Annotated in this window: 47 protein-coding genes and 1 pseudogene; 19 read left to right on the top strand and 29 right to left on the bottom strand. The window is 42.9% G+C overall.

The annotated features are described in order from the left end of the window. The 9 genes from NI467_RS10170 to NI467_RS10130 all read right to left on the bottom strand — a co-directional run. The coding region (locus NI467_RS10170) for an aconitase family protein (RefSeq protein WP_253152767.1) at positions 1-589 on the bottom strand (589 nt) is incomplete at its 3' end. After that, entirely contained in the window at positions 589-1,746 is a 1,158-nt protein-coding gene (gene prpC / locus NI467_RS10165) for a 2-methylcitrate synthase (RefSeq protein ID WP_253152766.1), read from the bottom strand. The genes prpC and NI467_RS10170, both read right to left, overlap by 1 nt. Positions 1,747-1,821: 75 nt before the next feature. Further along, a complete protein-coding gene (gene prpB, locus NI467_RS10160; RefSeq protein ID WP_151207835.1) occupies positions 1,822-2,706 on the bottom strand; it encodes a methylisocitrate lyase in 885 nt (294 codons plus the stop codon). A 445-nt stretch (positions 2,707-3,151) separates the two neighbouring features. Further along, the gene (locus NI467_RS10155) at positions 3,152-4,789 is read right to left on the bottom strand and encodes a long-chain-fatty-acid--CoA ligase (RefSeq protein ID WP_253152764.1); all 1,638 of its coding nucleotides are present in this window, start codon (positions 4,787-4,789) and stop codon (positions 3,152-3,154) included. Positions 4,790-5,192: 403 nt separating this feature from the next. Further along, the gene (locus tag NI467_RS10150) at positions 5,193-6,212 is read right to left on the bottom strand and encodes an AraC family transcriptional regulator (RefSeq protein WP_151207831.1); all 1,020 of its coding nucleotides are present in this window, start codon (positions 6,210-6,212) and stop codon (positions 5,193-5,195) included. 163 nt (positions 6,213-6,375) lie between these two features. Then, positions 6,376-8,208 (bottom strand): DUF1302 domain-containing protein, encoded by a 1,833-nt coding sequence (locus NI467_RS10145; RefSeq protein ID WP_253152762.1) that lies wholly within the window; start codon positions 8,206-8,208, stop codon positions 6,376-6,378. A gap of 245 nt (positions 8,209-8,453) precedes the next feature. Then, positions 8,454-9,197, bottom strand: a complete 744-nt coding sequence (locus NI467_RS10140) for a carboxymuconolactone decarboxylase family protein (protein WP_253152761.1) — start codon at positions 9,195-9,197, stop codon at positions 8,454-8,456. Between the two features lie 83 nt (positions 9,198-9,280). Continuing rightward, positions 9,281-11,116, bottom strand: coding sequence for a DUF1302 domain-containing protein (locus tag NI467_RS10135; RefSeq protein WP_253152759.1), 1,836 nt, complete (start codon positions 11,114-11,116; stop codon positions 9,281-9,283). A 336-nt stretch (positions 11,117-11,452) separates the two neighbouring features. Next, positions 11,453-12,046, bottom strand: a complete 594-nt coding sequence (locus NI467_RS10130; RefSeq protein ID WP_253152757.1) for an alpha/beta hydrolase — start codon at positions 12,044-12,046, stop codon at positions 11,453-11,455. 893 nt (positions 12,047-12,939) lie between these two features. Between NI467_RS10130 and NI467_RS10125 the strand changes: the two genes are divergently transcribed. Beyond that, positions 12,940-13,953: an AraC family transcriptional regulator gene (locus NI467_RS10125; RefSeq protein WP_253152755.1), complete on the top strand. Its 1,014-nt coding sequence runs from the start codon at positions 12,940-12,942 to the stop codon at positions 13,951-13,953. Between the two features lie 220 nt (positions 13,954-14,173). On the opposite strand, the gene NI467_RS10120 is transcribed toward NI467_RS10125, so the two are convergent. The 7 genes from NI467_RS10120 to NI467_RS10090 all read right to left on the bottom strand — a co-directional run bounded on the left by NI467_RS10120 (position 14,174) and on the right by NI467_RS10090 (position 20,610). Further along, positions 14,174-15,166, bottom strand: coding sequence for a YeiH family protein (locus NI467_RS10120; RefSeq protein ID WP_253152771.1), 993 nt, complete (start codon positions 15,164-15,166; stop codon positions 14,174-14,176). 37 nt (positions 15,167-15,203) lie between these two features. Next, complete coding sequence (locus tag NI467_RS10115) at positions 15,204-15,521, bottom strand: Rieske 2Fe-2S domain-containing protein (protein ID WP_253152753.1); 318 nt, start codon at positions 15,519-15,521, stop codon at positions 15,204-15,206. Then, the gene (locus tag NI467_RS10110; RefSeq protein WP_253152743.1) at positions 15,518-16,174 is read right to left on the bottom strand and encodes a DsbA family oxidoreductase; all 657 of its coding nucleotides are present in this window, start codon (positions 16,172-16,174) and stop codon (positions 15,518-15,520) included. Before NI467_RS10110 ends, NI467_RS10115 begins: the two co-directional genes overlap by 4 nt. Continuing rightward, positions 16,171-17,508, bottom strand: a complete 1,338-nt coding sequence (locus tag NI467_RS10105; RefSeq protein WP_253152726.1) for an MFS transporter — start codon at positions 17,506-17,508, stop codon at positions 16,171-16,173. Before NI467_RS10105 ends, NI467_RS10110 begins: the two co-directional genes overlap by 4 nt. A 131-nt stretch (positions 17,509-17,639) precedes the next feature. Next, a complete protein-coding gene (locus NI467_RS10100) occupies positions 17,640-18,689 on the bottom strand; it encodes a 3-keto-5-aminohexanoate cleavage protein (RefSeq protein WP_151207815.1) in 1,050 nt (349 codons plus the stop codon). Positions 18,690-18,750: 61 nt separating this feature from the next. Continuing rightward, positions 18,751-19,599: a TauD/TfdA family dioxygenase gene (locus NI467_RS10095; RefSeq protein ID WP_253152724.1), complete on the bottom strand. Its 849-nt coding sequence runs from the start codon at positions 19,597-19,599 to the stop codon at positions 18,751-18,753. A gap of 24 nt (positions 19,600-19,623) precedes the next feature. Then, a complete protein-coding gene (locus NI467_RS10090) occupies positions 19,624-20,610 on the bottom strand; it encodes a quinone oxidoreductase (RefSeq protein ID WP_253152722.1) in 987 nt (328 codons plus the stop codon). A 294-nt stretch (positions 20,611-20,904) separates the two neighbouring features. Here NI467_RS10090 and NI467_RS10085 point away from each other — a divergent pair, with 294 nt between their 5' ends. The 9 genes from NI467_RS10085 to NI467_RS10045 all read left to right on the top strand — a co-directional run bounded on the left by NI467_RS10085 (position 20,905) and on the right by NI467_RS10045 (position 28,957). Further along, positions 20,905-21,786 (top strand): LysR family transcriptional regulator, encoded by an 882-nt coding sequence (locus tag NI467_RS10085; protein ID WP_253152720.1) that lies wholly within the window; start codon positions 20,905-20,907, stop codon positions 21,784-21,786. 224 nt (positions 21,787-22,010) lie between these two features. Beyond that, a complete protein-coding gene (locus NI467_RS10080) occupies positions 22,011-22,715 on the top strand; it encodes a CoA transferase subunit A (RefSeq protein WP_174659655.1) in 705 nt (234 codons plus the stop codon). A 3-nt stretch (positions 22,716-22,718) separates the two neighbouring features. Further along, the gene (locus NI467_RS10075; protein ID WP_174659654.1) at positions 22,719-23,369 is read left to right on the top strand and encodes a 3-oxoacid CoA-transferase subunit B; all 651 of its coding nucleotides are present in this window, start codon (positions 22,719-22,721) and stop codon (positions 23,367-23,369) included. A gap of 691 nt (positions 23,370-24,060) precedes the next feature. Further along, complete coding sequence (locus tag NI467_RS10070; protein ID WP_253152718.1) at positions 24,061-25,119, top strand: porin; 1,059 nt, start codon at positions 24,061-24,063, stop codon at positions 25,117-25,119. A gap of 488 nt (positions 25,120-25,607) precedes the next feature. After that, positions 25,608-25,799 carry a cytochrome oxidase putative small subunit CydP gene (gene cydP, locus NI467_RS10065; protein ID WP_151203213.1) on the top strand — a complete coding sequence of 64 codons (192 nt, stop codon included), beginning with the start codon at positions 25,608-25,610 and terminating at the stop codon, positions 25,797-25,799. Then, positions 25,799-27,385, top strand: a complete 1,587-nt coding sequence (locus NI467_RS10060; RefSeq protein WP_174660568.1) for a cytochrome ubiquinol oxidase subunit I — start codon at positions 25,799-25,801, stop codon at positions 27,383-27,385. Before cydP ends, NI467_RS10060 begins: the two co-directional genes overlap by 1 nt. Further along, entirely contained in the window at positions 27,382-28,527 is a 1,146-nt protein-coding gene (gene cydB, locus NI467_RS10055; protein WP_253152716.1) for a cytochrome d ubiquinol oxidase subunit II, read from the top strand. Before NI467_RS10060 ends, cydB begins: the two co-directional genes overlap by 4 nt. Positions 28,528-28,552: 25 nt before the next feature. Continuing rightward, complete coding sequence (gene cydX / locus NI467_RS10050) at positions 28,553-28,654, top strand: cytochrome bd-I oxidase subunit CydX (protein WP_002120988.1); 102 nt, start codon at positions 28,553-28,555, stop codon at positions 28,652-28,654. A gap of 3 nt (positions 28,655-28,657) precedes the next feature. Beyond that, the gene (locus NI467_RS10045; RefSeq protein ID WP_253152714.1) at positions 28,658-28,957 is read left to right on the top strand and encodes a cyd operon YbgE family protein; all 300 of its coding nucleotides are present in this window, start codon (positions 28,658-28,660) and stop codon (positions 28,955-28,957) included. Between the two features lie 103 nt (positions 28,958-29,060). On the opposite strand, the gene rodA is transcribed toward NI467_RS10045, so the two are convergent. The 6 genes from rodA to NI467_RS10015 all read right to left on the bottom strand — a co-directional run bounded on the left by rodA (position 29,061) and on the right by NI467_RS10015 (position 35,280). Further along, positions 29,061-30,200, bottom strand: coding sequence for a rod shape-determining protein RodA (rodA, locus tag NI467_RS10040; RefSeq protein ID WP_253152712.1), 1,140 nt, complete (start codon positions 30,198-30,200; stop codon positions 29,061-29,063). A gap of 117 nt (positions 30,201-30,317) precedes the next feature. Continuing rightward, positions 30,318-31,028: a 2-C-methyl-D-erythritol 4-phosphate cytidylyltransferase gene (ispD, locus tag NI467_RS10035; RefSeq protein WP_253152710.1), complete on the bottom strand. Its 711-nt coding sequence runs from the start codon at positions 31,026-31,028 to the stop codon at positions 30,318-30,320. Beyond that, positions 31,000-31,383: a septum formation initiator family protein gene (locus NI467_RS10030; RefSeq protein ID WP_151203219.1), complete on the bottom strand. Its 384-nt coding sequence runs from the start codon at positions 31,381-31,383 to the stop codon at positions 31,000-31,002. Before NI467_RS10030 ends, ispD begins: the two co-directional genes overlap by 29 nt. Positions 31,384-31,400: 17 nt before the next feature. Then, the gene (eno, locus tag NI467_RS10025) at positions 31,401-32,690 is read right to left on the bottom strand and encodes a phosphopyruvate hydratase (RefSeq protein WP_151203220.1); all 1,290 of its coding nucleotides are present in this window, start codon (positions 32,688-32,690) and stop codon (positions 31,401-31,403) included. A gap of 60 nt (positions 32,691-32,750) precedes the next feature. Further along, the gene (gene kdsA / locus NI467_RS10020; RefSeq protein ID WP_151203221.1) at positions 32,751-33,608 is read right to left on the bottom strand and encodes a 3-deoxy-8-phosphooctulonate synthase; all 858 of its coding nucleotides are present in this window, start codon (positions 33,606-33,608) and stop codon (positions 32,751-32,753) included. A gap of 31 nt (positions 33,609-33,639) precedes the next feature. Beyond that, positions 33,640-35,280: a CTP synthase gene (locus NI467_RS10015; RefSeq protein WP_151203222.1), complete on the bottom strand. Its 1,641-nt coding sequence runs from the start codon at positions 35,278-35,280 to the stop codon at positions 33,640-33,642. A 226-nt stretch (positions 35,281-35,506) separates the two neighbouring features. On the opposite strand from NI467_RS10015, the gene NI467_RS10010 reads away from it, so the two are divergent. After that, positions 35,507-35,944 carry a hypothetical protein gene (locus tag NI467_RS10010; RefSeq protein ID WP_253152708.1) on the top strand — a complete coding sequence of 146 codons (438 nt, stop codon included), beginning with the start codon at positions 35,507-35,509 and terminating at the stop codon, positions 35,942-35,944. A 60-nt stretch (positions 35,945-36,004) separates the two neighbouring features. Here NI467_RS10010 and NI467_RS10005 read toward each other — a convergent pair whose 3' ends face one another. The 3 genes from NI467_RS10005 to NI467_RS09995 form a co-directional block, all read right to left on the bottom strand. Further along, the gene (locus NI467_RS10005) at positions 36,005-37,105 is read right to left on the bottom strand and encodes a YheT family hydrolase (protein ID WP_253152706.1); all 1,101 of its coding nucleotides are present in this window, start codon (positions 37,103-37,105) and stop codon (positions 36,005-36,007) included. Positions 37,106-37,174: 69 nt separating this feature from the next. Then, positions 37,175-37,585 (bottom strand): nuclear transport factor 2 family protein, encoded by a 411-nt coding sequence (locus tag NI467_RS10000; RefSeq protein ID WP_253152703.1) that lies wholly within the window; start codon positions 37,583-37,585, stop codon positions 37,175-37,177. A gap of 221 nt (positions 37,586-37,806) precedes the next feature. Further along, a complete protein-coding gene (locus NI467_RS09995; RefSeq protein ID WP_151207789.1) occupies positions 37,807-39,831 on the bottom strand; it encodes an NADPH-dependent 2,4-dienoyl-CoA reductase in 2,025 nt (674 codons plus the stop codon). A 164-nt stretch (positions 39,832-39,995) separates the two neighbouring features. On the opposite strand from NI467_RS09995, the gene NI467_RS09990 reads away from it, so the two are divergent. From NI467_RS09990 to NI467_RS09975, 4 genes and pseudogenes are all read left to right on the top strand, one after another. After that, entirely contained in the window at positions 39,996-40,529 is a 534-nt protein-coding gene (locus tag NI467_RS09990; RefSeq protein WP_253152701.1) for a PadR family transcriptional regulator, read from the top strand. Positions 40,530-40,564: 35 nt separating this feature from the next. Continuing rightward, a complete protein-coding gene (locus tag NI467_RS09985) occupies positions 40,565-41,515 on the top strand; it encodes an alpha/beta fold hydrolase (protein ID WP_253152699.1) in 951 nt (316 codons plus the stop codon). 15 nt (positions 41,516-41,530) lie between these two features. Further along, positions 41,531-42,229 (top strand): annotated as a pseudogene (locus NI467_RS09980) (Sir2 family NAD-dependent protein deacetylase). A gap of 955 nt (positions 42,230-43,184) precedes the next feature. Then, positions 43,185-44,081, top strand: coding sequence for a LysR substrate-binding domain-containing protein (locus NI467_RS09975; protein ID WP_253152769.1), 897 nt, complete (start codon positions 43,185-43,187; stop codon positions 44,079-44,081). Between the two features lie 265 nt (positions 44,082-44,346). Here NI467_RS09975 and map read toward each other — a convergent pair whose 3' ends face one another. After that, on the bottom strand, positions 44,347-45,141 hold the full coding sequence (map, locus tag NI467_RS09970; protein WP_151203230.1) for a type I methionyl aminopeptidase: 795 nt from the start codon (positions 45,139-45,141) through the stop codon (positions 44,347-44,349). A 346-nt stretch (positions 45,142-45,487) separates the two neighbouring features. Here map and brnQ point away from each other — a divergent pair, with 346 nt between their 5' ends. Together brnQ and NI467_RS09960 are read left to right on the top strand one after the other, a co-directional pair. Continuing rightward, positions 45,488-46,774, top strand: coding sequence for a branched-chain amino acid transport system II carrier protein (gene brnQ, locus NI467_RS09965; protein ID WP_151207780.1), 1,287 nt, complete (start codon positions 45,488-45,490; stop codon positions 46,772-46,774). A 597-nt stretch (positions 46,775-47,371) separates the two neighbouring features. Then, positions 47,372-47,587 (top strand): hypothetical protein, encoded by a 216-nt coding sequence (locus NI467_RS09960; RefSeq protein WP_151203232.1) that lies wholly within the window; start codon positions 47,372-47,374, stop codon positions 47,585-47,587. A 101-nt stretch (positions 47,588-47,688) separates the two neighbouring features. On the opposite strand, the gene NI467_RS09955 is transcribed toward NI467_RS09960, so the two are convergent. Continuing rightward, positions 47,689-48,147 carry a hypothetical protein gene (locus NI467_RS09955; protein ID WP_253152697.1) on the bottom strand — a complete coding sequence of 153 codons (459 nt, stop codon included), beginning with the start codon at positions 48,145-48,147 and terminating at the stop codon, positions 47,689-47,691. Between the two features lie 115 nt (positions 48,148-48,262). On the opposite strand from NI467_RS09955, the gene NI467_RS09950 reads away from it, so the two are divergent. Both NI467_RS09950 and NI467_RS09945 read left to right on the top strand, forming a co-directional pair. Then, positions 48,263-49,129, top strand: coding sequence for an alpha/beta fold hydrolase (locus NI467_RS09950; protein WP_253152696.1), 867 nt, complete (start codon positions 48,263-48,265; stop codon positions 49,127-49,129). Between the two features lie 382 nt (positions 49,130-49,511). Next, the gene (locus NI467_RS09945; RefSeq protein ID WP_151203235.1) at positions 49,512-49,997 is read left to right on the top strand and encodes an Lrp/AsnC family transcriptional regulator; all 486 of its coding nucleotides are present in this window, start codon (positions 49,512-49,514) and stop codon (positions 49,995-49,997) included. Between the two features lie 149 nt (positions 49,998-50,146). Here the strand turns inward: NI467_RS09945 and NI467_RS09940 are convergent, their stop codons facing one another. Then, the gene (locus NI467_RS09940; protein ID WP_253152694.1) at positions 50,147-50,368 is read right to left on the bottom strand and encodes a hypothetical protein; all 222 of its coding nucleotides are present in this window, start codon (positions 50,366-50,368) and stop codon (positions 50,147-50,149) included. Between the two features lie 134 nt (positions 50,369-50,502). Then, complete coding sequence (locus tag NI467_RS09935) at positions 50,503-50,997, bottom strand: hypothetical protein (protein ID WP_253152693.1); 495 nt, start codon at positions 50,995-50,997, stop codon at positions 50,503-50,505. Positions 50,998-51,071 lie beyond the last annotated feature (74 nt).

Here is a 51,071-nt window from a genome sequence, read left to right as displayed (position 1 = left end):
CACAAGTATCCGGGAATGCCACGCCATCACGGTTTTGAATGACTGGAGACATTTTCTCCAGATTGATCTGGTGCATGATGCCGTTACCGGCTGGAATCACATCGACATTTTCAAACGCGGTTTTGGTCCACTCAATAAAATGGAAACGGTCTTCATTACGACGGTCTTCAATGGCCCGGTTTTTTTCAAAAGCATCCGGGTCAAAACCGCCATATTCCACCGCTAAAGAGTGATCAACGATCAATTGCGTTGGTACCACCGGATTGACTTTGGATGGATCGCCGCCCTGCTCGGCAATGGCATCGCGCAAACCGGCAAGGTCAACCAGTGCAGTTTGACCGAGAATGTCATGACAGACCACGCGGGCGGGATACCAAGGGAAATCGTGATCCTGTTTACGGTAAATCAGTTCTTTTAATGACTGTTCAAGAATTGCGGGATCACAGCGGCGCACCAGCTGCTCGGCCAGTACTTTGGAGGTATAGGGAAGTTTGGCATAGGCGCCTGGCTGGATATCTTCCACAGCCTGGCGCACGTCATAATATTCCAGCGGGGTGCCTTGCAGCGGTTTACGATATTTTTTGTTCATTAACCACGCTCCGCCAATGGTTTAAACTGAAGGTTTTCAGGACCTGTGTAGTTCGCGCTTGGACGGATAATTTTTCCATCTTGACGCTGTTCGATCACGTGCGCTGACCAGCCTGCTGTACGGGCAATCACAAACAATGGCGTAAACATTGCAGTCGGAACACCCATTAAGTGATAGCTCACTGCACTAAACCAGTCGAGGTTCGGGAACATGTTTTTTACTTCTTTCATCACTGCTTCCAAACGCTCAGCGATTAAGTACATCTTGGTATTTTCTTGTGCTTCTGCCAAATCATGGGCCACTTTCTTGATCACTTCATTCCGTGGGTCAGAAATCGTATATACCGGGTGACCAAAACCAATAATCACTTCTTTATTTTCAACACGTTTACGAATATCTGCTTCTGCTTCATCTGCATTTTCATAACGTTGTTGAATCACAAATGCCACTTCATTTGCACCCCCATGCTTAGGTCCGCGCAGCGCACCAATACCGCCGGTAATTGCCGAGTACATATCAGAACCTGTACCTGCAACCACACGTGAAGTAAATGTAGATGCGTTGAACTCATGCTCAGCATACAAAATTAATGAGGTATGCATGGCCTGAATCCATTCTTCAGATGGTTTTTCGCCATGCAGCAAATGTAAGAAATGTGCGGCAATGGATTCATCATCAGTTTCAACTTCAATACGACGACCGTTGTTGCTGAAGTGATACCAATACAACAAAATTGAGCCCAAACTTGCCATTAATTTATCGGCAATATCTTTGGCGCCCGCTTTGTTATGATCTTCATGTTCTGGTGTTAAACAACCCAAAACTGACACCCCCGTACGCATTACATCCATCGGGTGTGCAGATGGTGGTAATTGCTCAAGGGCGGTTTTAAGTGCGACCGGTAAACCACGCAGTGCTTTTAATTTGGCTTTATAGGCTTTGAGTTCGGCTTTATTCGGTAATTTGCCATGGACAAGCAGGTAAGCCACTTCTTCAAACTCGCTTCCTGCTGCAAGATCAAGAATGTCATAGCCACGGTAATGCAAGTCATTGCCGCTACGCCCTACGGTACAAAGGGCTGTATTGCCTGCAACCTGCCCGCTAAGTGCAACTGATTTTTTTGGTTTGAAGCCTGTGGCTGGTTCATATGAGCTCATAAGATCGTCCTTTCCTATTTATTCCTGTCTGTTTAATTTTTTGTAGCACACGGCAACATCCGCCGTGTTTACTGTTTATTTGGTTTTGGCAAATGCATTGTCCAGATAGTCTTCAAATGCGTAGTAATTAATACGTTCATATAACTCTTTACGCGTTTGCATAATGTCTACTACGTTTTTTTGAGTGCCCTCTTTACGCAGGGTTTCATACACGGTTTCAGCAGCTTTATTCATGGCACGGAAAGCCGAAAGTGGATAAAGCGCCAGGCTTACATCGGCAGATGCCAACTCTTCAGTCGTAAACAGTGGTGTAGAACCAAATTCGGTAATGTTTGCCAAAATCGGCGCACCAGTTTTCTGTGCAAATTGCTTGTACATCTCAAGCTCGGTAATTGCTTCAGGGAACAGCATATCAGCACCTGCTTCAATGTAGGCACCCGCACGGTCAATGGCTGCCTGTAAACCGTCAACCGCCAAGGCGTCGGTACGTGCCATAATCACAAAGCTATCATCGCTGCGGGCATCTACCGCAGCTTTAATACGGTCAACCATTTCTGCTTGAGTCACAATGGCTTTGTTCGGACGGTGACCACAACGTTTGGCACCGACCTGATCTTCAATGTGCATTGCACCGGCACCATACTTGATGAGCGATTTCACTGTACGGGCAATGTTAAAGGCAGAAGATCCAAAACCTGTGTCGGCATCTACCAGTAATGGCAGATCACAGACATCGGTAATACGGCGTACATCGGTCAAAACATCATCAAGGTTACTGATGCCCAAATCAGGCAATCCCAGAGAACCGGCTGCTACACCACCACCTGATAAGTAAATTGCTTTATAACCGGCACGTTTTGCTAAAAGTGCATGATTGGCATTAATGGTTCCGACCACTTGTAAGGGCTGCTCTTGGGCGACTGCATCGCGAAATAGCTGACCCGCAGTTTGTTTAGCCATTGTTATATTCTCCTTGTCCTTGTGACAGTATGTACTCAATATTTTTCTAAGACGGATTGATCTACCGATCCATGATTAATTCGCCAGGTTCACGATTAACTCATGCAGTTACACATTTAAAATATTGGTATTTTCCGGTGCTTCTTCAGTCAAGCGCGTATATTTCAAAAGTTGCTCAGATTAATCAGGCTGAAGTTTATATACTTTCAAATCAACTACTTATCCAAATGAAACGTATTACAGCATGTCGTTTTTATTTAGAAAACAGCCTATATACCTACTTGCAATAATCTTTCGTACTGAAAAGATTTGATTTTAAACACTATTAATTTGATGAGCTTGAGAAAGTCCAGCAAGATGATGAACAGCTTAATTCATGGCTCTTTCCTTTATTTCTAAACACCTTAATAGTGATTATATTTTCCTGATTAATCCGATTAAAAATTTAGACCGGAATGGCTTCCAATAGCACAGAACCATATAGCTCACGTAAGTCTTTTTTCAGGATTTTTCCTGTCCCACCTACAGGGATTGAATCTACAAAAATCACTTTGTCTGGAATCTGCCATTTCGCAATTTTATTGGTATAAAAATCCAGCACTTCACTTTCTGTTAATTGACTATGCTGTGATCTTTTTGCAATTAAAATAGGCCGTTCATCCCATTTAGGATGGGTCGCCGCAATCACCGCGACGCTATCCAGCTCCGGATGTGCGATGGCAATATTTTCCAGCTCAACCGATGAAATCCACTCGCCTCCGGATTTGATCAGGTCTTTAGAACGATCACTAATCTGCATATAGCCATCTTGATCGAGCGTGGCAATATCGCCTGTATCGAACCAGCCATCCGCAGTTAAGGCTTGATCAAATTGATTAAAATAAGACTCAACAATCCAGTGACCTTTAATTTGCAGATGCCCCGGCGTGTGACCATCACGTGCAGATTGCTCAACTCCTTTCTCTTCATGACACAGGCGCAGGCTCACACCATAAGGTGGTCGCCCCTGAGCGTACCGGATTGCGGTCTGCTCGGCCTCATCGCTATCTAAATGCTTGGATTTAAGCTGGTTCACCACACCCAGCGGGCTGGTTTCTGTCATGCCCCAAGCGTGAATCGTTTCACATTGAAAATCGTCTTTAAACGCTTTCAGCATAGATGGAGGACATGCCGCGCCACCAACAATATTACGCACCAGACTTTCCAGTTTACTGCCAGCCTGATAGGCTGCCGTCAACAGGCCCTGCCAGATGGTCGGTACACCTAAAGCATTCGTGACTTTATATTTATCAATTAACTGCACCAGACTCGCACCATCCAGCATCGGACCCGGTAGAACCAGACTGCATCCCACCATCGCAGCAGAATATGGAGTACCCCAGGCATTAACATGGAACATCGGCACCACTGGCAAGATGCGGTCAAGCGCCGAGAAATTAAATGAATCTGGCAAGCTCGCAGCATAGCTATGTAAAACAGTAGAGCGATGCGTGTATAAGACACCCTTAGGATGACCTGTGGTCCCCGAGGTATAACACAATGAACTGGCTTTAGATTCTTCCAGTTCTGGCCACTCCAACTGATCTGACTGGGCGCGGATTAAATCATCATAAAAATAAACATTTGGTAAAGCTTTTTGAATTTCATCATCAAAGGCGTCCAGACAAATAAAGTGTTCAACACATGGAATGGAATCTTTAATAGATAACACTAAATTAATAAATGTTTTATCAAAAATCAGAACCTTATCATTTGCATCATTTACGATATAGCTGAGCTGTTCTGGAAATAGTCGAGGGTTGATGGTATGACAGACCAATCCACTACCTGAAATGCCATACCAGGTTTCCAGATGGCGATGATTATTCCAGGCAATAGTGGCCACGCGATCGCTAATCACCAAATCGAAAGATTCCAACACATTGGCAAAACGCTTTGCATTTTGTGCAACCTGACCCCAGTTGGTATGGGTCATCGTGCCATCCGTATTCTTTGAGATAATCGCCGTATCAGCATGATAGGTTGCGGCATGCTCGATGAGGCTGCTAATCAGCAGCGGCTGAAACATCATATTTCCGATCATCTAAAAACTTCCTTATTCACTAATTTTTTAGAGTAGTTTTTACATCCGTCGAGTATTTTCACACGGGAATTGCCCCTTAAATTACTCGCTTTTTTTATTTTGTTTTTGTCATTTGGTTTTGTATTTTTGTCATTTCGTCACAATGAGACAAAATATTTAAATATTAACTATGTCATTGTATTTATTCAATATAATTAAAACAAATGAAGCTTATTTATAAAACTGAAGCCGTTTTTTTGCTTTAAACCCGTCAGCCCCCCAATTCCACTCTTGATCCTTTGATAAATAACGACAGGTTTAAAAAAAATGCAGATAAAATTCACCCTTCATTTTTAGCAATGAAGGGTGAAATGGAAGATGGTTTGCTCATGGATTCAGCTATCGCGCCATGACAGAAAAATGTTTATGTCGCGACATGCATTCGCCGCCAACGTCCAGGCGTTATTCCATACCAACGCTTAAACGCCCGGGTAAAATTGGCCTGATCGTCATAACCAACTTGATTCGCCACATCAATAATCATGAGCTTTTTGTTTTTCAATAAAGTGGAGGCCAGATTTTTACGGGTATTTTCCAGCAACGCTTCAAATGTGGTCTGATCGCGATGTAAATAGCGGTACAACGTAAAGCGGTGTACGGAAAAATACTCGGCCACTCGTTCAATGGTACAGTTACGGTGCGGCAAAAGCTCTTCAATGATTTTACAAATCTGGCTGATCAGATCCAGACTTTCCCGGCTTTGTAATTCCGATAAATGCTGACGTAAAAACTGGTCAAGCTGACGGTCATGTCCTGCTCGTTGTTGATCCAGCTGTTCTTGTGGAAACAAAATTTCATGCTGCATTTGCCCAAACCAGACCGGACAGCCAAACACTTTTTCATACAGATGCGCGCACTTTGGTTTTGCATAGGAAATACGTACCAAAGACGGCCGCCAAGATTTGCCTAAAATCATTTCAATAATAGACACCATCGCGACCAAATAAGCAGTTTGATATTGCTCCTTGCCTGGAATATCACCATCAATATGCATACAAATACGTGCATACCCCTGATCTTCCTGCAAATCCAGTTTTTGACCGCGGTACCACATGCTGCCGTAATTAAACAGGCTCTGCATGGCATCTCGCATACTGGCGGCATTCAACACCAAAAACCGTAAAGGCCCGATATTTAAAAACTGGGCTTTTTTCCCAATCAATAACCCTAAATGGTCACAACCCGTTAACTCTTCCACAGCCTGAAAAATATGGCCTTGCGTTTGCAGGGAAATGGGCAGCAAATTATTTTTCAAGTCATCTAATTGAATAGCGAACTGATCGAATAATGCTTGCGCATCATGGCCCTGCTCTTGTAAATAATCGGCAATCAGATTAAGTATGCCAATAGGATTAGATTTTTCTTGAATAAAACTGTCCATCATTTACTTTGACCTCCTGAACTGCCGAAGGAAAACCAGCTTATCCTTAGCCTGTTTCAGTGCTATTTTCATTTTGCTAATCTGTTGAATGTGAACCCAGCCGATCCTGTTGACAAACATCAGGATAGATCAGGTCTCCTTGCCTTTATCTTTTTAAGCCCTTGCGTCAAAAATTCATTTTGAATACCAAAGAGGCAAAATCACGGTCATCTAAAACACTAAACTCGTTTGATCCAAAAAAGTTGGTATAGGCAAGTTCCGCCGTATATTTTTGCTGATAGGTAGCCGATACACTGGCACTCATGGCCATTTGCCCTTCCTGAAAATTTTGGCTATACCCATGAATATCATGACGAAACATGAGACTTGGAGTAATAACGGTAGCAGGCAATAACTCCGGATAATTTAACGCACCTTTTAAACGATACCCTAACGACCATTCACTGAAAAATCCATCTTTACTATTACAAAAACGCTCGTTCATTCGATCAATAGCTTCATCGGGTAAATGGGCTGTTCCATAGGCAGTACATTGAAACTCTTTGGTTTGCGGATTATAAGCTCCCGTCGATAAATCACTTCGACCAAATGCGCTACTGCGTCCGATACGATGATTAGCAATATCTGCAATATGATTAGCACCAAATTCTGCGGTCCATTTTAAATCTTTCCCACCCCAAAAATCAGGGAATGTATGGTTTGCACCTATGGAAAATTGAGTAACAGGCAATCGGACATAGCCTTTGATATATTGATTTAATTCCGGTGATACTCCCGGTTCGGTGAAAGGAGTATCCTTGGCTAAAATTTGAAAATAGACGATATCAGGGCCATTGAGCTGTAAGGGCTGGTTGGGCTTATGGTTGAGTTCACTATAAATAGAAGTCGCGCCAACTGTGGTACTCAAGCTTAAGCCATACATTTCAATATTTTCTGGATAAACTGCAAAAAAAGCAGCCGTATCAAAGTTTTCAGGGCCATAGCCTTTGACAGTGGTCGCATCAAAATTTGCAATCCGATTGTGAAAGTTGGCGTAATAAATTCCAAGTTCAGCATTGTTAAGAACCGGAATATTTTGTTTCAATGCCAAACCAAATTGCCCACTGTCCTTAGGCATACGGTCACTGGTCCTTGGGATATAAGTCTGATTGTTTAGCGCCGTTTCAGACAACTTGTCTCCTGAGGCAATCAGCATAGGACCACAGTTTTTAGGTAATACATCGGAAACTTCAAAAAAAGTTCCGCAGCCATCGGCCACCGTCGGCCTGAACTTAAATTGATAAAATCCTTCTACTTTTAGTTTTGCATTAAGCTGGGTAGAAAATGAGAACATTTCAGCTGGAATAATGTTTTCTCGAAATTCTCCTCCTGGACTGTTCATTGCCGCGAAGTCAAACGCATTGACTGAATTAAGCCCATTTAATAGAAAACGGGATTTGCCCCAATTTAAAGCTTGCTTGCCAATTTTGATATTTAAATCTTGATCATTATCAAAGGTGAAGTTTTTCCAGATATAAGCATCCCACAGATCAATCCCTTTAAATTTGGCCAGGCGAGGCCAGGCAGAATCATCAAATGCTTTTAAATCGCCATGTCCGGTTTCATAAGCATGGTCATACCAGTATTTTGTACTCAGTACAGCCCCCTGATGTCTCCCGTCTACTTTGACTTGGGTAAAACCTTTTATAATTTGAGAAATAGCATCATTTTTACTGAAGTTCATCCGACCATCATCAGCATTAATATCCAGGCTATTGCCTGCTTTACCAATATGGTTTGCATCTGGTTTATACAGTAAATTTCTGTCTGCTGACTGGGTACTCCAGCTTCCCCCTAAACTTAAATAAGTCTCGGTTGAAAGTTTCCAGTTTTCATTTAGCTCAAAACTGCCAGCACTGGTGTGAGGCGTAATAACCAAAATACCAGACATTATTCCAATATATTGCTTGCGCGATCTGCTGCTTCCTTTCCTATTGAAATATATAGATTGATTCACCATACCATCTCCATTTAGATATGATTGTTTTTGAGAATCCTGCTGCAACAATTGTGAAGAACCTAAATGAAAGGCCGTTAACCTTGAATTTGAAACTATTCGGTAACCAGTCCGCTTAAGCGGCCGCTATTTCCATACCCAGTTATTCTCCCCTCGCATTCAAGGCAGACAGCATCGAAATGAACAGCACACAAGCTTCCTCATGCGCTGTTTAAACTGCATGTCGCCTGTATTTAAGAAATCTCGCTTTAGAGCGCTGCAGGATATTCTTTTAGTACCTCTTGCAATAAAGAGACACCGACTTCAAAGGTTTCCAGTCCTTGCAAACTTACAATCTTAAAAACTTCCAGAATTTGTGCCTTGGTCGCCCCTAAAGCAAGAGCAGCTTTAATATGGCGCTGTATTCCGGGTTTCCACAGATGGGTAATATTGGCATCACCCGCTATGCAGAGAAGCTCAATCCAGAGCGGGGGTAATATGTCCCTACGCCAAACATCGGTGGCCATGTTTAAAAAATTTTCTAAATAGACAGGATCCCATAAATAAAGTGTTTCCCATGCAGGATTAAAACTTCCATTCTTACGCATCTCATCGCATACCGGAGTAGATGTTTTTTTAGCCTGGCTTTCTGGCATGCGGGTTAAAGACAATTCCTTAACTAAAATGGGAATTCCTAAGGCGCAGGAATGAATCCCCACAATACTAGCGAGTTTAAATACTTCGACAATTTCAGCTTGCGTAACCCCTAGTTTCAAGGCAGCCTGAACATGCTGTTTTACCCCTTCTGCATACAAATGGGTGGCGGTCACATCAATACATAAACGGATCAGAGTGACCAAGCGAGGATCTAGAGGCTGATTCTTCTGATCATTCTGAACCAGATCTGTCAGCTTCTGGACCCATACAGGATCATTCTGGATCAGGAACTCGATGGAAGTATCTAAAAATCCAGTTTCCTTTAGTGCATCAGAATCATGAGGTTGGTTCTTCACTTTATCCCTTTTATTCTTTCAATCTCTGTTTAAACTTAGGGCGATTCATAAAATCTCGCCCTGTTTTCATTGAAGTTTTTTAATTAAAAATTCATTTTAAATACTAAAGAGGCAAAATCACGATCATCCAGCGTACTGAAGTCATTAGTGCCAAAGAAGTTGGTATAGCCAATTTCAGCGGTATATTTATTTTGATAAGTCGCAGAAACTCCAGCAGAAATTGCCATTTGTCCTTCCTGGAAATTCGGACCATAACCATGTACATCATGGCGGAAGATCAGACTTGGCGTCACCGTCGTTTGCGCTAACAGATCGTTATAAGTCAATGCACCACGCAAACGATACCCCGCAGACCATTCTTCAAAAAAGCCTTTATCATTACAGTATTTTGCATTCAGTTTGCGAATTTCCTCATCTGACAATTTAGCGGTTTGAGGTGCAATACAGTAAGTACTCACATCATCCGGATCATAGGCGCCTGTGGACAGGCCACTACGGCCAAATGCACCACTACGGCCAAAATGATAGTTGCCCAGCTCTCCAATATGATTGACGCCCAATTCGCCCATGAAAGACAAAGAGCTTGCACCCAGTACATTCGGAATTGCACTAGCAGCGCCAATCGTAAACTGGGTGACCGGTACACGCGCATAACCCTTGATGCGCTCACCCAATTCCAGGGTTTCGCCTGGCGCGGTAATCGGTGTATCGTCAAAGAGTGCCTGTGCGTAGACAATGTCGGTACTGTTAAAATGCAGTGGCATGCTTGGCTTATAGTTTAATTCACTAAAAACAGCAGTCTTGCCGACTTTGCCGCTTAAGCTTAGACCATACATTTCAATATCTTCCGGATAGACTGAAACAATACGTGCAGTATGATAATTTTGGGCACCTGGTGCTGAAACCACCACCCCATCAAAATGCAGAATACGGCTGTGGTAATTGGCATAATACGCACCAAGCTCTGCATTATTTAAGCTCGGAATGGTTTGTTTAATGGCAAAACCGAATTGTCCGCTATCTTTGGCATATTCGCTTGGCAGGCGGGCAATACTGAAATTCACTGGGCCATTGATCGCTTCATCCGTGGTAAAACCCGGACCGCCCACCAAAAGCGGGCCACAGTTTTCGGCAAAGACGTCCGAAATTTCAAAAAAAGTGCCGCAACCATCAATAACGGAAGGCCTGAATTTAAACTGATAGAACCCTTCAACTTTAAGATTCTCATTTAAACCCGCTACAAAAGAGAACATCTCGACTGGAATAATACGTTCTTTGATGTCACCGCCCGGACGGTTCATGCTGGCAAAGTCAAAGGCACTGACCGAGTTTAAACCATTTTGGAAGAATTGAGATTTTCCCCAGTTCAAGGCATGTTTGCCCAGTTTCAGGTTCAGGCTTTTTGAGCCGTCAAAGTTAAAGTTCTTCCAGATATAGGCATCCCACAGGTCAATGCCTTTGTATTTTACAAGACGTGGCCATGCCGAATCATCAAATGGCAGAAAATCACCACGACCGGTTTCATACGCATGGTCATACCAGTATTTAGCACTTAGCACTGCACCTTGCTGATCGCCATTTAAACGTAGCTCGGTTAAGCCTTTGATCACCTGTGAAATGGCATCGCCTTTTTCAAAGTTAGCACGGCCATTATCCCCATTAATGTCAATACTCGAGCCTTCTTTGCCAATACTGTTCGCATCTGGTTTGTACAGCATCGCAGGATCTGGATCCTGGGTACTCCAGCTCTGCCCAATAGTCAGACTGGTGCTGGTCTCCAGTTTCCATTGATCATTTAATGTATAGCTTGCCGCTTGTGTATAAGAAACCGTAAAGATTAACCCCATAAATAGACTCAGCCTAGTCCGCTGCATATTTGGGTATTTACATTTTTTATTGTTTAGAACCTGACTCACCATATCATCTCCATATCGATATGATCATATTGCTTATGATGTGAAAATCTGGATTAAGCTAAAAAGCAGATTAATCCCTCGCTTGTTCTTCAAATACATCTTTAAATTGACCCAAGCTGACTTATGCCAAAATATAGGTTTCGCCATCCTTGGCTCAGACTAAGCTACTGAATTTAAATAAATGAAATTTGTCATTCAGCCATATTTTTTTGTCATTCTGTCACTTGGTACTGCTTTATCTTGCTCATTTTTTTAAAAAATTTAGAGCATAAAAGGCAATCTATAGAACTACACCGAATGTCTCGCGACATTATTGAACGCAAATATCTCTAGTATTGATTAAGCGCTTAAATTATCTTTTTGACCAAGCGCATCCAGCTGCAAAATATACTGCTCAGCATCAGGCCAAGCCCCATAACCTGCAGCTGGATTTAAGTGTCCAACCGCACCTGCATTGACCAGTTGACTACCCCATTGTGCTGCCATGTGTTCTACCGCTTCAAAAGAGGCCAGGTGGTCATTGGTACTGGCCACCACAATACTTGGGAAAGGCAGTTTATGGGTGGGCAAAGGCTCCCAACCTTCTTGGTGCAGCGCTTCTGGACTTGGGTAGTTTGCAGGCCAACTTTCTGACAAATCTGGCGGTGCTACCAATAAAGCACCCTGAATATTGGCATGGTGCAGGGCTGCCCAATGAACAGTCATTAACACGCCAGCACTGTGCGCCACCAAAATCACCGGACCCTCAATTTTTTCCAGCTCAGCCTGAATACGTGCGACCCGATTCGCGCAGTTCAATTTATTGGTTTCGGCAGGTTCCACCGTCCGCACTTTTTGCAAACCTGAAGCTAACAATGTCTGCCAGTGTTCCTCTACATGATCGCGTAAGCCGGGAATAATCAGTACTGTCGAATGTGTAAATAGTTTTTCCATTTGCGCACCTATTAAGCATTAAATACTTTGCCGATCCTTGGGCAAGGCTTATTGCTATCCAACATAAATTGATGACGCGGCAAACGATATACATAGCATGACAAACACTTGTCATTTGATGACATTTCAAAACAGCAATTCATTTCAAACGACCCAATAAACCAAAATAAGCATATGTTTTATTTAAATAAATTAGTTTTTTAATTCTTTTTCTTTCTTCACCGATGCTTTTTCTAACATTCCACCAATTGCCTAAAACAAATACAGCCCTAATAATAGGATCTGTTGACAATTCGTCTATGTTTCAACGCAAGAAATATATCTCGCAAGATTCTTTAGCTGAGATAAGGGATGAGGCAGGAAATTCAGCCATTTGAAATGAATGACTCATAATGAGAGAGCAGCAGAAGTATGCTTGCCCTGAAAGGCAGTAGCTAAAACCGGCTCGGATTTCATTATGAAAATGGGCAATAGTGGTGTTACTCTCTTCCTTTTCATGCCTGCTCTGCTCAGTTTTAGCTTGCAGCGCAATTCTTATACAATGTCAACAGACCCTAACTTAGAGTTTCGCTCAGGATGTGCTGAAACCTTCAAAACAATGAATCGTTGTAGAGAATAAAGGAGGCATCAACTGCTTAAAAGAACGGTAGCTCTTTCATATCTATACCCTGTAAATTTAGCTTAGGCAGATGGCCTCAGTCAGCAGCGCCCGGCTGTCCGTCAGTGCAGGCTGGATCCAGCTTAAACAGTGGCGCAGACAGATAAAATTCAGCATCAAAGGAGAACAGAAAAGTGGTATAAATTATCTACAGAATAATTGTATTTTAAGTATTAAATATCGGTTATAGATAAAACATCAATCAGGATGGATTGATGCAGACAGAGAGACAAAGATGGTCCCACTTGCACATACGGCTGTACTCAAAAACTATTTTGATGTCAGCCAACGACTAGCCTTAAATCCATATCACTTACTTTCCAATGCCGGCATTTTCCCTGCCCTGCTTAATGACGTCAAGCAGCGAATTCCGGTTGATAAAGCCATTCATTTACTTGAGCAATCAGCGCAAATCAGCGGCTGTGAAGCCTTCGGTCTTTATATGGCTGAACAGCGCCAGATCGCAGATTTCGGTGAACTAAGCCTGTTGCTGAGCTATCAGCACACCCTGCGTGATGCGCTGCAAACCATTGTCAGATACCGCAATATTATTAACAATGCGCTGGAAATGTGCCTTGAAGAAATTGGCAATACGGTGATTATCCGGCTGGAAGTCATTTCCGAGTTTAATGGCTACAGCCGTCAGGCAATTGAATTAGCGCTCGGCATCACACACCGTTTCTGCACGGCACTTCTCTCTCAAAAATGGAATCCTCTCAGTGTCCATTTTACGCATAATGCACCGCATGACCTGACTGTCCATCAACGTGTATTTGGCTGTCCTTTAGAGTTTGGCAGTGAGTTTAATGGTATTGTTTGCACCATAGCCGAACTGGACAAAACCAATCCGCAAGCCAATACCGCAATGGCAGATCACGCGCAACGTTATTTAGATATTGATCTTCTGCATAATGAAAATGAGTCTTCCATTATTTCTGATATTCGCAAAAGTATTTATCTGCTGTTGCCCATGGGACGTGCGACGATTGCTCAAGTTGCACATACCCATGGGGTCAATGTCCGTACCTTGCAGCGACGTTTAGAAGCGTCTAATACCAGTTTTAGCAGTTTAATTAATGATGTTCGACGAGTTCTGGTTTTCCGTTATCTTAAAAATCCACATTATTCACTTGGGCAGGTTTCGGACATTTTAGGTTATTCGATGCCCAGCTCTTTTACCCGCTGGTTTATCAGCCAGTTTGGGGTCTCACCTACCGAGTGGCGTCACAACCATTTAATGGTGCACTAAGTCCCGGAATGGCAGGCGTCAAAAAAGGGAAATAAAATATTTTATTTCCCTTTTTTGTTTCGTTCATTTTAAAGTTTTAACAACACAGCACAGCATGCATAAAAAACCAGTCACGCTGGCCTGTTAAATGTTCAGTCTTAGGATCAAATTCGTCAGCTCAGCTTCAAAAGCTTCGCTGGCGAATTGCTGCTAATGATTGAATATCTTGAGAAACCAAGAATTAAAATAGCCAATACATCACGGCCAAGACCAGCACGACCAAGAAGATACTTTCACCGACCATAAAGAGTACCGGCTTTATTCCGACGGTTGCCAGTTCTTTAAACTGAGTTTTCATACCAAGGGCACTGATTGAAATAATCAAGCACCAGCGTGATAAGTCACTCACTCCCCCCTGCACGATGGACGGCACCCATCCTGTGCTATTGATGCAGGCAAGAAGTAAAAAGCCTACCGCAAACCACGGCAATAACGGCGGACGTTTGCCCGTTGAACTTACGCCTTGCATGCGGGTGATCATTGCTGCGCAGACAATAACCGGTAACAGCATGGCCACACGCATCAATTTTACTACGGTTGCCGTATCGCCTGTTTCCGTTGACATACTGTAGCCCGCACCCACCACCTGAGCCACATCATGAATGGTGGCACCTAAAAATATGCCGGCGTGCTGTGGTGATAACTCCAGCCACTGCGCAATCATGGGATACACAATCATGGCAATGGTAGAAAGTGCAGATACGCCAATGACGGTAAATAAAGTCGCTTTTTCTTTCTGCGGATGGTTAGGCAGCGCAGCCGAGAGCGCCAATGCGGCTGAAGCACCGCAAATTGCCGTTGCACCACCCGTCAGCATGCCAAATAAACGCTGGAAACCAATCAGTTTGGCAACCACCACTGACACTGAAATGGTGACCACAATCAAAGTGAGTACCAGCACAATAGGCTGCCAGCCTAATGCTGTAATCTGTTCCAGGGTAATGCGCATACCCAGCAATGCAATACCAATGCGCAGCACTGTACGTGCAGTAAATTCTATCCCGGCTTTACAATGACCTTCAGTAGCTAAAAAACTTAAACTCATGCCTAATAACAAGGCAAACAACATCACAGGGGCGCCATAATGCTCAGCCAGGAAACTCGCCGCAGCAGCTGCAACCAGACTCACGGTAAATCCCGGTGCCAATTCACGTGCTCGCTGTATCCAGCCCATTCTCTGCCCCAAGTTAGTTTGACCTGAACTATTCATGTCACGCTCCTTCGCCTAATCGAATGAATAGCTGCTCACCTTCAGTTTCAACGGTATAAGACGGTACTTTGAGCTGAGTTGAGTTCACCATATAACCGTCGGTCAAATTAAAACGCAGGCCGTGCGCACAACACTGAATGGTACAGCCATCCAATTTACCGCTAAATAAGGATGCTCCCTGATGCGGACAGCTGTCATCAATGGCATAGAACTGACCATCAATATTGAAGAGCACGAGAAACTTCTCCCCGACGTTTAAAAAAACACGCTCACCCAAGGAAGGGATCTTTTCATCTGGAACTTCAAAGCGTCGTGTCATACCACCGCCTTCCTTTGTACAGCCAGTACATCCAGCATGGTTTTATAAAGTGCGCTTGCAGGTTGCGCACCAGCCATAGCATAACTGCCATCAAATACAAAATACGGCACGCCTTTTCCGCCCGTGTTAGCTGAAATAAACGGCAAATGGGGCGCAGCCAAAAGTTCGGTGATCTGCTCCTGTGCATAACCACACTCTATTGCAATTTTCTGCAAAACCGCAGGATCTGAAATATTTTCAGACTGATGGAAATAAGCAGAAAATAGCTTTTCAAGCAAAAGATCATGCTGAGCCGAGTTACCGAGTTTCATGGCATGAGCAAATATCCTATGAGCTCGGGCTGTATTCGGCATACGCGCTATACGTTCAAAGTCGATATCTACCTCGACGGCTTTTGCTGCCTGACGCACCTGCTCCTGACGCATTTTCACAGCAGTTCGACTACCTAGACGCTGTAAATAAAAAGCTTTAAAGGGCACTCCTTCGACCGGAATGGAGGGTAGTAGCTGTACGCCCAGCCATTTGACCTCCACTTCAACCTCGGGATGGCTCAGTTTCAATTGTTGAATGGCCGCTTGAAGTTGACGTTTTCCAATCAAACACCACGGACAAATAAAATCGAAAAATACGTCGATACCAATTTTTAATTTCATGTCTGGTCACCTTCTTTTGATGACATAGAATTTTGTTCAGATGCAGCTTGTACATTAAAGCCTGCCATATCACGCATATAATGGCGTTTGGCATAAAAGAAAACGGCTGCGGCCAGAATACTCATCGCTGGCACCAGCTGGAATGCAAGATGTAAACCAATAAAGTCGGACAGCTTGCCAACCACTAGCGGACCTAAGGCCAATCCCAAAAAATTATTAGCCAAAGTTAAAGTCGCAAATGCAGTACTGTGCACAGAGTTATGGGTCAGATTGGCCACCATCGCACTCGATGGCCCATTAGTTCCTAATGCCAGAAACATGCCCAAAGCAATCATGATTAACTGCGGAGTGCCTGCGGGCATGGCAAAAGCAATCGATAGTAATACGCAGCCCAGCAAACAATACACAATAGCCAGCGTCACTTTACGATCTGGACGACCTTTGCCCAAACGGTCACAGAGCATACCGCATAAAATCGTACCGACTGCACTACTTAAAATGATAACCGCCGCAATTACGCCCGCTTTATCTGTACTCATACCATAGTAACGGTTCAGATAACTCGGAAACCAGACAATCACCGTACCGCCAACAAACAGCTGTAAGCCGCTGCCAATATAAGTTGCAATGACAGAGCGGCTTGAATAGATAGATCTTAATGAGTTCTTGGCTAAACCATCTTTTTGCGTTGCATCTACTTTTTTCTTCGTCGAACCAATTTTTTTCTCTTTGACTAAAATTGGATAGAGCGTTGCTAAAGCCAGGCCAAATACTGCCATGGCACCAAAAGCCCAACGCCAGCCAAAATTCTCCGCCAGAATGCCGCCTAAGGCCATCCCTAAAAAAGACCCAAAAACACCGCCAGCCATAAATGAGCTAGCTAATGTTGCGCGCATATCTCGAGGAAAAACCGCCACCACAACCGCAATGCCTACACTGCCATAAGCCGCTTCACCGACCCCCACCAAAAAGCGGGCAAACAGCATATGCTCATAGCTTTCTGCAACGGCGCAACCCAAGGTGGCTAAACTCCATAAAACAGCCATTAGAGTTAAGCTTTTTACCTTGCCAAATTTGTCTGCCAAAATAGATAAAGGCAAGGTCAGTAAACCTACCATCAATGCCACAATACCGCTGAGCAGACCTAACTGCCCGTCGGTTAATGTCCATTCATTTTTGATTAAGGGAAAGACGGCATTAAGAACCTGACGTGACATATAGTCAGAAATCAGCAGTCCAAATGTCAGTGCAAAAACAATCCAAGCATAACGGCGAGGAATTCCAATAGATGTATCGATGCCTGTTGCTGATGCTGAATACTGATGTGCACCCATACAACCTCCTTGTATTTTTATTTTAAGTTATTCATTTCATATGCGAAGAATCACAAAGTGAAATCCTTTGCAATTCTTCGCATTTTGGTGCTTTTCTTGAAGCAAAAATCCTATTTGCTCAAGTTTTTCAACTAGCGTTGTGGTACACCTTTTTGGCCCGGCCTGCGGTTTGGTGCCATACCATTGGCCAGTAATGTTTCTTCAATAGTGTCGTACTGAACGCCAATACGATAAATTTCACGCGCTTCTTTACCATTTGCAACTTCACGGCCAAGTTCATGGGCAATACGAACCGTCTGTTTGATTTGCTCAACTGAAGAGAAACGCTCGCCTTTATGATCAATGATCGTATCTTCATTACCGACACGTGCATGCAGCCCCATTGCCATTGAAATGGTATTCAGCGGCAGGACATTTTTCAGTAAGGATTCAGAGGTCAAGGTACAGCCATCTGGAACACGATGCACGAAATTAAAGAAGTTAAATGGATTTGGTCCATCGAAACCGCCGCCAATACCAATCCAGGTCAAGTTCATCGGGCCTTTGTAAAGACCTTTACGAACCAGTCGCTCCAAGGTTTCCAGGCCATGCATACCAGTCAACTGGAAATGTGGCTGAATCCCATTGGCAGCCAAGCGTTTAAGATGCTCAATAAGCCATTCCGGACCTGCTGGAACGGTCATTTCTGCATAAGCTGCCTGAACCGCAGGATTTTCCAGTGATGTACCTTTTAAATATTCTGGATATAGAAGTTCCATAATATTCATTTGTGTGGTGTTAACCGCAACCGTAACCTGATCTGGTTTCGGATCTAACTCGGCCAGTTTGTGACGTGTGTCATCACTGAGCCAAAGTGCGGCCTCACCTTCGCTTTCAGGTGCAAAGGAAATAGAACCGCCCACCTGAATAATCATATCAGGTACAGCTTTACGTACACCTGCAATCAGCTCATTAAACTTCGATAAGCGTTTTGAACCTTTGCCGTCAAGCTCGCGGACATGCAAATGCAGTACCGATGCACCTGCTTCATAACATTCCACCGCTTTCTGGATTTGTTCTTCCATGGTCACAGGAATGTCTTCAGGAAAATCTTCAGGCATCCACTCTGGGCCGTACGGCGCAACAGTAATGACCACTTTTTCCATGTTTTCTGGGTGCAAAGAATCGTCAAAGAATTGCATGTGCATCTCCTTATGTATTTTTAATTGTGAATTTAACTCGTTGTGTGCGGTGTACTAACCTTTAATAGGTCGCGTCACCAATAATGCCTGCGCGCTCCATTTTGCGATGGCAAGCCGGATAATCCATCACGGCATAATGCTGTGTACTGCGGTTGTCCCAAATTGCAATACTGTTGGGTTTCCAGCGCCAGCGTACTTGATACTCAGGAATATAAGCCTGAGAAATGAGGTAACGCAGCAAGTCTGAAGCACCCGGGTTTGCATCCTGCCCAAAGCGGACATGCTCTTTGGTATGAAAATTACTCAAATGCGTCGTGAATGCATTTACATATAAAATTTTTTCACCGGTTTCCGGATGGGTGCGTACTACAGGATGCTCTGCATCTGGATACTGGGCTTTTAATGCCAGCCGCTTTTCGATCGGCATGGCAGCACCGAAACTCGCCTCAATACTATGATAAGCCCGTAAATCGGCTATTTTTTCTTTAATATTTTCTGGCAGATTCTCATAAGCTAGCACCATATTGGTCCACATAGTGTCACCACCGACCGGTGGGCATTCAACACAGCGCAGCACACAGCCCATCGGCGGAATTTTTCGCCAGCTGGCATCGCTATGCCAGGAATTTTCATAACGGTCGATTGGACTGTCCGGGTTTTTATAAATTTGCACCAGACCCGGATGTTCAGGGTGACTCCCCAAAGCCGGGTGATCTTCCAGTTGACCAAAACGCTCGGCAAAGGCCACATGCTCTGCACGTGTAATATCTTGATCTCTTAAAAATAAAACACGGTGCTGCAATAGATTACTGCGAATCTCTGAAAACAAGTCATCATCATGAATCGCATCGGCCACATTGATGCCGCTGATTTCTGCCCCGATATGGCAGCTTAATTTTTCAATTTGCATAAGAAATCCTTTCCAGCAAAATTCTTAAATTACGAAAATAGATGAACCTGTGGTTTTACGTGCTTCAAGATCACGGTGTGCCTGAACAGCATCCTTGAGTTCATAACGCTGATTGATTTCAATCTTGATACGGCCACTGGCCACATGATCGAATAACTCATCTGCCAGTTCCTGTTTTTCAACCGGATCGGCAATGTAATCTGCCAATGCCGGACGAGTAATAAACAATGAACCTTTCATTGCCAGTAAAACCGGATTGAAGTCTGGAATTGGGCCAGATGCAGTACCTACGCAAACCAACAGACCACGGCGTTTCAGTGAGTCAAGGGAAGCCATAAACGTATCCTTGCCTACACTGTCAAATACAACGTTTACACCGACCCCATCAGTCAGTTCATGTACACGTTCAGCAACATTTTCATGACTATAGTTAATGACATGATCACAGCCGTGTGCGCGAGCAATTGCTGCTTTTTCTTCTGAAGATGTGGTGCCGATCACAGTCAAGCCCAGCAGCTTTGCCCATTGCGCAATAATTAGACCCACACCGCCCGCAGCAGCATGCAGTAAAATGGTATCGCCTTTTTTAAAGTCATAAATACGGCGCATCAAATAGGCAGAAGTCAGTCCACGCATGGTCATTGCCGCTGCGGTTTCGCAAGAAATGCCTTCAGGTAGCTTGATTAATACATTCGCATCGACCAGTCTTGCAGTACTGTATGCGCCCAGTGTATTAATAAAACCGGTATAAGTAACTTTATCGCCTACCTGAACATTGCTAACGCCTTCACCAACAGCCTCTACTACACCAGCTGCTTCAACTCCCATCCCGTTTGGGAGCGGAATCTTATAGGTGCCATCGCGAAAGTAGGTATCGGCATAATTTAGACCAACAGCAACGTGTCGAACACGAACTTGACCTGCTTCAGGTTCTCCTACATGAATATCTTCCAGATACATGACATCTGGAGCACCTGTTTCATCGAACTTGACTGCTTGATTTAAACTCATTTCCTTTCCCTGCTGATAATTATTCAGTGTCAACAATTCCTTTAGCAAAGCTACAACACTCGCGCAAATGAGCACTTTACATATCACGACACCGAGTTGTCATTTTGCGACAGCAGGCTTTTAAAGTTGAGTTGGTCCGTTGAAATACAATAAATACCCAGAATTTCCTTATTAAAATTAAACGCTTTATCAGTATAATCATTTTGGTAAAAATACCTTTTAATAGCGCTCTCTCCACTTTTTCATTTCAATTTTTTTGTGTAATCGCACACTAAAAGATGATGAGGCTACGCAATGACCTTAAAACAATTAAAAGCATTTTTAGTCTTGGCGCGGACACTAAATTATGCCAGCGCAGCCGATGAACTTTGCCTGAGTCAATCCGCGCTCAGTATCAGCATCAAAACACTGGAAGAGGAGTTAGGCGGCAAGCTGTTCAGACGTAATACCCGCCGTGTTAATATCACCCCCGAAGGTCAATCCCTAATTCCTTATGCCAAAAAGCTGTTAGCCAATTGGGAAGATATGGAAAAAGACCTGAAACAGCGCTTCCAATTAAAGCGCGGAACATTAAATATCGCTTCCATGCCCTATGCAACGCATGCAGTTTTGCCGGAACTTCTGCATCATTTTTCCAGGTTACATCCCAATATCAACTTTTCGATTCATGATGTTCCGAATGAAAAAATTATTGAAAAAATTCAAGATGGTATATTTGAAATTGGGATTTGCTTCAAGCCTGAAACATGCGGACAGATGAGCTTTCATCCCCTCTTTCATGAGGATTTTTTAGCCGTCTTGCCCAAAGACCACGCTTTAGCACATCAGTCCTGTGTCAGCTGGAAAGAGCTGCTGTCTTTTCCATTTATTGGCTTACAAAACCCCTCAATCGTGCGGCATATTATAGAAAAAAAGTGTATCGAAAATAATCTGCAGCTGAATTTAAAACTCGAATGCCATCAGGTGAGCTCCTTGGCTCATTTTGTTGCTTATGGTTTAGGGGTGAGCGCCATTCCACGCCAATTTGGCAAGTTTATTGATACAGAGCACAGCACTTTAGTTGAAATTTCTGATGTCAATATTCAATTAGAATTGGGTATTTTGTATAAAAAAGATCTCGAACTTTCAAATATTTCTGCCCAATTTATCGAAATCGTCATGGCACATCAATTTTAGATTTTTATTTACAAATAACTTAATTCCTAAACATCATCTTTTAAAATTATAAATTTTTTTGACATCCGTCGCCTCGTCTAAACCCACTTTTTGATTTTTGGGCAGTTCATTTTGACTGCTCGCCATTATTTAATTTTTTTCATTACACATTCAAAATAATCAATTTCTCAAACGGGCAGCCAAATGCTAGTAATACATCTATCTAGGAAAAAAGGATTCATCGGATGAATAAAGTTTTTGCCAATGCACAGCATGCATTAGCGGATATTATTAAAAACAATCAGAGCATCGCTGTAGGCGGTTTTGGTGTATGCGGTATTCCTGAAATGCTGATTGATGCCTTAAAAGATACAGGCGCTACAGGACTCACCTGTATTTCAAATAATGCAGGTACAGATGGCATTGGTTTAGGCAAGCTATTGCTCAGCAAGCAGATTAAAAAAATGATTTCATCCTATGTCGGTGAAAACAAAGAGTTTGAACGTCAATTTCTCAATGGTGAGCTTGAGGTTGAACTGACACCACAAGGCACTTTAGCCGAAAAGCTACGTTCTGGCGGAGCCGGCATTCCCGCTTTTTATACTCAAACCGGGGTCGGAACCCTGATTGCTGAAGGCAAAGAAGTCCGTAACTTTAATGGCAAGGATTATATTTTAGAGCCAACCATCACCACAGATATTGCCCTCGTCAAAGCCTATAAGGCAGATAAAGCAGGAAATTTAGTTTTCCGTAAAACAGCCAGAAATTTTAATCCTGAATGCGCGATGGCAGGCAAAATCACCATTGCAGAAGTGGAACAGCTTATCGAAATTGGTGAACTTGATCCTGACGAGATTCATCTGCCGGGGATTTATGTCAATCGAATTGTCTTAAATCCGGCCCCGGAAAAGCACATAGAACAAATGACCCTGAAAGCAGCGGAGGCTTAAACCATGGCTTGGACACGCAATGAAATGGCGCAGCGCGCTGCACTGGAACTTGAAGATGGTTTTTATGTCAATTTAGGGATTGGCCTGCCAACCCTTGTAGCCAACTACATCCCTCAAAATATGAATGTATGGCTACAATCGGAAAATGGCCTGTTGGGTATTGGCGAGTTTCCGACTGAAGAAACGCTAGATGCCGATTTAATTAATGCCGGAAAACAGACAGTCACAGCACGCTCTGGTGCTTCTTTCTTTTCCAGCTCAGAATCTTTTGCAATGATTCGTGGCGGTCATGTTAATATTGCAATTTTAGGGGCAATGGAAGTTTCTGAAAGCGGTGATTTAGCTAACTGGATGATTCCCGGCAAGAAAGTTAAGGGCATGGGCGGCGCAATGGATCTGGTTGCCGGCGTGCAAAAAATTGTTGTCTTGATGGAACATACCGCAAAAGATGGCAGCCCTAAAATTTTAAAACACTGCTCTCTTCCGCTAACAGGCAAAGCGGTAGTCAACCGAATTATTTCAGATTTAGGGGTGCTGGATATTACAGCAGATGGAATTAAATTAATTGAGCTGGCAAAAGATGTTTCCCTGGAACAGATAAAGGCTGCGACCGGAGTAACCCTCATTACAAATCACCTGAATGTGTCTGGATAGCACGCTAATTTTTCTCATCAAGCAGCTGCGGTCGACTTATTGTTTTCTGTTCACACAGGAGTTCATGAGCAATTTGAAGCTCTGCCTTTTGCACATAAAGATAATAAAAAGTTGATCATGGCTGCCAGTATTGAAATAGCACCGTTCTGAATCTGCAGGCAAAGAATGGCAACTTTCTTACTTTTTTCCATTTGTATTGATCATTCGATTAATGCTCAGGTTTGAATGCTTTAACCACCTTCCCCTTTTTAAAAGTTACAGCCGATCAGACACTATGTAAGCTTCTTGTTCTAAAATAAATGCCTAGCCGAATAAAAACCGTTATTAAAGACAGTTTCTCAATAATCGAGGATGTATCTTTCAATGAAATTCTATAGTTCAAACTAATGTATCTCATAACCAGGTTTTTTGTTTCTTTTGACGACTTTTAATAAAAACCCCTGTCTCATCCAAAAAACCTGCTTATAAACAATTCATTTTTAATAGATTAAAATAAACAAAGAGACTGTTTTTCCAAGATATGTCAATAAAAATAAGTGGCTGATTGGCTTTCATATTTCTGCAATATTTCCTTAATCATACTGACTTATTTGTAATGAATACTTAGCACCAATACAGGACGGTAGCAAAAATTAACAAAGCTACTACAACCACCTTGTTAAGACACCAAAAAGTCTTATTGGAGCTATATATGAAAAAAACACTTTGCGCATTAGCAATTGGGGCAACTATTTTTACTCCTATCATGGCAGCCGCTGCTGATGTTAAGGTGTATGGCCGTGCACATGTTTCTTTAGACTATCTAGATGACGGCAAAGATTATAATGAAGTGGGGCTCTCTTCTAACTCTTCTCGCTTAGGCTTTAAAGCTGAACAAAAACTAGAAAATGGCATGACTGTTTTCGGTCAAATTGAACAGGAAATCAACTTCGCCAGCGGTGCAGCTAACGACGATGTTGAATTTGCTACACGTGATACTTTTGTCGGTTTAAAAGGTGATTTTGGTCAGGTACGTGCAGGTCGTTTTGACAGTCCATTTAAAGTCGCTCGTGGTCCAGTTAACTTCTTTGGTGACATGGTTGGTGACATCCGTAACTTAACACGCGCTGGTGAACTTCGTTTCGATGAGCGTAATGCCAATACCATTGAATATAAATCCCCAAAACTTGGTGGTGGTTTCAATGTACTGGGCGCACTTTCCCTGCATGAAGCGAACAGCCCAGATACCGAAAAAGATGGCAAGAATAAAGACAAAGCTTATGATCTGGCTTTGACTTATAAAGAAGGTCCGGTAGATTTCGCTGCTGCTTATGAGCATTATGAAGAAGATGCTAGCAAAGGCGAACGTGATGGCTTCCGTGTAGCTGCTGCTTATAAAATTACACCTGAATTTAACTTGGGCGCACTTTATCAATACCTCACCCATGATCTAGAAGGTACCGCGGATAAATATGCAGATGCACAAGTACTGGGTGTAGCAGCAGACTATAAAATTGCGCCAAAAACTTCTGTACGCGGTCAAGTGTTCCACCGTGATGTAGATGCTGATGATGCAAATGCCACTTTATTAGCATTGGGTGTTGAACACCGCCTGGACAAAACGGTACGTGTTTACGCTAATCTGGCAACAGTACTAAATGATGATAACTCAAGTCTGACGCCTTGGTCTCAAGCTCGCACCAATAACATTCGCGGTGTAAAAGGTAAAGATGCAACTGGCTTATCTTTGGGCTTCCGTTACGATTTCTAAGTCCTTCTATAAAGTTATTCAAAAAACACGCTTAGGCGTGTTTTTTTATTTATGAACATGCGCTTTAAAGCTCTCATCACTCAAGACTGCACCCGACTGATGCCAATAGCGCAATAAAAGGTTTTTTATCAGCTAAACCAATGAATATACTGAAAATTCATAAAATTCTGGCAAAATTGCATATTATTTTATAAATACAAAACCAAGCATTTTAATCTGCTTTAATTCATTATTTAAGAAACTCTAAACCAAGCAAAATAATATACTTTAAAAAAATAAATATAAGCATTTTAGTCGGGTTTAAAAAACAGCTTAAATTACACAAAATAATCAAAAAAATTTAGAATAACATGCAATCTACTATTTTTATATTACATTAAAAAACAATATCTTGTAAAATATATATTTATTAAAACTGTTTAGACTATTTATTTTTCACTTACAATGTATTAATAATATACCTTAAGTTTTATAACGGGCTTGTGCGCATGAGCTTAGTTCCTAAAAATCTCAACCAGAAAACAGTAAGAGAGCTTTCTTTTATTTTAATTATCAAAATTATTTTATTAATGATAATTAAAAACATCTGGTTTGATGCACCTACTATTCCCAAAGATTTTGACAATCAAGTCGCCGAGCGTATTGCCGGCAATCCTTCCCAAATCAAGGAGACACGTTGATGATATCTGAAAGCGTGGTCGATCTTTCGCGGTTCCAGTTCGCTATGACCGCGATGTATCACTTTATTTTTGTTCCACTTACCTTAGGCTTGGCTTTTCTTCTTGCCATCATGGAAACCACATATGTGATTTCTGGCAAAGAAATCTATAAGGACATGACTAAATTTTGGGGAAAACTGTTTGGTATTAACTTTGCCCTAGGGGTAACCACCGGTCTGACAATGGAGTTCCAGTTCGGGACCAACTGGGCTTACTATTCGCACTATGTAGGTGATATTTTTGGTGCTCCACTGGCCATTGAAGGACTAATGGCATTCTTCCTCGAATCAACCTTTATCGGTTTATTCTTCTTTGGCTGGGATCGACTTTCCAAAATCCAGCACTTATGCGTCACCTGGCTGGTTGCCTTAGGCTCGAATATGTCAGCCTTGTGGATTCTGGTGGCCAATGGATGGATGCAAAACCCGGTCGGTTCTACATTCAATTACGAAACCATGCGTATGGAGCTGATTGATTTTAGCGCACTGATTTTTAACCCGGTCGCTCAGGTTAAATTTGTCCATACTGTTTCCGCAGGTTATGTAACCGGTGCAATCTTTGTCCTCGCGATTTCAAGTTATTACATGCTAAAAAAACGCGACCTGCCATTTGCACGCCGTTCTTTTGCCATTGCAGCCATTTTCGGCCTGGCCTCTACGCTTTCAGTAATCTTACTGGGGGATGAATCGGGTTATGAACTGGGTGATGTGCAAAAAACTAAACTTGCAGCGATTGAAGCAGAATGGGATACCCACCCTGCGCCTGCCGCATTTACCCTGTTTGGTATTCCAAACAAAGAAACCATGACTACCGATTATGCGGTAAAAATCCCGTATGTCATGGGCCTGATTGCGACACGCTCAACCACTGAACAGGTGACCGGTATTAAAGACCTGCTGGTACAGCATGAAGAGCGTATCCGTAACGGTATGGTAGCTTATTCACAGCTTGAAAAATTACGTGCGGGTGACCAGTCTCCAGAATTAAAAGCTGCATTTGCCGAGTCTCAAAAAGACTTGGGCTATGGTCTGCTTCTGAAGAAATATACCCCGAATGTCGTAGATGCTTCTGATGAGCAAATCAAGGCTGCTGCCAAAGATACGATTCCACATGTACCAAGCCTGTTCTGGGCATTCCGTGCCATGGTCGGTTCTGGCTTCCTCATGCTGATTCTGTTTGCACTGGCCACGTTTGCTGTAGCAAAACGTAATGCTGAAAATAAACCTTGGTTATTAAAGTTCGCTTTATTTGCACTACCACTCCCATGGATTGCCGCCCAAACTGGCTGGTACGTGGCAGAAGTTGGTCGTCAGCCTTGGACGATTGGTGAAGTTCTCCCTACCCACCTGTCAACCTCCAGCTTAAGTACAGGCGATGTATGGGGTTCTATCCTAGCTCTGGCTGCGTTCTACACTGTACTGCTGATTATTGAAATGTACCTGATGATCAAATTCTCCCGTCTTGGTCCAAGTTCTTTGCATACAGGTAAATATCATTTCGAGAAACTTGAAGCAGCAAAAAAGTCAAATGAGGAGACTCAAGCATGATCGAATATGAATTACTGAAAATTATCTGGTGGGTTCTAGTCGGTGTGTTATTGATCGGCTTCGCCCTGACGGATGGTTTCGATATGGGTTCGATGGCGATCATGCCATTCGTGGGTAAAAACGATGATGAACGTCGTGCGGCCATTAATACGATTGCTCCGCACTGGGACGGTAACCAAGTCTGGTTCATCACCGCAGGTGGTGCACTATTTGCAGCTTGGCCAATGGTTTATGCCACTGCCTTCTCAGGCATGTACTGGGCGCTCCTTCTGGTGCTGTTTGCCCTGTTCCTGCGTCCTGTCGGTTTTGACTATCGCTCCAAACTAGAGAATACCAAATGGCGTACTTCTTGGGACTGGGGTCTGGCCATCGGCGGCGCAGTACCAGCATTGGTATTTGGTGTGGCTTTCGGCAACATGTTCCTAGGTGTACCATTCACCTTAGATGAAACTGTACGTTCAACCTACACTGGCAGTTTCTTTGCCCTGTTGAACCCATTTGCGCTGGTGTGTGGTCTGGTCAGCTTATCCATGCTATGTGCCCATGGGGGTGCCTGGTTAATGCTACGTACCGATGGCGATTTGCGTACTCGCTCTGCCAAAGCCACTCAAATTATGGGGGTCGTATTCTTAATATGCTTCCTGGGTGCAGGTGCGTGGTTATACTTCGGCGACATTCAGGGCTATACACTGGTTGAACCATTTGATACCAACGGTGTTGCTAACCCCCTTGCCAAAGAAGTTCTTACCAATGCCAACCCTGGCTGGATGAACAACTACTCAACTTATCCAATCACCATGGCTGCTCCAATTTCCGGCATTCTGGGTGGTCTGATCATCGTACTTGCAGCAGGTAAAAATAAAGCAGGTTTAAGCTTCCTCGGCTCAAGTCTGGCCGTAATAGGTGCGATCTTGACTGCCGGTTTTGCCTTATTCCCGTTCCTGATGCCTTCAAGCATTAATCCGATGGTCAGCCTGACCATGTGGGATGCTGTTTCCAGTCAAAATACCTTAACTGTCATGACTGTGGCAGCCTGTATCTTCGTTCCATTGATCCTGCTTTACACCACCTGGTGTTATTACAAGATGTGGGGCGTGGTAACCAGCAAACATATTCAAGAGAATTCACACAGCCTGTACTAAGGCTGTGTCTTAAGGAGACGAAATTATGTGGTACTTTGCATGGATTCTCGGTATTTTGATGGCATGTTTCGCTGGTGTACTCAGTGCACTGTATATCGAACATCATCAAGATCTGGATGAGGAATAAAACATGACTCAAACTGCGATAGAAAATCAGGTAGACAAGAAACCGAACAAGTTTGCGATGATGATTTCCTGCCTATTGGCCTTTCCTCTCGCAGCGGTCCTACTGGTGCATCCTGCAGCAATGCTGGATGCCAATGGTGAATATAGCCACAGTGTCATGATGTACATCATGATTGGCATTTCAGGCGGCTTTGTTCATGGTGTGGGTTTTATGCCCCGCCACTGGTTCTGGAAATGGCTATTTAGCCCGTTTCTGGCCTGGCCTTTAATGATCTGGGGTTATTACACCTGGTTCCTGAGTTAAATGTTTAACTGCAAAAACAAAGCCCTCAATTGAGGGCTTTTCTCTTTTTAGAGTTCTATATCATCCTATGCGCTTAAAGCTGCTTGCTGTCTAATTTTAACAGTTAACGATGGGTATGAATCGACATGACAATCCCCATTCCGGCCAGCAAAGAAATTACAGCGGTTCCGCCATAACTCATGAGCGGTAGAGGGTCACCCGTTACAGGTAAAATTCCGCTGACCATGCCCGAGTTTAAAAACACAAAAAAGAAAAAAGTCAGTCCTGTTGCGCCCGCATAAAGCCGGCCGAAATTATGAAAACTTTGCAGACCGATCATCAAACAGCGAATAATAATAGCGCTAAAGAGACTAAATAGTAAAAACACCCCAATAAAACCAAATTCCTCGGCATAAGTCGACATGATGAAATCGGTATGATGTTCCGGCAGATAACCCAAGTGTGACTGTGTACCTTCTGAATAACCCTTGCCGGTCACCCCTCCAGACCCGATGGCAATTTTGGACTGGATAATATTCCAGCCTGCGCCCAGTGCATCAGATTCTGGATCAAACAAAGTCAGCACACGTTTCTTTTGATATTCCTGTAAAAAGAACATCCACAGTAATGGCGCTACAACCGCCAATGCAGCGAATGCCGCAAAAATCAAGCGCCAGGATATCCCACTTAAAAACAGCACAAAAATGCCCGGAATAATCAGACCGATGTTTAAATCCGGCTGCAATGCCACCAGCACAAACGGAATCATCAGCAAAATCAAGGCACCGATGATATGCACCAGTTTCGGTGGGAACGGCCGCAAAGAGAAATACCAGGCCATCATCAAAGGCATGGCAAATTTCATCAGCTCACTGGGCTGCATACTGCCGACACCAGGTAAGCTAATCCAACGTGTCGCCCCTAAACGTTTTTCACCAATCACCAAGACCAGCAATAGCATAAAAATCCCAAAGACATAAAAATAGGGACTGGCCGCCTGATAGACTTTTGGAGGAATCTGCGCACAAATAAAGAGCAGCACAAAACCGATCCCAAAACTGATCGCCTGACGTACCACCATTCCTGAATCTTGGGCGGTCGCGCTATACACCACCATCAAACCCAAAATGGCATTTAAGACCAGAAAGCTCAGCAACCAGGGATCAAGATGCAGTTTTGCCCATCGAGAGGAATTGTGCTTATTTATGCTGCGTCCATCGCGTAAAGCATGACGCAAAAACCGATACTGCTGGGAAGGTATCATTGGCCTAAAAACAGAAAATAAAGGATGGCAAAATTATAAGTTAAAGCAGCCCAGAATAAAGCCTCATAACCGGAATTATTCAGCTTTTCTGAGAATATATTTTAATGCCAGAGTATTTTAGCTTTGTGCCGCCAAAATCAGTTTAGCCAGCTCCAGATCATCTGGATAGGTAATTTTGAGATTATCTGAGCGCCCTTGCACCACACATACTGGCTCACCTACATGCTCCAGCGCACTGGCTTCATCTGTAATAGTAGCACCATCTTTCAAAGTCTGCTGAATGGCTCGCTTTAAGCTGCCCAGTCTAGCCATTTGCGGGGTCTGTGCCTGCCACAGCATCAAACGGTCAACGGTATGTTCAATCGCCTGATCTTTGGCCACACGTTTTAGAGTATCTCTTACTGGAATGGCCAGAATGGCCGCCTGATCTTTTTCTATAGCGGTATGAACCAGCATTTCCAAAGACCCCAGGCTGACACATGGACGTGCTGCATCATGCACCAAGACCCAATCATGCTCAGAGGCAATAGCAGATAAATAATCCAGTGCATTAAGCACCGAATGCACCCGCTCGGCACCACCCAGACAAAAGTGGGCTCTGTCCCGATGGGCCAGTGGTAACGTTTTGGCCACATGATCATTGGCGCCAATCGCCAGTACATAGCCAGCCAATGGTAAATGGTTCAGACGCGCGACCGTATGCTCAAGCACCGTCTGCCCGTGAATCATTTGATATTGTTTCAGTTCTGTTTTGGAAAAACGGCTACCTGAACCTGCAGCTGGAAGAATAACCCACAATTTATGGTGTGACTGTATCAGCTGACTCATTGGTTTTAAGGTCTACCTTAGTATTTGGATGTAAATAAATCGGTTGATATTGAGTACTGATCGTACTCATTTGTATAAATGTTTCATGCGGCTTGATCAAACCCAAATCTAGTCGTGCATGTTCCTCGATGGCTTCAATACCATTCTTCAAATCATACACTTCTGCTGCAAGAACACGATTACGTTCTTTCAGGTCTTCATTCAATTCCATTTGTTGCTGGATTTTTTGAGTAAGCTGCTGGTGATCTTTATAACCACCCTCACCAAACCAGTATAAATACTGAAACCCTGCGATCAAAATGATCGCAAGGCCCAATAATATTTTACTCATCGTAGAGTCGAATACATTTAACATAAATAGCATTCAATCGCTTAGTTCAAACCTTTGAACTCAGCTTTACCGCGGTATGCAGCATTTGTCAATTCTTCAATACGAAGCAATTGGTTATACTTCGCTACACGGTCAGAACGGCAAAGTGAACCGGTCTTGATTTGACCTGCTGCTGTACCCACCGCAAGATCCGCAATGGTTGAGTCTTCAGTTTCACCTGAACGGTGTGAAATTACCGTTGTGTAACCATTTTCTTTTGCAAGATAGATCGCATCTAGAGTCTCAGTCAAGGTACCAATCTGGTTATATTTAATCAGAATTGAGTTACCGACTTTTTCATTGATACCACGTTGCAAGATTTTAGGGTTGGTCACAAACAAGTCATCACCGACCAACTGAATTTTGTCACCCAGAATAGAAGTCAGGTAAGACCAGCCTTCCCAGTCCGATTCATCCAGACCATCTTCAATTGAGATGATTGGGTATTGGTTGACAAGACCTGCTAAATAGTCAGAGAATTGATTGCTGGTAAATGCTTTATTGCCTTCACCTGCAAGAATGTACTGACCATTTTTGTAGAATTCTGAAGATGCACAGTCTAGCGCAAGCATAATGTCAGAACCTGCTTTATAGCCAGTTTGACCAATTGCTTCAAGAATCACAGTGATTGCTTCTTCGTTAGAACGTAAGTTCGGCGCAAAACCACCCTCATCACCTACAGCAGTGTTTAAACCTTTTTTGTTTAATACTGATTTGAGGGAATGGAAGATTTCAGCACCTGCACGTAATGCTTCAGAGAATGAAGTGAAGCCTACAGGCTCAATCATAAACTCTTGAATATCAACGTTATTATCCGCATGAGAACCACCATTGATAATGTTCATCATTGGTACAGGCATGGTTAAAGTGGTTTGACCACGTAAATCTGCGATATATTGGAAAAGAGGAATTTTCTTTTCATCGGCAGCAGCACGCGCAGCAGCAAGAGAAACGGCAAGTGTCGCGTTAGCACCTAATTTTTCTTTGTTTTCAGTACCATCAAGCGCAATCATCGTGTTATCGATATCTTTTTGCTCGAATACTGATTTACCAACCAAAGCATCACGGATTACGGTGTTGACATTATTAACCGCAGTTTTAACACCTTTGCCCAAATAACGTGCTTTGTCGCCATCACGAAGTTCTAAAGCTTCACGAGAACCAGTTGAAGCACCAGAAGGTGCACATGCACGGCCAACTACGCCAGATGCTAAGATTACGTCTGCTTCGATGGTTGGATTACCACGAGAGTCCAAAATTTCACGTGCACGGATGTCAACGATTTGACTCATGAACAATTCCTCAGTTGATTAATAACGAGATGCTTTAGATGGCATCAATAAGTCTATAATTTAATGTGTATCTAGTTTTTGGAAGCCTTTGACCAAGGTATCCAGTTCTTTCAGCTGCGCCAGGAACGGCTCAAGTTGAGACATACGCAATGCACACGGACCATCACACTTGGCTTTTTCCGGATCTGGATGTGCTTCCAGGAATAAGCCCGCCAAGCCAGTGGCCATACCCGCACGCGCCAAGGTACTAATTTGAGCACGACGGCCACCAGCAGAGTCTGCACGACCACCCGGAGTTTGCAACGCATGAGTGACATCGAAGAATACCGGAACATTCATTTCCTTCATGATGTCAAAGCCCAGCATATCTACAACCAGGTTGTTATAGCCAAATGCTGAACCACGCTCACACAGAATCAGCTTGTCATTCCCGGCCTCCAGACACTTATGCAGAATATGACGCATTTCATGAGGTGCCAGGAATTGTGCTTTTTTTATATTAATAATGGCATCTGTTTTTGCCATCGCTTCAACCAGATCGGTCTGACGACTTAAGAATGCAGGCAACTGGATAATGTCAGCAACTTCCGCCACTGGCTCAGCCTGATACGGCTCATGTACGTCGGTAATAATGGGCACATTGAAATGTTTTTTAATGTCCGCTAACCACTCGATACCTTTTTCCAGACCTGGACCACGAAACGAGTTCAGGCTAGAACGGTTGGCTTTGTCAAAGCTGGCTTTAAATACGTAAGGAATATCCAGACGTTTACAGATATCGACATAAGTCTCTGCAATTTCAAAAGCCAAATCTTTTGACTCAAGTACGTTCATTCCGCCGAATAGTACAAATGGCAAATGGTTTGCCATTTGTATATCGCCTAAACGTACAATTTCTTGTGGTTTTAATGATGACATTTAAACTTCCTAGTGCCCTGTCCTGCAATTATTATTGGCTTTTTTGGTGCTGTTTTTTCGCAGCATCAATAAAGCTAGCAAATAATGGGTGACCATCACGTGGTGAACTTGTAAATTCCGGGTGGAATTGTACTGCAATAAACCAAGGATGTGCAGGAATTTCAACAGTTTCCACCAAGCGCTGTATCGGAGAATAACCTGAAACCTTCAGGCCTTTTTCTTCAAGCACCGGGATATAACGGTTATTCATTTCATAACGGTGACGATGACGTTCGATAATTTCTTCCGAACCATACACTTCACATGTCTTTGTGCCTGCAACCAGTTCAGACTTTTGAGCACCAAGTCGCATCGTACCACCCAGATCAGAATCGGCATTACGCTGCTGAACTTCACCGCGCTCATCCAACCATTCAGTGATCAAGCCAATCAATGGAGATTTAGTCGAGCGGTTAAATTCCGTAGACGTGGCATCTTTAATACCCGCAACATTCCGCGCGTATTCAATCACAGCCAGTTGCATACCCAAACAAATACCCAAGAATGGAATGCCATTTTCACGTGCGAACTGAATCGCTTGCATTTTCCCTTCTGTACCGCGCTCACCAAAACCACCTGGAACCAGAACTGCATCTGTATCTTTCAATACGACATTGACGTCCTGACTTTCCAGTTCTTCAGCATTGACATAGTCAATCTGGACTTTTACGCGATTTTGAATGCCAGCATGTAACAGTGCTTCGTTCACAGACTTATAAGCATCTGGAAGTTCAACATATTTACCAACCATCGCAACACGGACAACGTATTCAGGATTCAGTAAAGTTTCTACCACATTGTCCCAGTCAGTGAGATCTGCCTCTGGAAGATCGGTGTAGCCAAAACGTTCACAGATCAAATCATCAACGTCTTGTTCATAAAAAGTACGCGGAATTTCATAAATCGTACGGGCGTCTTTACACACCACAACTGCACGTGCTTCCACATTGGTGAACAAGGCGATTTTGCGTTTGGTATCTGCATCGACATCATGTTCTGTACGGCAAATCAGGATATCCGGCTGAATACCGATGGACAGAAGTTCTTTAACTGAGTGCTGGGTTGGTTTAGTTTTTAGTTCAGCTGCAGACTTAATGTATGGGAGTAACGTTAAGTGCATCAGCATCGTACGCTTGTGACCAAGTTCAACCATTAACTGACGTACGGATTCCATGAATGGGAGAGATTCAATGTCACCGACTGTACCGCCGATCTCTACGATCGCAACATCATAACCCTCGCCTGCGCGAAGGACACGTTCTTTAATATTGTCAGTAATGTGTGGAATAACTTGTACTGTACCGCCCAAGTAATCACCACGGCGTTCTTTATTCAGAACATCCTGGTAAACACGGCCTGAGGTGAAGTTATTCAGTTTGGTCATTTTCGCACGACGCAAGAAACGTTCGTAGTAACCCAAGTCTAAATCTGTTTCAGCACCATCTTCTGTAACAAAAACCTCACCATGCTGGAATGGGCTCATTGTCCCTGGATCGACATTAATGTATGGATCCATTTTTACCATGGTCACTTTTAAACCACGAGCTTCTAAAAGTGCAGCAACAGAAGCAGCTGAAATACCTTTACCTAGTGATGATACAACACCACCAGTCACGAAAATAAAATGGGTCATTGGGTTTCTCGTACAATCGAGCCTAAATCGGCCTGCAATGTTGCGCAATTTTACTTTACTCTGTACCAATAAAGCAAAGTCAATCCGCATCAATTCATAGAACAATAAACAATTGATTATTTTAACAGCAATTCAAATAAAAAATTACCGTAAGTTCATATGATTTTTATCTGGTATTTTGCTGCTATAATAGTGCAATTCTCTCCACCCTTTTCTGTTTGATGTAATGATGATGAAGAAACTTTTAATCTGTACCGCAATCCTGACAGGTCTTACATTGACCGCCTGTGTAAAAAAAGAAGCTCCGAAAGAAGAAGAACAAGTTGAAGTTACTCCAGCATCAGAAGTTACAACCTCTGAGCCGGCTCAGTTTGAACCACTTGAGCCTGTGGTAGAAGAACCCGCAGTTGAAGAAATTCCACCAGCTGTTGAAGTTCACCGTGAGGAAACTGAAAATACAACCACCGAAATCCGTCGTGAGATCAAACAGCCTGCGCCTGTTGAATCTGCTCCCGCTGCACCTGCAGAGAAACAAGCAGAACCGGCTCCAGCTCCAGAGCGCGCTCCTGTGGCAACACCAAAGTCTGGCTCAGAGACCAGCAAGTCTGAAGATGATGCGGTAGCAGATGCGATTGCTGCGGCAATGCCAGCACTTGAAAATTAATCGGGATTGACTGATTTTAAAAAAACCCAGTGAAAACTGGGTTTTTTTATGGTTTAAGCATCAGGCGGGTGCTTTAGATAATTGCAGCAGATAATCCGCCATTAAACGGGTTGCCCAAGAGTCGGTCTGCATTAAGCCTTGATAAAACCCGCAATGACTGCCTTTACGTGTGGTGACCACCACAATATTTGGCATTGCCTGAATGACTTCTTTATAAGGTTCCAGATTCTGGATATGACAGACCGGATCATCTTCAGCATTCAAAATCATTAAGGGAATTTTAATATTTTCAAAAACATAAATTGGATTTGTGGCTTTGCTATAACTTTCATAATCCTCAAATCCAGCCAGACGATAATACATTTTTTCAAATTCAGACAGGTCTTTTACCTCAAGCAGTTGCTTCCAGGTCGGATATACCTGCCAGATTTTCTGATAAGGTTGAATAAAGCGCTTAATCAGTTTTTTCGCCATCACTTTACTATAAAACGGATGTACATACGCAAATCCGGTTTCAGTGTTATAGCCTGGGCATAGAGCAAACGCAGCTTTGAGTGGCGTTTGCTCTCCTTCTTCTCCCAGATAACGCACCAATAAGCCGGTACCTGCCGAAGAGCCAACACCATACAGCTCAGATTTCGGAAATTTATCCTGAATATAAAGCAACTGTTCACGTAAATCCTGAGTAGAACCAAACAGGTTCATTTTAGGCACTGGCATCGGCAAGTCCGCATGCCCGCGACGTAAACACAGCGCCACGCGCCAGCCGGTATATTGATGCAAGTCACGTACCAGCTCCCGCATGGACTCAGGAGAGCCTGTAATGGTGTGGAGCAGAACAATAGTGGGCGTTGTTGGCGGCAATTTGAGTCCATACCAGGCAATGCCCGTAATGCCACCATCTGACATGGTCAATTGCTCAAGCACATCATATTGCAGCTTGATAGTTCGTTTTTTAATCAGGTCTAAATATAAAATATGCGCATGTGCATTGGATAACCAGGGTGTCGGACGGTATTTTTGTTTCAATAAGGGTAAGCGTTCAACAACACCCGAGAACACCCCATTGGGGTTATAATACAAGGTAGGAAGATCTGCGCCGCTAAAACGATCCAAATATTCACTTGAAAGCTGGCCCAGTTTTTTAAGCAATATTTTCATCTGTCTTCCCCTTCTAGTTTTACTATCAGTTGCTACAAACTTTATGTCGACTTGAGTCAATGCCAGAAATTAAGTATTAGCCTGAAAAGCCAGAATCCGCTGGCCCATCTCTAAGGCTAAAGCTTCAAGTCCAGATTTTGGTCGGATCATCACTTCAAAATCAATAATCTTCCCTTCATCATTGAACTGAATCATGTCGATTCCTTTAAGTTTTTTATCGCCGACATTGGCTGAAAACTCAAGTACAACATTGTTACCATCCTCACTGAGAAACTCTCGATGATAGCGAAAGTTTTCAAAGACCTGTATGACGTTGGTCAAAATAAAAAACACCACCTGCTTGCCGGAATAAGGTGTAAATGCCATAGGTGAGCGAAATACCACCTCCTCTGCAAGCAGTTCATTCAAGATTGACATATCGCGGCTTTCTAACATTTCATGCCAACGCGTAATAGATTTTTTTATATGTCCAGTGCCCATTTTGGCTTCCTTTTTTGTTATTGAAAAATTAGGCTTCCTCTACCTGAAGGAAAAAGAGCTCATACTTCCTTCTATCCAGTGCCTCTTTCCTTTCAAGAGAGGATTCAGGGAGAGAATTGTTTCCAGCCCCATCCCTGAATATTAGCTAAGGCCCCCTCCCAACTGCTTATTGGTAAAAGGGGGGAGGATTTCTTGCCCTTTAAAAGAGGGCTGGAAGGCAATTAAATCGCCGCAGCCAGTTCGGCACCCTGACGGATAGCACGCTTGGCATCCAGTTCACCAGCCTCTTTGGCTCCTCCAATCAGATGCACATTTTTGCCTGCAGCTTTCAGTTCATCAAACATAGCTGTATATGATTCCTGACCTGCACAAATTACCACATGATCCACTTCCAGCAGCATAGGTTTGTCATTGACCGTGATATGCAGTCCCTGATCATCAATCTGGTTATAACTGGCGCCCGCGATCATTTTTACATCACGATGTTTTAAGCCGGTGCGGTGAATCCAGCCGGTAGTTTTACCCAGACCTGCACCAACTGAAACGGCTTTACGCTGTAATAAATAAATATCACGATTTGATTTTTCCAGTTCTGGCGCTTTCAGGCCGCCTACCTGGTTATATTCGGTATCAATCCCCCATTCATCATAGAATTTTTGCGGGTTAACACTGCCGCTTTCACCTTCGTGACTCAAGTATTCTGCGGTATCGAAGCCAATTCCTCCGGCACCGATAATCGCGACCCGCTGACCTACCGGCTTACGCTCTTTCAGCACGTCCAGATAAGACAGTACTTTAGGATGGTCAATACCCGGAATTGACAACTGGCGTGGTGTTACTCCAGTTGCCACTACAATGTCATCAAAACTTGAGCTGACAAGCTCTTCAAAACTGGCGCTATGATTCAGCTTTAATTTAATACGCGGCTGAAGTTCAATCTGACGTTTGAAATAACGTAAGGTTTCATAGAATTCTTCTTTGCCCGGAATGGTTTTGGCTATATTAAACTGTCCACCAATCTGCGCCGCCGCCTCAAATATGGTCACGTTATGCCCACGATTGGCAGCATAGACTGCGAAACTCAGACCGGCCGGGCCAGCGCCAATTACGGCAATATTTTTTGCATCATTGACTTCTTTAAAAATTAATTCAGTTTCATAGCAAGCTCGCGGATTGACCAGACAGGTGGCAACCTTCATCGAGAAAATATGGTCCAGACAAGCCTGATTACAGCCGATACAGGTATTAATTTCATCACTGCGCCCCTGCTCAGCCTTGAGGACAAACTCAGAGTCAGCCAGCATCGGACGTGCCATAGAAATCATGTCGGCATCACCCGAGGCCAGTACATATTCAGCCATTTCAGGCGTATTGATCCGGTTAGAGGTGATCAGCGGAATATTAACCAGACCTTTCAGCTTGCGCGTTACCCAAGTAAAGGCTGCTCTTGGCACTTTGGTGGCAATCGTCGGGATACGTGCTTCATGCCAGCCAATTCCGGTATTGATAATCGTTGCACCAGCTTTTTCAATTTCTTTTGCCAGCTGAACCACTTCTTCCAGCGTTGAGCCACCCTCGACCAGGTCCAGCATAGAAAGACGATAAATAATAATAAAGTTCTCACCGACTTTTTCACGGGTACGGCGAACAATCTCGATCGGGAAACGAATGCGGTTTTCATAGCTCCCCCCCCACTCATCATCACGGTGATTGGTACGTGCCGCAATAAACTCATTGATCAGATAGCCTTCTGAACCCATGATTTCTACGCCATCATAACCGGCATACTGAGCCAGTCCGGCGCAGTTAGTAAAATCATCAATGGTTTGCTGCACTTCTGCAGAAGTTAAAGCATGCGGTTTTACCGGATTAATAGGGGCCTGAATAGGTGACGGTGCTACATTTTCAGCCTGGTAGGAATAACGCCCGGTATGCAGAATCTGCATGGCAATCTTACCTCCCGCCTCATGGACGGCCCGGGTAATCACTTTATGCTTTTCTGCTTCTTCAATTGTGTCGAGCTTTGAGCCACCTTGAAAGGTCACACCATGATCATTGGGGGAAATCCCGCCTGTAACGATTAAAGCCACACCACCTTTGGCACGCTCCGCATAAAAGGCTGCCATCCGCTCATAGCCACCTGGTACTTCTTCAAGACCTACGTGCATTGACCCCATCAATACCCGGTTTTTTAAAGTGGTAAAGCCCAAATCCAGTGGGGCAAGTAAGTTGGGATATTTAGACATTTCTACTCCTGAGCGTGCGTTTATGCTGGCTATTGTTTTACAAGCTGACCATTTTCTCCCTCAACCATCAGCTTTAATGCAACTTGTTGCACTATTTTATATGTCAGAATTGATTTTTATGCAACATGTTGCATAATAATCCTGAGTCATTTTTTGAGACGTCTATGTCTTTAGCCCACGTTCTGCTGACCAGCCTGATTGAAAAACCCAGTACCGGTATTGAACTGGCACGCCGTTTTGACCGTTCCATGGGATTTTTCTGGAATGCCACCCATCAGCAAATTTATCGTGAATTAAATGCCATGTTAGGCAAAGGCTGGATTTCCACCCTGAAAGAAGAAAATGCCCAGTCACGTAAAAAAACCTATCAGGTCGAGCGTCTGGGCCGTAAAGAGCTGACCAGCTGGATGCTTGAGCAAAGTCCGCCAGCACAATTGCGTGAAGAATTAATGGTACGTTTACGGGCCGAAGCGCAGCTTGGAGGCAATAGCACCTTGCCTGAACTGGAACGCCACCTGAAACTGCATAAAGAAAAATTAAAGACCTATCAGCAGATTTTTGCCAAGGATTTTGCCCAGGCCGATGAAAATGACCGTACCTTGTATATTCACAAAATGATTCTGCAACTGGGTATTGATCAAGAAACGGGCTGGATTCACTGGTTAGAACAGCTCATTCCGCGTCTCAAACAATTTTAAGGTAATTACAATAAAATACACCCTGGAGTATAGCCATGCCTTTTTATACCATGCCCGATGCTGAACAACTGTTTGTCCGCGAATACGGTCAGGGACAACCGGTGCTGGTATTATCCGGTCTGGGCATGCTGAGCTGGCAATGGGCTGCTTTTCTCTATCCGCATCGAAAAAATTTCCGTTTTATTATTCCTGAATGGCGTGGCTTTGGCGCATCCGGCAACTGCAAAATCCCGTCCGATCTGGATGCCATTTCCAGTCACTGGCAAGATGTACGTTCGGTTCTAGCCCAGTTAAATCTGGACAAACTCATGGTAATTGCTTATTCCATGGGTGCCACGACGGCGATGCATGGCCTGCATTATGATCACTTTGCCCAACATATTTCCGCCTATTTACATATTGATCAGTCCCCTAAAATATCGGTAGACGATGCTTGGGCATTTGGACTTTTTGGTTCGCGCCATCAAGAATTTATCGGGATTTTGCAGGAGATTTCCCTGCTTCTGGCTCAGCATGTCCATCTTGGCTCCATCCGGAAGCTGGAAAGCTCAGTACGTGCAGCGCTGGCTGCTCTATGGCTACGCTTTATACAGCTGCAAAATGAACATAAGCTCAGCTTAAAATCCTGTGAATTTATTCTGAATCAGCCGCGTTTGCAGGGTCTACTGCTTCCCACTCAGCGCATAGACTATATGCTGTGGTATATCAACAACTATCTATATCACCGGGAAGACTACCGCGCAGCTCTTAGCCAACTCTCTTGTCCAGTAACCTTCTTTAGCGGCGTTCAGTCCAGACTCTATCCCTTTGAAGGTCAACGTTTGATTGCAGAAAGCCTGCCACAGGCCAAACAGGTACTATTTAACAAATCTGGTCATGCTCCTTTATTGACTGAACCGGTCAAATTTGCCAAAGAACTGTCCAGATTTCTGAAAGAACATTACCCAGCACCCTCGACAGTAAACTCGTTCGGAACAGCAATTTAACCCAAGAGAATGGCGATGAAAAAACTAGTGGTCTTCTCCGGTGCAGGCATAAGCGCCGAAAGCGGAATTAATACTTTTCGTGACAGTGATGGGCTTTGGGAACAATATCGCATTGAAGAGGTCGCCACCCCTGAGGCCTGGGCTAAAAATCCAGAGTTGGTACAACGTTTTTATAATGCACGGCGTAAAAATATTCTGGAGGCACAGCCCAATATTGCCCACCAGCACATTGCGCGCTTAGAAAAAAATTATGATGTCTACGTCATCACCCAGAATATTGATGACTGACATGAACGTGCGGGCAGCTCCAAAGTCATCCATTTACATGGCAACATCCGGCTGGCCAAAAGCTCTGGTCCGGACGCAGAAAATACCCGGGAATTCTATTCCGTGGAAGGCGCCGAGCTGGATCTGAACAAGCATTTTTGCAGGCAAGGTTATCCATTACGCCCCCATGTGGTCTGGTTTGGCGAAGCGGTGCCGGCTTATACAGATGCCCAGCTGTGTGTCGCAGATGCAGATATTTTTATCGTGATTGGTACCAGCTTACAGGTCTACCCAGTGGCCGGGTTAATTCATGACATTTCTGCCAGTTGCACTGCCTACTATATTGATCCCAAAGCAGAGCAACAGCATCTTCCTGCCCAGTTTCAGAAAATTGCCAAGACGGCAACCGAAGGCCTGTCGATTTTAGTGAAGCAGTTGCAGTCCTGAACATCAAACGGTACATAGTTGGTTATTGATATAATCATCAAAACAGTCTCTTAGTTTTTAACCCGCCGTTATTAGCTTATATTCCGACCCAACTTATGGCATTTTTGGATAAATATTTTTTAGATGCAGGTTCGATAACAAGCTCTTTTTATATAGCAAACAATATGTTAAACAATTAATTATTTAAAAAATTTTAGTTATATTCTGCTACACCCAACTACATTTATAAGCATCAATAAGGATAAATGTATCATCCCGTTTTTATGATACATGTGGCTTATCTAAGAGTGATAAATGAAAAATTAGTGGTAGTTGCTTATACGGAACGGTTAAATTCTTCATCAATAAAAACAGTTATATGAGGTATCTCTGTCATTGCAGCTGATGTCGTAAAGAGGGGTACTGGAGCAGATTCATCTACTTTGCTGAATGAAAGATTATTTGATTGGATTTCTGGTATAGATTCTATTGGAATATTTAGACAAGACTCAGGTTTTACTTCTTGCTTTTGTACAAGCTATGGTTCTCCAATTCCTAAAAAGTTAGAAATAACTCGTTCATATGGATTCCACTTGGATGATTAAAAGAAATGCCAGTAATTAAGAAAAGATGGGCCTTCTGTCTTCATTTAAAGAGTAATTAGTCATCTGGAATACAGTTAGATCAGACCTCCTTAGAGTGACCCAGTTGGAATGGGCTAGCAGTTTATTTTGATTAATCTAATTTAATAGTTTCTAAAATGAACCCAATACCCTCTATAAAAGCCCTTTAAGAACAAGAGGATTAATATTTTCAAAAAACCTATTCATGCCGAATGGGCTTTTCCTATGAGCAACGATGAATCGCGTCATGTTGAATAATTGCCTTTGTCCAAATTTTTTAATCAGCTGCAATTGACACTATGCAACAATCAGACTTTAATCAGCATATTGTTGCATATATGGAATCAAAGAAAATGCTGACGGATCTGGATGACTTTTATTGCTTTGCCCAAGTGGTCGAATATGGCGGCTTCAGTGCTGCTGAACGTGCTACGAATATTCCCAAGTCCAAACTAAGTCGACGCGTTTATAATCTGGAAGAACGTTTGGGCGTCCGTCTGATTCAACGTAGTTCACGCCATTTTGCCGTGACCGACATCGGCATGAATATCTACCGGCATGCCCAGGTCATGCTAAATGCCGCTCAGGCTGCGCACGACCTAGTGGATCATTTAAGTACCGAACCACGTGGCGTAATTAAAGTCAGTCTGCCAGTTTCAATGGCTCAAAATGAAATGGCTAAAATCCTTCCAGACTTTCTTAAAAAATATCCAGAAATCAAGATTCAGATGCTGGTGACCAATCGTCGTGTCGATATTATCAATGAAGGATTTGATCTGGCCTTAAGGGTTCGATCCAGTCTGAATGATGATCCAAATCTGGTGATTCGCCAGCTTGCTAAACTGGAGCAGCATCTGTTTGCAAGTCAAGGCTATCTAAATCAATTCGGTGATCTTAAAAGCCCTGAGCAACTGGCCGACCACAAAATTCTCAGTATGGTTGAAGAACACAGTGAGCAATTTCTGGTCTTGCAAAATGGCCAGCAGCAAAAGAAAATCCAGGTTAGCCCAACCGTATGTGGTTCAGATCTGAACATGTTGACCCAACTGGCCGCCTCGGGATGTGGCGTGGCCTTATTGCCGGATCACGTCGTCGAACACTACCTACAACGTGGTGAGCTGATACAGATCTTACCTGAATGGAAAGCAGCCCACGGGATTTCCCATGTGGTTTATCCATCACGTCGCGGCCTGTTGCCTGCAGTACGGGTATTTATTGACTATCTGGTAGAGCAGCTACAACAGGATTAAAGTTGAGATAAAGAGACTTTGAAAGAATTTTCGCTCACATAAAAAAAGCTCATTTTCATTAGAAAATGAGCTGGAAACTACAGGACAGCACTTGAGTGAAAAGAGGAAACATCTAGGCTAAACAAGATGAATATAAGCTCTGTCAAAGCTCGAAACCACTTCTTGCTGTAGTCTTTTGTAGGCTTTCGTCCACAGAATACCGGCTAATGTAAGTTATGTGAGCCGGTGTAATGGGTTACTGTATTTTCATTGGCTATAGCAGAATTTAAATTTCCGGATATTCCCCAGTGCCTTCAGGCCATGGCGATAACAGTTCAAAGCCTGTTTCAGTCACAGCAACCATATGTTCCCATTGCGCAGACCAGGATTTGTCTGCGGTGACTACCGTCCAGCCATCTTTAAGTTCTTTGACTCGTGCTTTGCCCATATTCACCATCGGCTCAATCGTAAAGACCATACCCGGCACCAGCTTAATGCCCTGCCCCGGTTGTCCATAATGGAGAATATTCGGCTGTTCATGATACACCTTGCCAATTCCATGACCACAATATTCTCTGACGATGCTATACCCCTCCCGTGTTGCCACAGTCTGAATGGCATAGCCAATATCGCCCAGTGTTGCCCCCGGTTTCACGGCATGAATACCGGCCACCATCGCCTCATAAGTCGTATTAACCAGACGCTTCGCTTCAGCTGATGGCGTACCGACATAATACATACGGCTGGTATCACCAAAATAACCATCTTTAATAATAGCGACATCAATATTAATAATATCGCCATCTTGCAAGATGGTTTTGGCAGAAGGAATACCATGACACACCACTTCATTTGGAGAAATACAGGTGGTTTTGGTATAGCCATAATAGCCAATATTGGCAGGTGTCACTTTCAAAGTATTGACAATAAAATCATGGCACAGATCATCCAGATATTCAGTGCTCACCCCTGCTTTCACGTGCGCTCCAATCATCGCCAGAACCTGCGCGGCCAAGCGCCCGGATATGCGCAGTTTTTCAATATCCTGCTCGGTTTTAAGACTAATGGCTGGCGCTCGCATCAATTTATCCTCAATCTGAATCACCCAATTATAGTCCTTTTTAGCTGAGAATGCCGAGGTTCTTGGGCTAGACAGGCATTTAACGCTAGGCAAAACAATTTTTTAATGCTGACTATTTATACAAACAATAAAGTTTTCAATTTATTGTAAATTCTGAATAATTTGTCAGAAAAATATAGATTTTACTTTTCTTTAAAAATATCAATAACATATCTCCACCAAATTTAGAATATCTGTTGACTCACTTAGCAAGAGCAATACGATCAGCGCCTTTCCAGCTAAAATAAACTCCAAAAACCCGTACAGATATTCTAAAATCTATTTTTCATTTTACTACTCTCCCTTTATGACAAGTCTCCGTACTCGGGATATTGTTGCCTTGGGTTTTATGACCTTTGCACTATTTATTGGTGCAGGTAACATTATCTTTCCACCGATTGTGGCGCAACAGGCCGGTGAACACGTATGGTTAGCTGCTTTCGGTTTTCTGATTACTGCTGTCGGCTTACCAGTTATCACCATTGTTGCATTATCTCGTGTTGAAGGTTCTATCCAGATTTTAAGCTCGCCTTTGGGCAAAGCCGCCAGTATTTTGCTGACTGTGATCTGTTATCTGGCCGTCGGTCCTTTATTTGCAACTCCGCGTACCGCCACCGTTTCTTATGAAATCGGGTTTTCTTCCTATTTCGGCAATGAATCCAGTAGCCTACTAATTTATAGCAGTATCTATTTTGCTGTCGTGATGCTCGTTTCTCTGTATCCGAACAAGATTCTGGATACTGTCGGCTATTTCCTCTCTCCGCTTAAGATTATTTCCCTGATTATCTTAGGAGTGGCCGCTGTCATGATTCCGGCCCAGGCACCACCTGCACCGATCAACAGCTATATTGACAGCCCGGTTTCTGAAGGGATTGTGAATGGTTATCTGACCATGGACACCTTGGGTGCTCTGGTTTTCGGTATTGTGATTGTAAAAGCAATTACATCACGTGGCGTAACGGACAAGAAGCTGATTACCAAATATGCAGTGAATGCTGCGATTATTTCGGGGATCGGTTTAACTCTGGTTTATCTGAGCCTGTTTAAACTGGGTCTGGGTAGTCATGAAGTTGCTCCAAATGCGGCCAATGGGGCGGTTATTCTGCATGCATATGTGCAATATGCCTTTGGTGACATGGGCGCGTACTTCCTGTCCGGCATGATTTTTATTGCCTGTATGGTGACTGCAATCGGCCTGACCTGTGCCTGTGCAGAGTACTTCTCCAGCCTGACCAAAATTCCATATAAAGTTCTTGTCCTGATCCTGATTGGTTTTTCGCTGCTGATATCTAACCTCGGTTTAACCAAACTGATTGCCGTTTCAGTCCCGGTATTAAGTGCGATCTATCCACCTGCCATTACAGTTATTATGCTGAGCTTCTTGACAGGCTTCTTTAAGAAACCATCGCATGTCATTGCTCCAGTGACCTTGGTTGCCTTGATCTTTGGTATCTTTGATGGCTTAAAAGTTGCCGGTTTCAGTTTACCTGCTAGCTTAGAGAGCTTGCCACTTTCTGAACAAAATATGGCCTGGTTTATCCCCTCCATGATTGTTCTACTGATTGCAGCTGTGATTGACCGTATTAGAAACTAATCCTTCTAGCATGTTGAGGTCATAAAAAAACGAATTTTTACCCAAAATCCGTTTTTTAGCGTGATCAATAATTGTCAGGTTTTACCCAAACGGACATTTATTGTTTACACCCTGCAAAGCCCTGTTAGCGCACATAAGTCAAAAATTGATATAAAAATAGCAAAAAACGATTTTTTTTACTGGATAGCTTGGCACAATAAGATTTATAATCTGGCTCAAATAAAAATATATTTATGCATTCTAAATACTTAAGGTTTTTGACTTAAACCAAAAGCACCTTCTACTCATACAAACACTTACACAAAATTGATTATTTCTCCATCATTTCAGCGTAAAATTTTTCTCTTTCACCTAAGATGAATCTAAAAAGTTGCAAACTTTTGCAATTGACCGTTCTGGCCTTTGGCATGCAACTATAATTCATTTTAAATCAATTGTTTATGCAGATACTTGACTAAAGTCAAGCTTTTTCACTGTGAAAGCTTTCTGGAACAGTTGCAAAAGCTGAAATTAAACAGTACAACTGTATATTCAATTCTGACTAAGTTACTCTATTTTAGTCATTTAATAAGACCAATAACTATAGGAGAAATGGAGATGTTATCAGTACATTTCAACAAGCAAGTCTTCATTGATGCTCTTAAAACCAATACCGACTTGGTGACCTTTTTAAGCACTAGCATCGCGCTCATGCTGACTTTATTTGTTCATTGTTTAATTCAAGGCAATTTAAAACTTGAATATTTCGGTTATGCGATGATTGTCTCGATGGTCTTTTTCCTCTGGGCCCTCGTTGACCAGAAATACCGCTAATCACTTCCTCAATTTTTAGATTGCCCCAGATGGATGAGCTGCCCCCTCATCCATCTGGACAGAAAAAATCATAACGCATCCAAAATAATAAAAGATAGAACCTAAAATAACCCTAAAACTGCACCATACAGCAAGATTCCTGTCCCTCCCACTTCTACAATAATTAGTCCTAGCATCGCGACTGTCATCAAAATATCAGGGAAATTCCACCTGCCCAATTGATGCGGTGTCTTAAACTGATTCGTGGTATCTCTCAAATAGCCGTGCAGAATATAAGCTCCGATTGAAAAGCTGAAAAAGACTATATTCACGATGACACAGATCAAGTTAAGCGCTGCGGAAAATGCCGATACATAAGCGAGTACCGCCAAAATCAAGGATGCAGGTGCATAGAGCAAACTACTGCGATGTGCAATATCAACATAATAATGCGCCCGAGATTGTGCAGAGTTCCGGATCTGCCAATATTTCCACACGCCGGTCAGCATGCCCACCCATAAGAAAATTCCACTAAAAATGATGGCAATTTTGACTGCCAGATCAAGTGCTGCTACTTCCATAGTTTTATTCCCTGTCGTCATCCTACTGACTTTTTAGTCATTATTTGAGCGAGTTTCTTTTTAGAACTGATGTACATTAAATCAATCATTCTGATTTAAAAATATAGTGTAGCTTATGTCTAAATTTGAAACATTGACCCTAAACTGCCAAGATGGCTACCAATTAAGCGCATGTTTTTATGAAGCATCTGCATCCAAACAACAACCCTATCCCATTTTAATCTGTCCAGCGACGGGAATTACCAAACAGTTTTATCATCGTTTTAGCTGCTGGCTACAGGCACAAGGCTATGCCGTCTTGGTCTTTGACTTTCGGGGAATTGGTCAATCTTTATATGGACCTTTAAAACAGTCGACAGCCAGCATCGTGCAGTGGGGACAGCAGGATATTCCTGCGGCAATTGATGCTCTTTTAGATAAAACTAAGGCTGAACGGCTCATCTTGCTGGGTCATAGTGCAGGTGGACAGCTACTCGGCCTTGTGCCAAACCATGCAAAAGTGGCTAAGGTAATTGCCATTTCTGGCTCCACCGGCCATATCAAAGGCTTAAAAGGCCGAACCAAATTACTGGCACCTCTCATGTTTGATGTGATTTTTCCCTTATCACGCTTCACTCTTGGCTATGGACCCACCCGTGCCATTGGGATGGGAGAAAACCTGCCCAAAGATGTAGCACGTGAATGGGCACAATTTTGCAGCAAGCCAGGTTATGTAATCAATGCCATCGGTAAAACCGTGACCCGACAGCAGGATTATCATGTACAAATTGAGTGTCCTATTACGGCCATCTGGTCTACAGATGATGAAATTGCCACCGAAGCCAATGTCAAAGACTTGTTACGCCTGTATCCAAATGCTGCAACAAAAGCCATTGAGTTGAATCCTTCCACTCTAGGACACAAGGCGATTGGGCATATGTCAATGTTCAAATCTTCACATGAAAACTTATGGCCTATTATTGAAAAAGAAATTGCAGCTTAGGCTATTTTTAGCTCAACAATTCAAGTAAGCCTCGGCCCTTTAATAGAGGCTCGACTTTAAACTGTTCGAATGGTCTACTACAAAGCCAAAACTTTAAAGTAGACCCTCTTTTTTATATCCTGCTATTTTAGGCAAGTACTGTTTGAGAGAATCACTTCAAGATTAACCATGACATCTGATTTGTTAAATAAGATAAAAGCTGCATTTACTATTGCTGTCAGTAAGCCTCAATGCAAAGTGGTATTTTTCAATTTTTTGGTATGATCTTTTTTAAGCTTGACTACTTTTAGTGCAAGCGCACATTGATATACACAATGTATGTTCACTCCCTGGTTATCAATGGTATAACTTATTTCTATGTTTTAATTTGCTTTCTTTCAACATGACTGATAATGACTACGTATTGGATCGCATTGATCGCAAAATTCTTCGAGAACTTCGCAAGGATGGTCGCCTAAGTGTGACCGAACTGGCGGAGAAAGTAAGCCTGTCCACATCTCCCTGCTGGACGCGCTTAAAACGCCTGGAAAATAATAATATTATTGAGGGTTATACTGCCAATATTAATGCCAAAGCCTTAGGGATTAATGAGCTATTCTTTATTGAAATCACGCTTGAACGTCATGATGATGAAATTTTAAATGAGTTCAGTGAAGCCTTGGCCAATATGCCTGAAGTGGTGGAAGCTCATCTGGTCACGGGTGATTATGATTATCTGGTCAAAGTCGCAGTGAAAAACTCTGAACACTACGAACGTTTTTTGCGTAAAAACCTATATTCCATGAAGGGAATTCGTCACACACGTTCGATTTTTGCCCTGCGTCCTTTAAAGCTGGCCAATAATACGGATTTGTTGATGATTGAATAATCTGAAAAGAAGGATCAGTTATCTCACACAAGCAGATCTATTTATGTTTTAATACGCTCAGTATGAGATGAGCCTTATATGAGTATAACGTGAGTTATACGACTAGCCCCTAACCATGGGGCTTTTTAATATCTGTCATTTAAGAAGAATCACTCAGCCTCAATATCATATACCCAGTTTTTCGCTTGTTGGTCTGTGATAGTTTCACAGACATAATAATTGTGATCCCATGCGTCTTGATGGAAAATTTCTTTTTTATGGTAAGTTACTTGTTTACCATTTTCGACGCAGACAAAACTGTCACCTTGCTCTTTGACTTGAGTTCCGTTAAGGAAGCCGCCAATACAGAGGAAGCGGGATTGTTTGGGCATTGCTATAACAACTTTTAAACCATTTTTCAATATGAGAATTAAACGATTTATTAAAATGACTGTAAAGCTTGTTCTTCAACATACCTATAGAAAAAAAATTAGCCTAATGACATTCATTATAACAACATAATTATCTATTCATCATTACGCAATTCAGCACATTCAAAAATATTGAAATTTTGCCAAAATAATTCGAATCGAACACCCATCTTATTTAATTTTTTACACCACTCAATTTCTAAATCGCTTGGTTTTCTATTTAGCACGATATTTAAATAATTAAATTTTTTTCTATTAGGATAATAATTATACTCTAATAGCTGACCTAAAGCCTCCCTAATACTATGTCTCACATAAGGTGTATTAACTACTTTTAATTCAAACATATAGGTACTATCATCTCGTTTTGCGGTCAAGTCAATAGCATTTTTTTCTTGTTCAATATCAATAAAACCCTTATCCAAAAGGTATTTTTTTAAATCATTAGATAATTTGTTATGTAATGGTTTAATTAATTTTTCATCATTATTAGCACTTCTAATATATGATATTTCATTAAGATTTCTATCATCGTCTAAAGCTAAATTAGCTAGACTTAAATCATCAAAAATACTAGGGCGTGTCCTCATTTGGCTTTACACCAAATAAACATGCAAGCAATGTAAATCATAGACTGATAATTTCGTGCAAGCTTATCAAATCG

Source organism: Acinetobacter sp. S4397-1 (genome assembly GCF_024129285.1).
Classification (GTDB): domain Bacteria; phylum Pseudomonadota; class Gammaproteobacteria; order Pseudomonadales; family Moraxellaceae; genus Acinetobacter; species Acinetobacter lwoffii_C.
This window is presented reverse-complemented; position numbering and strand designations above follow the sequence as displayed.

Coding starts and splice junctions, on each gene's coding strand:
- NI467_RS10085 (WP_253152720.1), top strand. CDS start 20,905: ATGACCTTAAAACAATTAAAAGCATTTTTAGTCTTGGCGCGGACACTA.
- NI467_RS10090 (WP_253152722.1), bottom strand. CDS start 20,610: ATGAGTTTAAATCAAGCAGTCAAGTTCGATGAAACAGGTGCTCCAGAT.
- cydP (WP_151203213.1), top strand. CDS start 25,608: ATGAGCTTAGTTCCTAAAAATCTCAACCAGAAAACAGTAAGAGAGCTT.
- map (WP_151203230.1), bottom strand. CDS start 45,141: ATGCGAGCGCCAGCCATTAGTCTTAAAACCGAGCAGGATATTGAAAAA.
- NI467_RS09995 (WP_151207789.1), bottom strand. CDS start 39,831: ATGTCTAAATATCCCAACTTACTTGCCCCACTGGATTTGGGCTTTACC.
- NI467_RS10105 (WP_253152726.1), bottom strand. CDS start 17,508: ATGGGTGCACATCAGTATTCAGCATCAGCAACAGGCATCGATACATCT.
- NI467_RS10115 (WP_253152753.1), bottom strand. CDS start 15,521: ATGACACGACGCTTTGAAGTTCCAGATGAAAAGATCCCTTCCTTGGGT.
- NI467_RS10070 (WP_253152718.1), top strand. CDS start 24,061: ATGAAAAAAACACTTTGCGCATTAGCAATTGGGGCAACTATTTTTACT.
- NI467_RS10135 (WP_253152759.1), bottom strand. CDS start 11,116: ATGGTGAGTCAGGTTCTAAACAATAAAAAATGTAAATACCCAAATATG.
- prpB (WP_151207835.1), bottom strand. CDS start 2,706: ATGGCTAAACAAACTGCGGGTCAGCTATTTCGCGATGCAGTCGCCCAA.
- NI467_RS10060 (WP_174660568.1), top strand. CDS start 25,799: ATGATATCTGAAAGCGTGGTCGATCTTTCGCGGTTCCAGTTCGCTATG.
- NI467_RS10155 (WP_253152764.1), bottom strand. CDS start 4,789: ATGATCGGAAATATGATGTTTCAGCCGCTGCTGATTAGCAGCCTCATC.
- NI467_RS10125 (WP_253152755.1), top strand. CDS start 12,940: ATGGTCCCACTTGCACATACGGCTGTACTCAAAAACTATTTTGATGTC.
- ispD (WP_253152710.1), bottom strand. CDS start 31,028: ATGAGTCAGCTGATACAGTCACACCATAAATTGTGGGTTATTCTTCCA.
- NI467_RS09985 (WP_253152699.1), top strand. CDS start 40,565: ATGCCTTTTTATACCATGCCCGATGCTGAACAACTGTTTGTCCGCGAA.
- NI467_RS10110 (WP_253152743.1), bottom strand. CDS start 16,174: ATGAAATTAAAAATTGGTATCGACGTATTTTTCGATTTTATTTGTCCG.
- NI467_RS10010 (WP_253152708.1), top strand. CDS start 35,507: ATGATGATGAAGAAACTTTTAATCTGTACCGCAATCCTGACAGGTCTT.
- NI467_RS09945 (WP_151203235.1), top strand. CDS start 49,512: ATGACTGATAATGACTACGTATTGGATCGCATTGATCGCAAAATTCTT.
- NI467_RS09940 (WP_253152694.1), bottom strand. CDS start 50,368: ATGCCCAAACAATCCCGCTTCCTCTGTATTGGCGGCTTCCTTAACGGA.
- NI467_RS10120 (WP_253152771.1), bottom strand. CDS start 15,166: ATGGGCTGGATACAGCGAGCACGTGAATTGGCACCGGGATTTACCGTG.
- prpC (WP_253152766.1), bottom strand. CDS start 1,746: ATGAGCTCATATGAACCAGCCACAGGCTTCAAACCAAAAAAATCAGTT.
- NI467_RS09990 (WP_253152701.1), top strand. CDS start 39,996: ATGTCTTTAGCCCACGTTCTGCTGACCAGCCTGATTGAAAAACCCAGT.
- NI467_RS09935 (WP_253152693.1), bottom strand. CDS start 50,997: ATGAGGACACGCCCTAGTATTTTTGATGATTTAAGTCTAGCTAATTTA.
- rodA (WP_253152712.1), bottom strand. CDS start 30,200: ATGATACCTTCCCAGCAGTATCGGTTTTTGCGTCATGCTTTACGCGAT.
- NI467_RS09955 (WP_253152697.1), bottom strand. CDS start 48,147: ATGGAAGTAGCAGCACTTGATCTGGCAGTCAAAATTGCCATCATTTTT.
- NI467_RS09960 (WP_151203232.1), top strand. CDS start 47,372: ATGTTATCAGTACATTTCAACAAGCAAGTCTTCATTGATGCTCTTAAA.
- eno (WP_151203220.1), bottom strand. CDS start 32,690: ATGAGTCAAATCGTTGACATCCGTGCACGTGAAATTTTGGACTCTCGT.
- NI467_RS10150 (WP_151207831.1), bottom strand. CDS start 6,212: ATGATGGACAGTTTTATTCAAGAAAAATCTAATCCTATTGGCATACTT.
- brnQ (WP_151207780.1), top strand. CDS start 45,488: ATGACAAGTCTCCGTACTCGGGATATTGTTGCCTTGGGTTTTATGACC.
- NI467_RS10005 (WP_253152706.1), bottom strand. CDS start 37,105: ATGAAAATATTGCTTAAAAAACTGGGCCAGCTTTCAAGTGAATATTTG.
- NI467_RS10145 (WP_253152762.1), bottom strand. CDS start 8,208: ATGGTGAATCAATCTATATATTTCAATAGGAAAGGAAGCAGCAGATCG.
- NI467_RS10045 (WP_253152714.1), top strand. CDS start 28,658: ATGACTCAAACTGCGATAGAAAATCAGGTAGACAAGAAACCGAACAAG.
- NI467_RS09950 (WP_253152696.1), top strand. CDS start 48,263: ATGTCTAAATTTGAAACATTGACCCTAAACTGCCAAGATGGCTACCAA.
- NI467_RS10130 (WP_253152757.1), bottom strand. CDS start 12,046: ATGGAAAAACTATTTACACATTCGACAGTACTGATTATTCCCGGCTTA.
- NI467_RS10075 (WP_174659654.1), top strand. CDS start 22,719: ATGGCTTGGACACGCAATGAAATGGCGCAGCGCGCTGCACTGGAACTT.
- NI467_RS10100 (WP_151207815.1), bottom strand. CDS start 18,689: ATGCAATTCTTTGACGATTCTTTGCACCCAGAAAACATGGAAAAAGTG.
- NI467_RS10000 (WP_253152703.1), bottom strand. CDS start 37,585: ATGGGCACTGGACATATAAAAAAATCTATTACGCGTTGGCATGAAATG.
- NI467_RS10015 (WP_151203222.1), bottom strand. CDS start 35,280: ATGACCCATTTTATTTTCGTGACTGGTGGTGTTGTATCATCACTAGGT.
- NI467_RS09975 (WP_253152769.1), top strand. CDS start 43,185: ATGCTGACGGATCTGGATGACTTTTATTGCTTTGCCCAAGTGGTCGAA.
- NI467_RS10030 (WP_151203219.1), bottom strand. CDS start 31,383: ATGTTAAATGTATTCGACTCTACGATGAGTAAAATATTATTGGGCCTT.
- cydB (WP_253152716.1), top strand. CDS start 27,382: ATGATCGAATATGAATTACTGAAAATTATCTGGTGGGTTCTAGTCGGT.
- cydX (WP_002120988.1), top strand. CDS start 28,553: ATGTGGTACTTTGCATGGATTCTCGGTATTTTGATGGCATGTTTCGCT.
- kdsA (WP_151203221.1), bottom strand. CDS start 33,608: ATGTCATCATTAAAACCACAAGAAATTGTACGTTTAGGCGATATACAA.
- NI467_RS10095 (WP_253152724.1), bottom strand. CDS start 19,599: ATGCAAATTGAAAAATTAAGCTGCCATATCGGGGCAGAAATCAGCGGC.
- NI467_RS10080 (WP_174659655.1), top strand. CDS start 22,011: ATGAATAAAGTTTTTGCCAATGCACAGCATGCATTAGCGGATATTATT.